General features: G+C 61.5%; 44 protein-coding genes (2 of these 44 cut by a window edge). 22 read left to right on the forward strand and 22 right to left on the reverse strand.

Features of this window, described 5'->3' with window-relative positions:
- The 3 genes from MOK15_RS21555 to MOK15_RS21565 form a co-directional block, all read right to left on the reverse strand.
- Positions 1–297: the start of a glycoside hydrolase family 2 protein gene (locus MOK15_RS21555; RefSeq protein ID WP_242933716.1), read on the reverse strand. Its footprint begins 2,325 nt before the window's first position; the window shows 297 of its 2,622 coding nt (coding positions 1–297); it begins with the start codon at positions 295–297; the stop codon falls past the left edge of the window.
- Positions 297–2,567, reverse strand: a complete 2,271-nt coding sequence (locus tag MOK15_RS21560; RefSeq protein WP_242933717.1) for a beta-N-acetylhexosaminidase — start codon at positions 2,565–2,567, stop codon at positions 297–299. Before MOK15_RS21560 ends, MOK15_RS21555 begins: the two co-directional genes overlap by 1 nt.
- A gap of 176 nt (positions 2,568–2,743) precedes the next feature.
- A complete protein-coding gene (locus MOK15_RS21565; RefSeq protein ID WP_242933718.1) occupies positions 2,744–5,512 on the reverse strand; it encodes a TonB-dependent receptor in 2,769 nt (922 codons plus the stop codon).
- Between the two features lie 524 nt (positions 5,513–6,036).
- Here MOK15_RS21565 and MOK15_RS21570 point away from each other — a divergent pair.
- From MOK15_RS21570 to nagE, 5 genes are all read left to right on the forward strand, one after another.
- Positions 6,037–6,777, forward strand: a complete 741-nt coding sequence (locus tag MOK15_RS21570; RefSeq protein WP_242933719.1) for a GntR family transcriptional regulator — start codon at positions 6,037–6,039, stop codon at positions 6,775–6,777.
- A 29-nt stretch (positions 6,778–6,806) separates the two neighbouring features.
- A complete protein-coding gene (locus MOK15_RS21575; protein ID WP_242933720.1) occupies positions 6,807–7,838 on the forward strand; it encodes an SIS domain-containing protein in 1,032 nt (343 codons plus the stop codon).
- The gene (gene nagA, locus MOK15_RS21580) at positions 7,835–8,959 is read left to right on the forward strand and encodes an N-acetylglucosamine-6-phosphate deacetylase (protein WP_242933721.1); all 1,125 of its coding nucleotides are present in this window, start codon (positions 7,835–7,837) and stop codon (positions 8,957–8,959) included. Before MOK15_RS21575 ends, nagA begins: the two co-directional genes overlap by 4 nt.
- A gap of 124 nt (positions 8,960–9,083) precedes the next feature.
- Positions 9,084–11,585, forward strand: coding sequence for a phosphoenolpyruvate--protein phosphotransferase (gene ptsP, locus MOK15_RS21585; RefSeq protein WP_242933722.1), 2,502 nt, complete (start codon positions 9,084–9,086; stop codon positions 11,583–11,585).
- The gene (gene nagE / locus MOK15_RS21590) at positions 11,582–13,267 is read left to right on the forward strand and encodes an N-acetylglucosamine-specific PTS transporter subunit IIBC (protein WP_242933723.1); all 1,686 of its coding nucleotides are present in this window, start codon (positions 11,582–11,584) and stop codon (positions 13,265–13,267) included. The genes ptsP and nagE overlap by 4 nt, the downstream gene beginning before the upstream one ends.
- A 20-nt stretch (positions 13,268–13,287) precedes the next feature.
- Here the strand turns inward: nagE and MOK15_RS21595 are convergent, their stop codons facing one another.
- On the reverse strand, positions 13,288–14,193 hold the full coding sequence (locus MOK15_RS21595; RefSeq protein WP_242933806.1) for an ROK family protein: 906 nt from the start codon (positions 14,191–14,193) through the stop codon (positions 13,288–13,290).
- Positions 14,194–14,591: 398 nt separating this feature from the next.
- On the opposite strand from MOK15_RS21595, the gene MOK15_RS21600 reads away from it, so the two are divergent.
- The 3 genes from MOK15_RS21600 (at position 14,592) to MOK15_RS21610 (ending at position 19,093) form a co-directional block, all read left to right on the forward strand.
- Entirely contained in the window at positions 14,592–15,647 is a 1,056-nt protein-coding gene (locus MOK15_RS21600; RefSeq protein ID WP_242933724.1) for a twin-arginine translocation signal domain-containing protein, read from the forward strand.
- 115 nt (positions 15,648–15,762) lie between these two features.
- The gene (locus MOK15_RS21605) at positions 15,763–16,725 is read left to right on the forward strand and encodes a hypothetical protein (RefSeq protein WP_242933725.1); all 963 of its coding nucleotides are present in this window, start codon (positions 15,763–15,765) and stop codon (positions 16,723–16,725) included.
- Positions 16,726–16,912: 187 nt separating this feature from the next.
- A complete protein-coding gene (locus MOK15_RS21610) occupies positions 16,913–19,093 on the forward strand; it encodes a polysaccharide biosynthesis tyrosine autokinase (protein ID WP_242933726.1) in 2,181 nt (726 codons plus the stop codon).
- A gap of 1,330 nt (positions 19,094–20,423) precedes the next feature.
- Here MOK15_RS21610 and MOK15_RS21615 read toward each other — a convergent pair.
- Genes MOK15_RS21615 through MOK15_RS21635 form a run of 5 tightly spaced genes read right to left on the reverse strand, consistent with a single transcriptional unit; the run spans position 20,424 to position 24,649 of the window.
- Positions 20,424–21,143 (reverse strand): TylF/MycF/NovP-related O-methyltransferase, encoded by a 720-nt coding sequence (locus MOK15_RS21615; RefSeq protein ID WP_242933727.1) that lies wholly within the window; start codon positions 21,141–21,143, stop codon positions 20,424–20,426.
- Between the two features lies 1 nt (position 21,144).
- A complete protein-coding gene (locus MOK15_RS21620; RefSeq protein ID WP_242933728.1) occupies positions 21,145–22,149 on the reverse strand; it encodes a polysaccharide pyruvyl transferase family protein in 1,005 nt (334 codons plus the stop codon).
- Positions 22,146–23,636, reverse strand: a complete 1,491-nt coding sequence (locus MOK15_RS21625; protein ID WP_242933729.1) for a lipopolysaccharide biosynthesis protein — start codon at positions 23,634–23,636, stop codon at positions 22,146–22,148. Before MOK15_RS21625 ends, MOK15_RS21620 begins: the two co-directional genes overlap by 4 nt.
- Positions 23,626–24,375 (reverse strand): glycosyltransferase family 25 protein, encoded by a 750-nt coding sequence (locus MOK15_RS21630; protein ID WP_242933730.1) that lies wholly within the window; start codon positions 24,373–24,375, stop codon positions 23,626–23,628. Before MOK15_RS21630 ends, MOK15_RS21625 begins: the two co-directional genes overlap by 11 nt.
- Entirely contained in the window at positions 24,257–24,649 is a 393-nt protein-coding gene (locus tag MOK15_RS21635; protein ID WP_242933812.1) for a hypothetical protein, read from the reverse strand. The genes MOK15_RS21630 and MOK15_RS21635 overlap by 119 nt, the downstream gene beginning before the upstream one ends.
- On the opposite strand from MOK15_RS21635, the gene MOK15_RS21640 reads away from it, so the two are divergent.
- From MOK15_RS21640 to MOK15_RS21650, 3 genes are read left to right on the forward strand one after another with little or no spacing between them, the layout of a single operon-like run.
- The gene (locus tag MOK15_RS21640) at positions 24,648–25,577 is read left to right on the forward strand and encodes a glycosyltransferase family A protein (RefSeq protein WP_242933731.1); all 930 of its coding nucleotides are present in this window, start codon (positions 24,648–24,650) and stop codon (positions 25,575–25,577) included. The genes MOK15_RS21635 and MOK15_RS21640 overlap by 2 nt on opposite strands.
- Before the next feature lies 1 nt (position 25,578).
- Positions 25,579–26,556 carry a glycosyltransferase family A protein gene (locus tag MOK15_RS21645; protein ID WP_242933732.1) on the forward strand — a complete coding sequence of 326 codons (978 nt, stop codon included), beginning with the start codon at positions 25,579–25,581 and terminating at the stop codon, positions 26,554–26,556.
- Positions 26,557–26,612: 56 nt separating this feature from the next.
- Entirely contained in the window at positions 26,613–27,914 is a 1,302-nt protein-coding gene (locus MOK15_RS21650; RefSeq protein WP_242933733.1) for an outer membrane beta-barrel protein, read from the forward strand.
- A 59-nt stretch (positions 27,915–27,973) separates the two neighbouring features.
- Here the strand turns inward: MOK15_RS21650 and MOK15_RS21655 are convergent, their stop codons facing one another.
- From MOK15_RS21655 to MOK15_RS21665, 3 genes are read right to left on the reverse strand one after another with little or no spacing between them, the layout of a single operon-like run.
- Complete coding sequence (locus MOK15_RS21655) at positions 27,974–28,753, reverse strand: serine acetyltransferase (RefSeq protein ID WP_242933734.1); 780 nt, start codon at positions 28,751–28,753, stop codon at positions 27,974–27,976.
- A complete protein-coding gene (locus MOK15_RS21660) occupies positions 28,750–29,319 on the reverse strand; it encodes a polysaccharide biosynthesis/export family protein (RefSeq protein ID WP_242933735.1) in 570 nt (189 codons plus the stop codon). Before MOK15_RS21660 ends, MOK15_RS21655 begins: the two co-directional genes overlap by 4 nt.
- On the reverse strand, positions 29,316–30,560 hold the full coding sequence (locus MOK15_RS21665) for a glycosyltransferase (RefSeq protein WP_242933736.1): 1,245 nt from the start codon (positions 30,558–30,560) through the stop codon (positions 29,316–29,318). Before MOK15_RS21665 ends, MOK15_RS21660 begins: the two co-directional genes overlap by 4 nt.
- 47 nt (positions 30,561–30,607) lie before the next feature.
- Here MOK15_RS21665 and MOK15_RS21670 point away from each other — a divergent pair, with 47 nt between their 5' ends.
- Positions 30,608–31,156 (forward strand): hypothetical protein, encoded by a 549-nt coding sequence (locus MOK15_RS21670; protein ID WP_242933737.1) that lies wholly within the window; start codon positions 30,608–30,610, stop codon positions 31,154–31,156.
- 44 nt (positions 31,157–31,200) lie between these two features.
- Here MOK15_RS21670 and MOK15_RS21675 read toward each other — a convergent pair whose 3' ends face one another.
- On the reverse strand, positions 31,201–32,352 hold the full coding sequence (locus MOK15_RS21675) for a glycosyltransferase family 4 protein (RefSeq protein WP_242933738.1): 1,152 nt from the start codon (positions 32,350–32,352) through the stop codon (positions 31,201–31,203).
- Positions 32,353–32,746: 394 nt separating this feature from the next.
- On the opposite strand from MOK15_RS21675, the gene MOK15_RS21680 reads away from it, so the two are divergent.
- A complete protein-coding gene (locus MOK15_RS21680) occupies positions 32,747–32,980 on the forward strand; it encodes a hypothetical protein (RefSeq protein ID WP_242933739.1) in 234 nt (77 codons plus the stop codon).
- Positions 32,981–32,993: 13 nt separating this feature from the next.
- Here the strand turns inward: MOK15_RS21680 and MOK15_RS21685 are convergent, their stop codons facing one another.
- The 8 genes from MOK15_RS21685 to MOK15_RS21720 all read right to left on the reverse strand — a co-directional run bounded on the left by MOK15_RS21685 (position 32,994) and on the right by MOK15_RS21720 (position 40,895).
- Positions 32,994–34,151, reverse strand: a complete 1,158-nt coding sequence (locus MOK15_RS21685; protein ID WP_242933740.1) for an acyltransferase — start codon at positions 34,149–34,151, stop codon at positions 32,994–32,996.
- Between the two features lie 232 nt (positions 34,152–34,383).
- Entirely contained in the window at positions 34,384–35,724 is a 1,341-nt protein-coding gene (locus MOK15_RS21690) for a DUF1552 domain-containing protein (RefSeq protein ID WP_242933741.1), read from the reverse strand.
- Positions 35,721–37,436, reverse strand: coding sequence for a DUF1592 domain-containing protein (locus MOK15_RS21695; RefSeq protein ID WP_242933742.1), 1,716 nt, complete (start codon positions 37,434–37,436; stop codon positions 35,721–35,723). The genes MOK15_RS21690 and MOK15_RS21695 overlap by 4 nt, the downstream gene beginning before the upstream one ends.
- Complete coding sequence (locus MOK15_RS21700; RefSeq protein ID WP_242933743.1) at positions 37,433–38,623, reverse strand: hypothetical protein; 1,191 nt, start codon at positions 38,621–38,623, stop codon at positions 37,433–37,435. Before MOK15_RS21700 ends, MOK15_RS21695 begins: the two co-directional genes overlap by 4 nt.
- Before the next feature lie 19 nt (positions 38,624–38,642).
- Positions 38,643–39,434 (reverse strand): hypothetical protein, encoded by a 792-nt coding sequence (locus MOK15_RS21705; RefSeq protein WP_242933744.1) that lies wholly within the window; start codon positions 39,432–39,434, stop codon positions 38,643–38,645.
- Positions 39,434–39,901 (reverse strand): cytochrome c, encoded by a 468-nt coding sequence (locus tag MOK15_RS21710; RefSeq protein WP_242933745.1) that lies wholly within the window; start codon positions 39,899–39,901, stop codon positions 39,434–39,436. The genes MOK15_RS21705 and MOK15_RS21710 overlap by 1 nt, the downstream gene beginning before the upstream one ends.
- Positions 39,902–39,922: 21 nt before the next feature.
- The gene (locus tag MOK15_RS21715; protein WP_242933746.1) at positions 39,923–40,579 is read right to left on the reverse strand and encodes a cytochrome b/b6 domain-containing protein; all 657 of its coding nucleotides are present in this window, start codon (positions 40,577–40,579) and stop codon (positions 39,923–39,925) included.
- Positions 40,580–40,583: 4 nt separating this feature from the next.
- The gene (locus MOK15_RS21720) at positions 40,584–40,895 is read right to left on the reverse strand and encodes a high-potential iron-sulfur protein (RefSeq protein WP_242933747.1); all 312 of its coding nucleotides are present in this window, start codon (positions 40,893–40,895) and stop codon (positions 40,584–40,586) included.
- A 181-nt stretch (positions 40,896–41,076) separates the two neighbouring features.
- On the opposite strand from MOK15_RS21720, the gene MOK15_RS21725 reads away from it, so the two are divergent.
- Positions 41,077–41,835 carry a response regulator gene (locus MOK15_RS21725; protein ID WP_242933748.1) on the forward strand — a complete coding sequence of 253 codons (759 nt, stop codon included), beginning with the start codon at positions 41,077–41,079 and terminating at the stop codon, positions 41,833–41,835.
- Entirely contained in the window at positions 41,832–43,166 is a 1,335-nt protein-coding gene (locus MOK15_RS21730; protein ID WP_242933749.1) for a HAMP domain-containing sensor histidine kinase, read from the forward strand. The genes MOK15_RS21725 and MOK15_RS21730 overlap by 4 nt, the downstream gene beginning before the upstream one ends.
- Positions 43,167–43,289: 123 nt before the next feature.
- Here MOK15_RS21730 and MOK15_RS21735 read toward each other — a convergent pair whose 3' ends face one another.
- On the reverse strand, positions 43,290–46,232 hold the full coding sequence (locus tag MOK15_RS21735; protein WP_242933807.1) for a TonB-dependent receptor: 2,943 nt from the start codon (positions 46,230–46,232) through the stop codon (positions 43,290–43,292).
- A gap of 1,068 nt (positions 46,233–47,300) precedes the next feature.
- On the opposite strand from MOK15_RS21735, the gene MOK15_RS21740 reads away from it, so the two are divergent.
- The 7 genes from MOK15_RS21740 to MOK15_RS21770 all read left to right on the forward strand — a co-directional run.
- Entirely contained in the window at positions 47,301–49,307 is a 2,007-nt protein-coding gene (locus tag MOK15_RS21740) for a TonB-dependent receptor (RefSeq protein WP_242933750.1), read from the forward strand.
- 151 nt (positions 49,308–49,458) lie between these two features.
- Positions 49,459–52,383, forward strand: a complete 2,925-nt coding sequence (locus MOK15_RS21745; RefSeq protein WP_242933751.1) for a TonB-dependent receptor — start codon at positions 49,459–49,461, stop codon at positions 52,381–52,383.
- Between the two features lie 103 nt (positions 52,384–52,486).
- On the forward strand, positions 52,487–54,166 hold the full coding sequence (locus MOK15_RS21750) for a beta-xylosidase (RefSeq protein WP_242933752.1): 1,680 nt from the start codon (positions 52,487–52,489) through the stop codon (positions 54,164–54,166).
- A 267-nt stretch (positions 54,167–54,433) separates the two neighbouring features.
- Positions 54,434–55,036: a sigma-70 family RNA polymerase sigma factor gene (locus MOK15_RS21755; protein ID WP_242933753.1), complete on the forward strand. Its 603-nt coding sequence runs from the start codon at positions 54,434–54,436 to the stop codon at positions 55,034–55,036.
- Positions 55,005–56,033 (forward strand): FecR domain-containing protein, encoded by a 1,029-nt coding sequence (locus MOK15_RS21760; protein ID WP_242933754.1) that lies wholly within the window; start codon positions 55,005–55,007, stop codon positions 56,031–56,033. Before MOK15_RS21755 ends, MOK15_RS21760 begins: the two co-directional genes overlap by 32 nt.
- Before the next feature lie 72 nt (positions 56,034–56,105).
- Entirely contained in the window at positions 56,106–56,990 is an 885-nt protein-coding gene (locus MOK15_RS21765) for a carboxypeptidase regulatory-like domain-containing protein (protein ID WP_242933755.1), read from the forward strand.
- Positions 56,962–57,671, forward strand: partial view of a TonB-dependent receptor gene (locus tag MOK15_RS21770; RefSeq protein WP_242933756.1) — the 5' end (the start) only. It continues 1,672 nt past the right edge of the window; the window shows 710 of its 2,382 coding nt (coding positions 1–710); it begins with the start codon at positions 56,962–56,964; its stop codon lies beyond the right edge, outside the window. Before MOK15_RS21765 ends, MOK15_RS21770 begins: the two co-directional genes overlap by 29 nt.

The raw sequence follows: 57,671 nt of genomic DNA on the forward strand, positions 1-57,671 counted from the left end.
CGCGTCGATCCGCCCGCGATAGTTCCAGTCGCTGCGGCCGACCCATTGGATGGTGGCTTCGTTGAGGCCGACATAGGGATCGGGCGTGATGGCCCGCGCCATCAGATCGGTCTGGACCGTACCGGGTACGGAGGCAGGTAGCCATTTGGCGGCCTTAGGATGCGCTCTGGCCGCCTCGCCCTCATCAGGGGCGAGGCGCAATTCCCAATTGTAGTCGAGCGGGGTGCTGGTGCGCGGAGCGGCGATCAGGGCGGCCGGGGCAACGGCGAGCAAGAGGGCAGCGACGCGGCGGAACATTATCGGCGGTCCTCCAATATGACCTTTTCAACGGCGTAGAAGGGATCGGACAGGGCAGAGGTGAACTGGAAGCAGAGATTGGCGTCACCACTCTGGTCCTTGATGGGCGCAGTGAAGCGCATCCTGTTGGGCGTGGTCCTGGGATCGGGCAGGGGGAAGGTGCCGATCACGCCGCCCTCGCAACCGCCCGCGCGCACGACCAGTTCGCCATGGGCGGTGACGGCATAATGGGCGCGGAGCGCGCTTTCCTCATGGGCGAGGCCATAATGGCGGGGCAGGCGCGCGACGTCGATGGTGACGGCCTTCGCCTCACCCAATGGCGCGTCGGCCCATATGGTACAGGTGTCGAAGATATTGACGTTGAAGGCGGGGCTGTCCTCGCTCTGGCCCGAAGTCAGTGGTACGCGCAGGCCCAGCGCGCCCTGGGGGCAGGCGGTGAGGTCCGTCGGATGCGCGGTCAGCAGCGCGGTGCGCGAAGCGTCGAAGTGGCGCGGTGCGGCGGCGGTGCGGCCGTCCTTTAGGTAGGCGGCGGCTTCGGCCACGGTTCCGGTCCTGATGGTGACGGGAACGGTATAGACGATGGATTTGGTTTCCGTCCGGCCATTGGGGGCGTAGCGGATCGTGCCTGCGCCGGCCTGCGTGTCCATGGCGAGGGTCAGCTTGTCGCTGCGCAGCGCGTCGCCGCGCTTGCCCTGCATCCGGAAATTGACGGCAAAGGCGCTGTCGGCGGCGGCGATGCCTTCATGGGCGTAGCGCAGCATCTGCGGATCGAGCCGTTCGACGAAGCCCTTGAAGTCGCGCTTGTCCTTGGGCGACCAGGTGAGTTCCGCGATGGCCGAGAGGCGCGGGAAGGTGGCATGTTCCTTTTGTTTCGCCGTGGCGAGATATTCGGAGAAAGCGGTCGCCTGCGCGCCCATGACATGCTTCACGCGCTCCGCGTCGATCCCGGCGGGGACGGGATCGAAGGCATAGACCTGTTCGAGCGTCTGGATGGAAAGGCGGCCCGGCGGTTCGTCGCTGCGGTCGGACTGGAGGCTGTCGAAGTAGAGGATCGGCGCAGGCGCCAGTACCACGTCATGCCCTTTGTTCGCAGCCTCGACCGCGCCCTTCTCACCACGCCAGGACATGACCGAGGCGCTGGTCGGCACGTCGCCTTCCAAAATCTCGTCCCAGCCGATCAGGCGGCGGCCCTTGCTGGCAAGATATTTGCCCAGTTCGCCGATCATCCAGCCCTGCATCTGGTTTTCGGTTTTCAGCCCAAGCGCCTTCATCTGCGCCTGCACCTCCGGCGAGCGCTGCCACTGGTCCTTCACCGCTTCGTCGCCGCCGACATGGACGAACTGCGACGGGAAGATATCGATCAGTTCGTCCAGTACATTCTTGATGAACGCCATGGAGCGGGGGCTGGGCGAGAAGAGCCAGGGATTGACGCCCCAGTCATGGCTGGTTTCGGGGCGGTCGCCCAGCACGCCGATCTCCTCCGGATAAGCAGCGACGGCGGCCTGCGCATGGCCGGGCATGTCGATTTCCGGGACGATGGTGATGCCGCGTGTCGCCGCATAGGCGACCAGCGCCTTCAACTGTTCCTGGGTGTAGAAGCCGCCGACCTTCGGGCCGGGTTCGCCGCCTGAGGATGGCGGGGTGCGCCAGCCGCCGATTTCGGTCAGCTTGGGGTAGCGCTTGATCTCGACACGCCAGCCCTGATCGTCGGTCAGGTGCAGGTGCAGCGTATTGAGCTTCTGCGCCGCCATCGCGTCGACAATGGGATAGAGCGTCTCGACCGGCTGGAAATGGCGGGCGACATCGACCATCAGGCCGCGCCAGCGGAAACGCGGGGCGTCGCTGATCGAGAGAGCGGAGAGGGTAACGGGCTTGCCGAACCGCGCATCCGGGGAAAGGAGCTGCGCCAGCGTCATTGCGCCCCAGACCAGACCTCGGTCGCTGCTCGCCCGGACGGTCGCGCCCTTGGTGTCGATGTCGAGCTTATAGGCTTCCTCGCCTGTGATGGAGGCATCGCGTTCGAAACGGATCGCGCCCGTGGCACCCCTGGCCAGCGTCAGGCCCCGGTCGATGCGTACCCGGTTGATCAGCAACTGGGCGGCCGTGGCGGCGCCCTTGTCGTCAGAAGAGGCGGAAACGCCGGCGCCATTGGCGATCAGCAGCGTGCCGGACCTTGGCGTAATAGCGGCGGGGAGGGGGATCAGCGGCAGCGTCTGAGCATGAGCGCTCGCTGCGGCGAGGACCAGGGGAAGCGCCAGAAGGCTGCGCATGGGCTGTGTCTCCCTATGGGGCCGAGAAAAAGGGACGGGCGACCCCGTGCAGTGGGCCGCCCGCGGCAGTTACCTGCCATGGGGTCCGTCTGCCCTGCAAGGGCTGACGGATGGAGAGAAGGGTGGAACGGGTCCCGGCGGGAGAGGGGTGCCGGGATCCGTTCCTAACTGGCGCATCAGAAGCGGACGCTGACGCTGCCTGCAAAGGTGCGACCGTTCTTGTATAAGGCCGAGGGGCGATCCTTCGTGCCGCTATACTGCCTGTAGGTTTCATCCAGCAGGTTTTGCGCATTGAAGGTGAAGGTGATCGCTTCGTTGATCGCGACGCTGGCCGAGAAGTCGAGCTGGTTATAGGGCGCGACCTTCTCGATTGAACCGAGGCGGCCGATCGTGCGGAAATAATCGGTGCGATAATTATAGCTCAACCGCGCCTGGAACGGCCCCTTCTCGAAATAGGGGATCACGTTGACCGTATGCTTCGAAAGATAGGGCAGGTTGAGGGCGCCCTCGACCCCCTCAATCGTCGAAGTGCTGCTATCCTGATAGGAATAGTTGGCCTGGATGCCGAAGCCGCCCCAGATTTCCGCCTGGCCGTTAATCAGGACGCCGTTGACCTTGGCCTTGCCGCCATTGATCGGGCGCTGAACGCTATATCTGTCATCCAACTGACCCGTCAGCGAGTTGAACAGTGTCACCCCTTCCTGCCGCGTGGTGATGATATAATTGCTGATGTCGCGACGATAGAGTTCGAGCGACAGCAGGGCGCCGGGGCGCGGATAATATTCGGCGGTGATTTCGTAATTGGTGGATTCGTAAGGCTTCAGATTCGGATTGCCGCCGCCAGCGTCGAAAGTGACGTCGTTCTGCGTGATCGATGCGGCCAGATCTTGATAGCGGGGGCGCGAGATCACCTTTGCCACCGCTCCACGCAGAATGATCTGCGGGGTGACCTGATAGGCGATGTTGAAGCTGGGCAGGAACTTCAGATAGTCGGTGGTCGTGGTGGTCGGCACCGGTACCGGCGTCGGGTCCGCTACCGTCGGCAGGGTCAGGGCATAGTGTGAAACATCCTGGGTGTAGACCAGGCGGCCGCCGATATTGCCACGGAACCCGCCCTGCTCGAAATTCGCCTGTACATAGGAGGCGGCGATGGTTTCCTTCACCTTGGTGGAGGCGCCGACCTTGTTGACCAGATCGGTGTTGATCGAATTGGCGAGGATGTCGATCACCGACTGGGCCGGCATATTGAGGTAGACGGTCGCGTTACCCTTGGCGCCCGTGCCATCGAATACGCCGCTGGGTGTTATCCCCGTGTCGACGTTCAACTGATCGGCGGTGAAGGACGACTGGAGATAGGTATTGATGCCGCGGGCATCGACGCGGTTAACATGAGCGGTATAGCGCGACCCCAGCAGCACTTCGGTAAAGGGGCCGAACGAAACCGGGATGGTCGCATCATAGCCGGCGAAAATATCGCGGTCGGTCGTGACGCTATAATCCAGGCCGCCAATCTGCGCGGCGTTGAGCTGCGTGCCGTTGACCAGCACCGGGCTGCCTTCGATCTGCGCCGGATTATTGTTCGGGTTGGTGAAATAATTGGCCGGGTTGGTGAGATCGCCAACGAAGTTCACTTCCGCCGAGGTGGGCGAGATGCTGTAGCTGAACGGCAGCTTGGTCTGGACGTTGAACAGATATTCGGGGTTACGGCCGCCGCGTGCGCGGCTCCAGCCTGCGGTGACGGAGAATTTGGCGCCGCTGTCGCCTTCCCAGTCGGCGTAGAAGTTGAGATTGTCGGTTTTCAGCTTCGTGCGACGAACCAGCGTGTCGAGCTGCGCGCTCTGGCCGGGCGCGGCGCCGAAGCTGGCCTGTGTCACCACGCCGTTGGACACCGTCGCCGACTCCAGCACACTGCCGGTCCAGGCGCCCGGAATGGTGTACATCGATTGGCTGTAATTATTGTAATTGCCTTCGATATGCAGGCCATTGACGGTCAGCGTCAGGCTGTCGGTCGGCTTGAACTGCATCGTGCCCGAAACGCTGGCGCGCTGGCGCTGCTGCTGGAAATAGGCATAGTTGATGCCGAAGGGCGAGGCCGCCTTATAGAGATCCTCGATCGTGCCGCCGTTGATGGTGGCGTTGGGATTCTTGAGCGAGAGCGCGCCGGTGTCCGCGTCGCGATTCACGAACGGGCTGTTATAGGTGCCGTCGGCATTGGGCTGGTTATTGTCATAACCGAAAAACTCTACGCCGGAGCGGACGAGGTTCTGTTTGTCATAGGTTGCCGCGACCAGGATACCGAAAGTCTCGGCCTCATTCTTCCAGCTATACAGGCCGGATGCGCGGACATTTCCCTTGTCGGCGCGGTCATTGTAGGAATAGCCGGCCGAAGCGAAGACCGAATTGGCCTTGAGATCGAGCGGGCGGCGGGTGCGCACGATTACCGTGCCGCCCAGGCTGCCATCCTCGATCCGTGCTTCGGGCGATTTATAGACCTCAAGCCGGTCGACCAGTTCGGGGGCGAGCAGCGAATAGTTAAAGGTACGGCTGGAAGGGTCATTGTCGTTGCCGCCCCAGTCGGCCGAAGCCAGGCCATGGCCGTCGAGCAACATGCGGTTGAGTGCCGGATCAGTGCCGAGGATGGCGACCTTTTCGCCCTCGCCGAAGCGGCGATCGATCGAAACGCCGGGGATGTGGGACAGCGATTCAGCGACGTTGCGGTCGGGGAATTTGCCGATATCCTCCGCGCTGATGACGTCGACAACGGCATTGGCCTCTTTCTTGAGGTTGATGGCGTTGCGCAACGAGGCGCGGATGCCTGTGACGACGATTTCGCTGTCGGCGGCGGGTGCCTGGGGCGCTGGCTGGGCGTCGGCCTGCGCGAAGGCGATTGCAGGAAGCGCGGCAAGCGCGCTGGTGGCGAGAAATACAGTCCGTCGCAAAGCCATGTGAGCAATCCCCTAACAAGCGCCTGATGCGCTACCCTTCGCACTCCGGCGTGCCGCTCATGGCGGTGGCCGCACCAAATTATGGTTCTATCTAGGTATTATATTGCCATCGTTTGGTATGATTAATTGTTATACGCTATCACCGCAAAATCTACATAAAAATGAAATTTACCTGCAAAAATTGAAAAAAATCTCATAAATTGATGAAATTCAATGATGATTTCTGGATCACTCGCTGGCAAGGCGCTCAATGGATCCACGGCGTTCGCTTCCGGACGCGACCATATCCGCCTGGCTGGAATTGCCGAGAAATCGTGGGTTGGCCAAGGGTAAATGGCGGATTTTGTGCGATGGTTTCGATTCGATCCTCGTGAAGGAACGGCGTTGTCCGCCTGTCATCTCCCGATCCGGTTCGGCCTTCGGGGCTTGAATAGTACCATTATATAACCTATCAATCGAATTGTGTTGTGCGATACCGTCCTTTACGTTCTCCGCGAACGAGTTGCGTTGCGAGTGAGGGGGGTATGACGTCTTTTTCCGATCGTATTGGTCTGCTTCAGGAAGAGTTGCGGGTGCCGCTTTATCTTCAGTTGCAGCAATTGGTGCGGCAGGCGATTCAGAGCCGGCTTCTGGTGCAGGATGATGTCATCCCCGCCGAGCGCGACCTGGCCGAGGAATTTGGCGTGTCGCGCATCACGGTGCGCAAAGCGATCGACGGACTGGCGCAGGAAGGGCTTCTGGTTCGACGGCGCGGTGCGGGGACTTTCGTCGCGGCACGCGTCGACAAAAGCTTTTCCAAACTGTCCTCCTTTTCCGAGGATATGATGGCACGGGGGCGTCAGCCTAGCAGCGAATGGCTTTCCAAGTCGGTCGGGCTGGTGACGCCGGAAGAATCGCTGTCCCTGGGACTTTCCCCCGGCACGCGTGTCTATCGCTTTCAGCGTATGCGTTTTGCTGACGAGGTGCCGATGGCGGTCGAATATTCGACCATCGTCGGCCATTGCCTGCCCGATGTCGATGCGGTGGTGGATTCGCTCTATTCCGCGCTCGACGCCAATGGTTGCCGGCCGACGCGGGCGTTGCAGCGACTGCGCGCCATACATTTTCCGTCCGAACAGTCGAAACGGCTCGGCGTCGAAACCGGCCATGCCGGACTGTTCATCGAACGACGCGGTTTTCTGGCCAATGGCGAGGCCGTGGAGTTCACCCAAAGCTATTATCGCGGCGATGCCTATGATGTCGTCGCGGAGCTAAACGCCAGCTAGTCCGGCTTTCCGGGCGCCAAGGGGATAGAATGTCAGAGGTGAGTGTGGATCAGCGTTCCTCCGCGATGCGGCGGGAAGCCGGTGAAAGTGGACAGGCGGTTGCGCGTTTTCTTGAGCGCAATGCCGATCGCTTGAGTGAACTCGCTCATCATCTGCGCGCCAATCCTCCGGCTTTCGTTGTAACCTGCGCTCGTGGTTCGTCGGATCACGCGGCGACCTTCGGCAAATATGTGATAGAGACATTGCTCGGCCTGCCGGTCGCATCGGCGGCCCCTTCGGTGACGTCGGTGTTCGCGGCGGAGTTCCAACAGACCGGCGCATTGCTGATCGCCATTTCGCAGTCGGGCCGCAGCCCGGACCTGCTCTCCACTGTCGAGCGCTACAAGCAGGCGGGCGCTTATGTCGTCGTGCTGGTGAATGATGAAACCTCGCCGCTCGCCGCTCTGGCGGACGTGCTGTTGCCGCTTTACGCCGGACCGGAGACGTCGGTGGCGGCGACCAAGTCGTTCATCGCATCGATCGCCGGTCTGGCCGCGCTTGCGGCGCATTGGAGCGGTGATGCAGCATTGCTCGCCGCGCTCTCCGCCCTGCCCGCGCAGTTGGAGCAGGCCTATGCGCTCGACTGGACGCCCATGGTCGACGCGCTTGCCGATGCGCGCAATCTGTTCATCGTCGGGCGCGGCTATGGCCTGTCGGTGACGCAGGAAGCGGCGCTGAAACTCAAGGAAACCTGCGGACTTCATGCCGAAGGCTTTTCGAGCGCCGAAGTGCGTCATGGGCCGATGGCGATCGTGCATAACGGCTTTCCTGTGCTGGCCTTTGCGACCTCGGATAAATCAGGCGATGATGTGCGGCAGGCTGCTGCGGAATTTGCCGAGCGGGGCGCCAATGTGCTGCTGGCCGATCCGGCGGGCAAACTGCCGGTGCTTTCGGCCCATGCAGTGCTGGAACCGATCCTGATGATCCAGTCCTTCTATGGCGCGGCGGAAAAGCTGGCCTGGACTCGCGGACTGAACCCCGATCAACCGCCCTTCCTGCGCAAGGTCACTGAAACGCGATGAGTGTGATCGGCTTTCGTAACGGGCGGATTCTGACCCGTGACGCCGAACTGGATGGCGGTGCGTTCGAGTTGGACGGGGCGCTGATCGGCGCGCTTAAGCATGCGGATGGCGAAGCGTTGGACCTGGACGGTGGCTGGATCGTTCCCGGCTTCATCGATACCCAGGTCAATGGCGGCGGCGGCGTGCTGTTCAACGATCAGCCCGATGTGGACACCATTGCCCGCATCGGCGCCGCTCATGCGCCCTATGGCACGACCGCTTTCCTGCCGACGCTCATCAGTTGCCCTCTGCCGGTGATCGCGCAGGCGCTGGAAGCCGTGGATCAGGCGATCGAGCAGGGCGTGCCGGGTGTCGTCGGCATCCATGTGGAAGGGCCGTTCCTGAACGCCTCGCGCAAGGGCATTCACGATGCGGAGAATTTCCGTCCGCTGGATGAAGAAGCGCTGACACTGCTGACGGCGCCGCGCAGAGGCAGAGTGCTGGTGACGCTGGCGCCCGAGCAGAATGATGTCGCGGCGATTCGCGCGTTGGTCGAAGCGGGCGTGATCGTCAGCATCGGTCACAGCAATGCGACCTATGCGCAGGCGCGCGCCGCCATAGACGCGGGCGCGACGGGCGTGACCCATCTTTTCAACGCCATGTCGCCGCTGCATCATCGTGAGCCGGGCGTGGTTGGCGCGGCGCTGGAGAACCAGGCGCTCTATTGCGGCCTTATCATCGATGGCGCGCATATGCATCCGGCTGCGGCGCGGATCGCATTGGCGGCGCGGCCGTTGGACCGTTTCCTGCTCGTGACCGATGCGATGCCGAGCGTGGGCAATGCGATCAAGGAATTTATGCTGAATGGCGAGCGCATCACCGTCAAAAATGGTGTTTGCGTGAATGAAGCCGGGACGCTGGCCGGGTCCGATCTCGACATGGCACTGGCGGTGCGGAACACGCATGAGCTGGGCCTGTCGTTGAGGGACGCGGTAGCAATGGCGGCGGCCAATCCGGCGGCTTTCCTTGGCCTTGGCGCGGAGCGTGGCATGCTAGCGCCCGGTTTTCGTGCGGATTTCGTATGGCTGGACCGTGAATTGAATGTTCGCGGGACGTGGATCGGCGGCAAGCGGGTCGCCTGAGCGCCCTCGTCGTGCTGCCATGATATATTGATCCCGGCAGCACGATCGGGACGCTTTTTCGATGCCGCATTTTCGGGGCCGTTGACCGTCAACGGGCAACTCGAAAATGCTCTAAGGGGACGCAATGGGTTCGATCATCCTCACTTCGCCCTTGCAGGGCTGGGCCACGGCCATCGACGATGTGCCTGACGCCGTCTTTTCCGGTCGCCTGCTGGGCGACGGCGTTGCCATCGATCCTCTGGGCAATGTGCTGCATGCGCCTTGTGATGGAGAAGTGCTGACGCTCCATGCCAGCCATCATGCCGTGACGCTGCGCGGCGAGGGCGGGGTCGAGGTGCTGATGCATCTGGGCATCGATACCGTCGCCCTGGGCGGCAAGGGGTTCGAGCCCCTGGTGGCGGTGGGCGATCAGGTGACGCGCGGTCAGCCGCTGGTGCGGTTCGACTTGGATGGCGTGGCGCAGGCCGTGCCTTCGCTGATGACGCCGGTGATCGTCACCAATGGCGATCGATTCCGCATCACCCGGTCCGAAACCGGCAAGGTTGTGGGGGTTGGTGAGGGGCTGATCTATCTTGAACCCGCAGAACCCGCGCTTGAAGTAAAGCGTGGCGATCAAGGTATGCGCGTGACCGGCAAGGTGCGCGTGCCGATGGTGCATGGCATTCATGCCCGCCCTGCTGCACGGATTGGGGAGGCGGCGCGAGCCTTCGTTGCGGAAAGCTGGATCGTCAAGGATGGCTGCGAAGCCTCGACCCGATCACCCATCGCCTTGCTCAAGCTGGGGGTCCGCCTGCATGACGAGGTGGATGTCGTGGCGAGCGGCATGGATGCCGAGGCAGCCGTGGCAGCCCTGATCGCGTTGATCGAGGGCGGCATGGATGAGCATGACGATCCTCATGCCGGGGAGCCTTCGGCGGTTCCCGTACCCATGGTAACGGAGGTGCCCGAAGGGGCGCTGGCCGGCACATTGGCGGCGCCAGGTTATGTCCTGGGGCGTGCGCGCTGGTTGCGCGTGAAGGATATCGACGTGCCCCGCGACGGCCAGGGGGCGGACAAGGAATCGGACCGGTTGAACCAGGCGCTGGACGTGATGCGTCTGCGGCTGGCGGATGTGTCCGGTGACGAGACGGGCGCTGCGATCCGGCGGGCGCATGCGGCCTTTCTGGAAGACCCTGCGTTGCAACTCGACGCCTATGCACGGATCAGGCAGGGGCGCGACGCGGGTCATGCCTGGCGTCAGGCGTGCCGGGCCACAGCGGAAACCATGCGCAACATGGGCGATGCGCGCTTTGCCGAGCGGGCCGATGACCTCATCGACCTGGAACGGCAGATGTTGCACATTCTGACGGGCACGCAGGAGGAGGCGCTGCGTTTTGCGCCGGGCACGATCCTGCTTGCCGATGAGTTGCTGCCCTCGCAGGTGATGGCGCTTGACGCCAATGTGATCGGGATCGTGCTGGAGCGCGGCGGGCCGACGTCGCATGTGGCGATCCTGGCGGCGACCATGGGCCTGCCTGCCCTGGTGGCGGTTGGCGATGCTCTTGGAGAAGTTGCGGATGACGCCACGCTGATCCTCGATGCCGATGGCGGTGTACTGCATGTCGATCCGGCAGAGGATGCGCTGGCGGACGCGCGGGCCGAGGTGGCGCGACGGGCAGTCGCGCGAGAGGCGGCGGTCGCGGCGGCGGCGGAAAATTGCGTCAGCCGCGATGGCGTCCGGATCGAGGCTTTCGCCAATCTTGGCTCGGTCGAGGATGCCGAGATCGCCATGGCCCATGGCGCTGAAGGATCGGGCCTGCTGCGCACCGAATTTCTGTTCCTGGAGCGTGATACAGCGCCCACGGTGGCGGAGCAGGCCGCGCTTTACGGCGCGGTTGCTGCGAAGCTGGACGGCAGGCCGCTCATCGTGCGCCTGCTCGACATCGGTGGCGACAAGCCCGCCTCCTATCTGCCGATCGCGACGGAGGAAAATCCGGCGCTTGGCCTGCGCGGCATTCGTGTCGGACTAGCCATGCCGGACGTGCTGGACGAACAATTGCGCGCGATCCTGTCGGTGACGCCGCACGGTCAGTGCCGCATCATGGTGCCGATGGTCGCCAGCGTCGCGGAATTGCAGGCGGTGCGTGCGCGTGTGACGGCGATCAAGGCGGAGATGGGCCTGTCTCATCCGGTCTCGGTCGGCATCATGGTCGAAACGCCCGCTGCGGCGGTGACGGCGGCGACATTGGCGCGCCACGCCGATTTTCTGTCGATCGGGACCAACGACCTCACCCAATATGCGCTGGCGATGGATCGCGGCAATCCGGCGGTTGCCGCCGGGATCGACGGGTTGCATCCGGCAGTGCTGCAACTGATCGCGCTCACGACGGAGGGCGCGCGGGCGCACAAGCGTTGGGTCGGCGTTTGCGGCGGCCTGGCGTCGGATCGACTGGCGGTTCCGCTGTTGCTGGGATTGGGCGTGACCGAATTGTCGGCCGCACCGCGCTTCGTGCCGGACCTCAAGGCACTGGTGCGGCGACTGTCCATCGCGGATTGCCGCGCCCATGCTGAACATGCCTTGCAACTGGAATCGGCGGCAGAGGTTCGGGCGCTGGCCCGCCGCTTTGAAGAGGAATTTCTGGCATGAGGAAGATTGTCGGAGCGCTTCAGCCGATCGGCCGCGCGCTGATGCTGCCGATAGCAGTGCTGCCGGTGGCGGGGCTGTTGCTGCGTCTGGGTCAGCCTGACCTGCTGGGCATTCCTCTTCTCGCGGCGGCGGGCGATGCGTTGTTTTCCAGCCTTGGCCTGTTGTTCGCCATCGGTGTGGCGACGGGCATTTCGCGCGATGGCAATGGCGCGGCGGGGCTTGCAGGCGTGGTCTGCTATCTGGTCGCCATGCATGGCGGGCGGGCTTTGCTTACCGTCCCGCCCGAAGTGACGGCCGGCCTTGCCGATGCGGTTGCGCAGACGGTTGCGGATGCCTGGAAGATCAAGGCCTTCGCGCGGCTGGATGTGCCCATCGGAATCAGCGCAGGCCTTATCGGCGGGTCTCTCTATAATCGCTATGCGACGATCGAGGTGCCGGCCTATCTCGCCTTCTTCGGCGGGCGGCGCTTCGTGCCGATCGTGGCGGGTGGCGCGGGCGTGCTGATGGCGCTCATTGTAGGGATGAGCTACAGCGCGCTCGACACGGGTCTCAGCCTGGTGAGCAAGGGGCTGGTGGCGTCGGGCAGCGTTGGCCTGTTCGGTTTCGGCCTGCTCAATCGGCTGCTGTTGGTGACGGGGCTGCACCACATATTGAACAATATTGCCTGGTTCGTTCTGGGTGATTATGCCGGGACGACCGGTGATCTGCGCCGCTTCTTCGCGGGTGATCCCCATGCGGGCGCGTTCATGGCTGGTTTCTTCCCCGTCATGATGTTCGGCCTGCCTGCTGCTTGCCTCGCCATGTATCGCTCCGCCCTGCCGGACCAGAAAAAGGCGGTGGGCGGCATGTTGCTGAGCCTTGCGCTGACGTCCTTCCTGACAGGGGTGACTGAACCGATCGAGTTCAGCTTCATGTTTCTCGCACCCCTGCTCTACGCCATTCATGCGGTACTGACCGGCCTGTCGATGGTCGTGATGGATCTGCTGGGCGTGAGGCTGGGCTTCGGCTTTTCGGCGGGACTGTTCGACTATGTGTTGAACTTCGGACGAGCGACGCGGCCCTGGATGCTGCTGCCGGTCGGTGCTGTCTATTTCGCCGTCTATTATGGCGTTTTCCGCTTTGCGATCCAGCGGTTCGATCTGGCTACGCCCGGCCGGCAGCTTGTGCAGGATGCAGCCGCTGGCGCCAGTGAAAGCGGGTCGCGCGGTGGCGACTATCTGACGGCGCTGGGCGGCGCGGCCAATCTGCACACGATCGGCGCCTGCACCACGCGGCTGCGACTGGTGGTGCAGGATCAGGCGAAGGTGGACGACGTGGCGCTCAAGGCGCTGGGCGCCGTCGCGGTGCTGCGGCCCTCCGCCCAGGCGGTGCAGGTGATTATCGGGCCGATGGCGGACCAGATTTCCGAGGAGATCCGGCTGGCGGCGGCGCACGGCGCGCCACCGGTGGATCAGGCGCCGGTCGTCAAGGATCGGGCGTCGGTCGAACCGGCGGCGGAAATTTTGGAGGCTCTGGGCGGCCCGGATGCCATCAGCGATGCGCAGATGGTGGCGGGACGCTTGCGGATCATATTGACGCGCAATGCCACGCCGGCGCGGCTGGTGGACGTGCGATGCGTGCGCGCTTTCGCACAGGTCGATGAGCGGACACTGCACCTACTGGGACAGGGCCTGACCCGCTGATCGTCAAAGGGGGGTCGGGATCAGGCGATCCCGGCCCCCTCCAGCGCATCGAGCGCCAGTGCGACCGCGCCCAGCGGCCCTGCCTGATCGCCCAGCATTGGCGGGCGGACGATCTGGTCGATGCTGTCGGCATCGATATGGGACAGATAGCCGCCAAGCTGTGTCACCACTTTTTCCCGGACTTGATCGAGCAGGCCGGTGCGGCCCATGCCTACGCCGCCGCCGATCAGCACTTGCCGCGCCGATGTGCTGAGCAGGATGGTCGACACCAGATGGGCGATGTCGCTGGCTACATGATCCCAGCGCGGATCGTTCGGATCGATTTCATGTCCCGGCACGCCGAAGCGTTTGGCCAGGGCCGGGCCGGACACGAGCCCTTCGATGCAATCGCCATGGAAGGGGCAACTGCCCGCAAAGCTGTCGCCGTGGGCACGAGGAACCCGGATATGGCCGATCTCCGGATGCATGGCCCCGCGCAGCGTCCGGCCGTTAAGGGCAAAGCCGCCGCCGACCCCGGTGCCGATGGTGATATAGCACAGGCTGTCGGAAGGCACCGGCCCCTGCGCGCCCGCACCCCAGCGCAATTCGGCCAGCGCTGCGCCGTTGACATCCGTGTCGATGACGGCTGGGCAATCAAAGGGTGCCGTCAGCGTCCCCCAGATATCAGCGCCTGCCCAACCGGGCTTGGGTGTGGGCAGCATGATGCCGAAATCGGCGGCATGCGAATCGAGCCGTAGCGGTCCGAAGCTGCCAATACCCATGGCGGCGAAAGCTTCCTGCGCGTCCCAGTCCTTCAATATCTCCACCGCCCTGCCCAGCGTGTCGAGCGGTGTAGTGGTGGGAATCATCTCCCGATCCAAAATGATACGGCCGCGTGCCCGCAGCACAAAGACCTTGGTTCCGCCGAGTTCTACCCCGGCCAGCATCGATTCTACATTCATTGCGCGTTCCAACCATATCGTCGAAGCCGCCTCAAGAAGGATTTCGAACCTGAATGTTTTTCCGATACGCGCTGGCGCGAAGGAGGGAGTGTGGCTGGGCCTCATGGGCTGCGCGACACCGTTCGCGCATCGGCGAGTTGATCGCTGCCGTAGCATTAATCATGAAATAGTCTCCCGGTTGAGGGGCGGCCCAGCAACCAAATCTTCTCATTAGGAGGTCATTTCAGCCAATATCGGTGCTAATTCTGCGTTAACCTCTTCTGTCTTCACAAACCATTGCTTCGCGCTTGCACATAGGCAACAATGACAAACTACAAGGTAAACTTACCAACAAATGGGGGCAATCCGTTCATCAATTGCATTGAAACGAAAGGATAAAGGCCATGACAGCTCTGCTCACACGCCGCCGGTTCATGAAGGCTACGGCCGCTGGTCCTGCTGCAGTGCCATCGATGATCCGGGCGCAGACGGGAAGCCAGACGCTGATCGATGGACGCACCTTTCGTGGAACCCGTCTCCCCGATGGTTCCGGAGTCGATGGCGGGACCGCCATCTGGGCGGAAAGCGACACCTTGATCCGGAATTGCCATTTTCTCAATTTGGGCAATGGCGCGATCCGATTATTTCATAGCGCGACCGCGAATTTCACAATCGAGGATTGTGATGTCAGCAACATGTACCGGTTCATAGAAAATTGGTCCTGGGATCATCCCAGCGTGGCGGCGCCGGTCAGCGATTTCGCGATAAGGCGGGTGGTTGCGACTGGGCTGGAGCGTAACTTTTTACGCATCCGCTACGGGTCTACGCGCGGCGTGATCGAAGATGTCGTGGCCCATGGCAACGGCCAATGTTCAAACTATTGCGTGGGCTTCGCTTTGGACGATGAAGCCAATGACATCGTATATCGCCGCGTGGAAGCGCATGATTTTTCCGAAACGCGACGGGCCGCCGACAGATATTGGAACGGGGATGGCTTTTCGGATGAGCGGGGCAATCGGCAAATCCGTTATTATTCCTGCGTTGCGACTGGCTGCAGCGACGGCGGTTTTGATGTGAAGTCCGCAGGTGTCTATCTGGAAGATTGTCGTGCCAGCGGGAACAAGCGCAATTACCGGCTATGGAACAGCGGCATTCTCAAAAATTGCCGAAGCGAGAATCCCGTCAAGAACGGGGGGACGGGAGAGGTGGCGCATTTCGCCTTCTTCGGCGGCAGCGGCGCAAATTATATGTTTGACCGCCCGGTCGTGCGCGCTGCCGCCGGCAACACGGCTCCGATCTTCTTTTTTCAGACGGATACGCCCGCCACTATCTCCATCTATGACGCGGATATCGATGCTCCGGATGCGCCGCTGATCCAGGTGGACGGACCGGCCCCAACCATCCAATGGTTTCCCGATCGCAGTCAGCAAAAGATTCGTGTCGCGCGCGATATGGCGTGAAGGGCGGACGCGGTTAACCGTTCGGCGAATAGGAATCTCAGCCTGCGGTCGGACGGAAGGAACATTGCGTCGCAAAGCGGTTCGCGCGCCGCGTTCTGCTGCATATGCTCACTATATGCGTAGCGACATCAGCCCTGCCGCACCGTCAACTCCGTTGACGCAGATACAGGGCGATGATGGAGAAATCTATCTCGCCCGCAGCGGGCGCCGGATCGCCGGCATCAATGCAAGCCATGTGGGTAATGGCCTCCTTCGCGTCGCCTCGCCGGTCGATAAGCTCATTCTTGAAGATGCGAGGGTGAATGATGTCTACAGGGTCATAGAGAATAAGGCGGCGGAGAAGGATGGAGACGCAAGCATCCACGGTTTGCGCGTCAGTCGTGTCCTGGCGACCGGAATCCGGCGCAGCTTCGCCCGGATAGGGTATGACAGCCGGGATGGCATTATCGAGGATGTCCTGGCGACCGGCACGACAGTAACCGCGCCGCACGACTTGCCGGTCGGTATCGGCTTTACCGGGACAGCCCATGATTTCAGGATCGAACGCTGCATCATGCGCGGTTTTCGCTGGCAACGCGGAGAGAAGAAATATTGGAACGGCGATGGTTATTCCGCCGAACGGGGCAATTACAGGCTGCTGTTCCGGCGTTGCGCGGCCTATGACAATAGTGACGGGGGATTCGACCTCAAATCGTCTACGACCGTGCTGGACGATTGTATTGCCGGCGGCAATGCACGCAACTATCGGCTCTGGACGTCGATGCGGGCGACCCGCCTCACCAGCCTGGAGCCGGTAAAGGCTGGCGGGATCGGCGATACCTGCCACTTTTCGCTCATGGGCGAAAAATCCGTGTCGGGAAAGACGGCGGAACCGATCACGATACATATCGAGCATCTGGAAGTGCGCAGCAGCAAGGGATGGCCGATCTTCGTAGTCCATGACGGACCGGTCAGGATATCGATCGGCACGCATGACATTCAGGTGCCGCCCCAAACGCCGCTTGTGCGGCTGGCAGGTGGAGCGATCCCCGGCGGAATCGTCTGGCAAAGTGGTCCGCCCCGCGGTTTGACGCTGTAGACAATCTTCAGGCCGCAACTGTGGCACCATTCGACGCCAGCGCCTTGTTGCAGTGCACATAAAATCGGAGCCTCCGAAATTGGGGGCATGTGGGCCGTTTCGCGACGGTCGCGCAGACAACAGGGAAGATTATGTCCGATCTGTATGAGGAATCTCGGCCACAACGTCCACGACAAGGCATGAACTGATGGATGCCCGTGCGCAGGCGGCGCTGGAGCGCCGGCAGTTTTCCACGGATGCTGTCGATGAGGGCGCGCTGATCGACGTGCATCGCATCGGCGGGATTGTCAGGCGGCGTTTGCCGTTGATTGGCGTGATCAGCGTGGTGCTGCTGATATTGGCGGGGGTCGGCTATTTCCTCGCGGAGCCGCGTTATGAGGCGACGGCGCGCATCGCGCTGGAACGCGGTTCGGAACAGGTCATTAACGTGGATCAGGTGGTTCCTTCGGTGGCGCCTGACTCGGCGTCGGTCGATACCGAGGTCCAGATCCTGCAATCGCCCGAATTGGCGGGCGAGATTGTGGACCAGCTTCGTTTGACGGAAGATCCCGAGTTTAATCCGCAACTGGCCGATGGCCGCGTTGCGTTGCCCCCCGACCAGGCGCGACGGCAAGCGGTTTCCAAGCTGTTGTCGGGATTGAAAATTCAGCGGGAAGGTTTTTCCTACGCGATCACGATCCGGTTCACATCGGACAGCCCTCGAACCGCCGCGCGGATCGCCAACGCCATCGCCGATACCTATGTGGGTAATCAGGTCAAGACGAAGGCTGACGCCAATCGCCGGGCAAGCGGCTTCCTGGAAACGCAATTGGACAAGCTCCGGGCACAGGTTCAGTCGGCTGAGGCTGCGGTTGCGGATTATCGTGCCAATAACCAATTGTTCGCGGCCTCCAGCAACAGCAGTGTCGCCCAGCAGGAGTTGAGCGGTCTCAGCACGCAATTGGCCGAAGCCCGCGCCCAGCAGGCAGCAGCCGAAGCCCGGCTGGAGACAGCGCGCGCGCAGCTTGCGCGCGGCGGAACCGGTGAAGAACTGGGCGAAGCACTCGATTCCCCGGTGGTGAGCCAACTTCGCGGTCAACGCGCCCAGCTTAGCCGCGACGTTGCGGCGTTGCGGGCGCGCTATCGCCCCGGCCATCCCGATCTGCTCCGTGCCGAAGAATCCCTGCGCGATACTGACGCACAGATTGGTGCAGAGGTGAATCGCATCATTTCCAACGTCACGGGCCAGGCCAATGCCGCGCGGCAACGCACGGCTTCGCTGCAAGGATCGCTCCACCAGACGGAAGGAACGCTGGCGGCCAACAACAGGGCATCGGTGCGGCTGAATGAACTGGAACGCAATGCGGAATCGGCCCGGACCCTGTATCAGGCGTTTCTCGACCGCTACAAGCAGACGCTGGCGCAGCGGGGATTGGAACGCAGCAATGCCTATGTTGTTGCGCGCGCCACTGTCCCGGTCATTCCGGTATCGCCCAACAAGATCGTCTATCTCGTTCTCGGCCTGGTTGCGGCCTTGGGGGCGTCGGTGGTGGCCATCGCTATCCTTCAACTGCTCGAACGCGGCGTGGAGACAAGCGAGCAGGTCGAAAAACGGCTGGGGATCGCATCGGTCGGATCGATTCCCGATGCAAAGACCATCTCCCTCATACGGGGGTTGATCAAGGGCGGGACCGGTCCCGCCGACATCATCCTTCAATCACCGCAGTCAGCCTTTGCCGAAGCGTTTCGTCGATTGCGCACATCGATCGAATATGACCGGCCGGACATGCCGTCCCGCGTCGTCGCGATTACATCGGCGCTGCCGGGCGAGGGCAAGACGACGACCGCCATCTGCCTGGCGCGCTCCGCCGCCGTTGCGGGAACGAAGGTTGTCCTGGTCGATTGCGACATCCGCCGGCGCGCGTCGAGCCGCAGTTTCGGCGCTGTCAACACGGCCGGGCTTCGCAATGTGCTGGAAGGAAAGGCGGTGCTGGATGAAGCGCTGATGCTGGATACAGAGTCCGGCGCCTGGATATTACCCCAACATCCCAATGATACGGCTATTACCAGTTTCACGGATAAGGAAGCATTCGCGTCCCTGATCGATCAACTGCACCAGAGGTTCGAACTGGTGGTGCTCGATACGCCGCCGATCCTGCCTGTCGATGAAGCCCGGGTGATCGCGGCCCATGCCGACAGCGTCATCTTGTTGATGCGTTGGCGACAGACGCCAACGAAAGCTGCGGCTCTTGCCTTGCGGGAACTGGATGAAGTCGGCGCCCATGTCATCGGCATCAGCCTCAACATGGTCGATATGGTTGCGCAGGAACGTTCAGGCTATGGGGACGTCGGCTATTATTATCAATCCTACAAGAGTTACTACGCCTGAAGTCTGTCCTGATAGGGGGGATGCGCGGTGAACGAAGCAAGCAGCAGTTTCGGGCCGTCATTCGGACTGGGCGTGCTGGTTCCGGCCACGTTCGTCCTTTTGGCTATCCTGATCCTTGCGGCGCGGGGCGTCCGCAGCAATGCCGGCAGGCTGGTCATGGCGTCCCTGTGGCTGCGCTATATGATGGGCGCCTATCATGCCTATACGTTCAAGCCGCTTTTCGCCGGACTTTCCGCCAATGCACTGGCGTCGATCGCAGTCGTCGGACTGGGCGGAGTCATCATTCGCAAACGGCACCTGACCCTTTCCGTACTGCCGCCGCTCTATCTGCTGATGGCGTTGCTGCTGGTCAGCGCGGTGCTCAATGATGATCCGTCCGGTGCGCTCAACAGCGTCGTCAAATATGCCTATTTCGGCATCATCCTGATCGCCACATTCGAAGCGCTGCGGCAGGAGGATCGCGAGCGGTTCATGAACAGGCTGGTCTGGGCCTTCGCGCCGCTCATGCTGTTTCAGTTCTTGTCGGTGGCGCTCAACCTGCCCAAGGGATCGGAACTGGGCGATGGCCTGGTATGGATCGGGGGATATAATCACGAAGCGGCCTTTTCGGTGGCGTTGCTGACCGGTTTTACGGTGGCGTGCCTGGCGTTTCGCCTGCATCCCGCGCTGCGTTTCCTCTTCCTTTTCGCGACTGCATTTGGCGTTCTTCTGGCGGGGTATCGCACGGCGATGCTGGCGATGCTGCCGTTGGCCTTCGCCACCTTCTGGATCGCCATCACGCAATATGTGAAGCCCGACCAGCGTCGCCCGGTCTCCGTGGCCATGCTCATGCTCTGCCTGGTAGGCGCGGCGGTCGTGATCGTCGCCTATCAGGACCGCTTCACCGATCTGGCCACTTTCCTTTCCGATCCTGGATCGCTGATAAAGGATCCACGGTCCTTTACGCAGATGGACCGGCAGATCATGTCCGGCCGCGCCTTGATCTGGAGCGAATATCTCACCGCTTATGCACGGGGAACGCCGGTCAATCATATCTTCGGGTTCGGGCCGGAATCATGGGCCGACGCCTTCAAGGTCTATCCCCACAACACGCTGGTCAGCACCTTGTACGAACTGGGCGGGCTGGGTGTCGGCGCCATGCTGCTGCTTTGGATCGTCATGGCCGCCCAGGCGTTCGGGGCGCGGCGGCATGAGCGGCTGATATTGATCGCTGCCCATGTCAGCTTCATTCTGCTCAATTTCGCGACCATGCCCTTCTGGCAGGTCGAGGGATTGGCCCTCTATGCTGTCTTGTCCGGTTACACCCTGTTTAGCGCCCGCGCGGCCGCTGTCAGTCGCGGCGGTGCAGGACGGGGTTCGGTCCGGTCTTCATCCGAAAGTCGGGGCGGTCGGCAAGAAATTCGTCAACGGCTTCGCGGCAGCCCTTATAATCGTGATAATCGTCTATTACGACCAACCCGCCCGGCGTGAGGCATTCGGCCGTCTGGTTGAGGCAGTAGCGAACCGGTTCATACCAGTCGCAATCAATGTGGGCGAAGGCGATCTGTTCGATATCCAATGTTGGCAGGCTGTCCTGAAACAACCCCTTCACCAGATTGACGCGATCGCCGTCGACCGGCGTTCCATAACGAGCCAACTGACTGGCCACCTGATCGAACAGATCGTCGCGATAGCCATAATAGGTATCGCCGCCTAATCCCTCCGCCTTGCCCGACGCAATAATGTCATAACGCTGTTTTGACCGCGCATCGTCGCGTTCGGAAGCAGGGGGTGGGATCATGGCGAACACGTCCAGGCCAAAGAAGCGACGATCTGACCGGGCATGATGTGCAAGCAGGATGGCCGATCCGCCAAGGGCTACGCCGAACTCGACGATATCCCCCCTCACCGCGCGTCTGCGGATGCGGGACAGGGCAGCCTCTATGCGCAACAGTTTTCGGGCGGGGAGATAGGTAAGCCGTTCGCGCCGAATCTGTCGACTGATCCGGCTGAGGCGAGCCACGTCCGTCCAATGGCGCATCCGCCGCCGGAGGGCAGGCAGCGCGCTCATCTCATGATTTTCCGATCAAGCCCTGGGCGAGGGCGAATGCCTGCTGCCGCGTCGTCGCCTGATGGAAACCGCGATACTCCCTGGTCCAATGGGCAGCGAACCCGCTCAGCTTGCCATAGCTGTTGTCCAACGCGACATGGGGAATATCGAGCAGCAATGACAGGATGTGGGCGTGCAGGCGGTCGGTGACGACCACCTGCCCCTGCGACAGGATGGAAAAGCCCCGCCGCAGCCGCCAGTCGGCAAGTAGCTGATATCGCCGCAGCCGCTTTTCCCGATCGGTGGAGGCGCGCAGTGAATCGACTTTGACGCGGGCGCGAATGAAGGTGCGTTCCATGCGCCCTTCCTCCAACCAGTCCTGCGCGATCGTGGCGGGCGGTGGCGAGACTGCATCTCCCGCGACAGCCTCATGATCGGTACGCAGCAGCGCCAATATGTCGGCCTTGGGGGAGAGCCGCTGATGACAGCCAAGATAGATGGCCGCGTCCGGGCAGAGTTTCACCTCACAATCGAAATGCCGCTCCGCGAAGGCGAAGGATTTCGCATCGCGGACCAGCAGGGTGAAGGCGCCATGGTCGCGTATCGCCTGTGCCATTTCCGCCGATCGATCCGCATCATCATAGAATATCGATTGGGGCAGTTGAATGATCGGGCGATCGGGGAAGTTCCGGAGCAGCCGCAGCCGGAACTGCTCGTGCCGGAGCCAGGTGGTGCCGAAATTGCCCCCCCCATGTATCAGGATCGGTCCGGTGGGCGCCGCGCGCCGCAAATCATCCTCGCTGAAATTGTTCAGGCTGCATGTATAGACCGGCGCCCGGCCCGCAGCCGTCAGCCAGGCCATTTCACCCAGCCAGATGGCTGAATCCCCGACATTGGAATGATCGGGGAAATCGACCAGCGCGACCGGGCCGGGGGCTATGCATTCCTCGAAGCGCTGGTTGATCTGCGTGCTGAGCGAGCGGACGAGTTGCTGTGCCGTCAGGCTGTCTTCCATCGTTTCCATCATGCCAGCGCCCGCCTTGCAGTACCGATCAGCAGGCGACGCCATGTCTGTGAAAGCGTGAGCAGTGCGACGCCATAGACGAACGCGCCCGATCCCGCGACCAGGATCAGTTGGGCCAGTCGATTGGATGTCACCAATGTTACCTCCGCCAGGGTGAAATGCACGAACAGTCCCATGATCCCCGATGCGACCAGCGGTTCCCAGACGGCCATCATCGTATCCGTCAACCCGATCCCCGAAATGCGCTTGAGCATTGCCACCTGCAACGGCAATGTCAGATAGGCGCGCAGGACATAGGCCCAGGCTATCGCGTAGAGTCCATGGGGAGCGGCTACCAGCGTGAAGATCGCCGTCATGGCGAGTTGTGTGCCGCCCAGAAACATCAATGCCCTGCTTGCTCCCGCCGCGCCCAGGGCGGGTGAGGCGAAGAAGTTGAGGGTGAAGGGCAGGGCCATGAAGGCGAAAATCTGCGCCAACTGGCCCGACTGCGCCCATTTGTCGCCGAAGACGACGGGAATGGCGAGCGGCGCCAACGATCCGAAACCGACCAGCGCGGGAAATGACAGCGCCGACGCCTTGGAAATCATCCAGCGATAGGCGGCCAGCATCTCGGCTCGATCATCCTTCACCCGCGCCAGCGTCTGCATGGCGACCGTGGAGAAGGGCTGGATCGCGCCGTTGGCGATCAGTTCGACCGTTCGCCAGGCCGTACGGTAGATGCCGACCGCGGCGATGCCGATGACAGTGCCGATGACCAGATCCTGCAACCGCTGGGTGAAGATGAACACCAACTGGGTTGCCGTCAGGCTGCCGTTCAGGCCCAGATTACGCTTGAGCATTGCCCAGGAAAAGGCCTTCCCCGGCGTCCAGTCATAGGACATCCGACCCAGCACGGCGCCGACCATGGCCGTCACGATCCGCTGGATCACCAGTGCCCATAGTCCAAGGCCGGCAAAGGCCGCTGCGACAGCCGCGCCGCCGCCGATCACGCCGCTCAGCACGGAACGCAAAGCCGTCGTCCGGTGGCCGAAGGCGCGCAGGCGCAGCGCCATATGTGTCTGGCCAAGCGCCGAAATCGGCAGCACCAGGCTCAACACACATAATGGCCATGCAATTTGAGGCGCATCCATGAAGGCGGCGAAGGGCATCGCCAGGACAAAGGTGATGGCGCAGGCGATCAGGCTGAACCCCATATTGCCGCGATAGATGGTGTCGAGAAATTCGTCAGAGAGAATGCGCTCGCGCGCGACGGTCTGGATCAGGCCTGCCGTGCTGATCGCGCGGAACACTTCCGCAAAGACCGCCATCAGTGCGAAGGCACCGATATCGCCGGGCGCAAGCAGCCGGGCCAGCAGGACGAAGACCAGGAAGGAAAAGACCTGATCCGACATGAAACGCATCACCGACCAGCCGACGGAGGCCTTGCTCTGACGCCGGAGCTTGGTGTCGAAACGGGGCTCGACGGCAGCGGGGTTCTGTTCAGCGCTCAAGCGCCAGCCCCAGTTTCTTCATGCGGATGCGCTGCCGCTCCACCCAGCGGGCCAGTTTCTGACGGCGCGTTCCGTGCGCCACGCTGCGCCCGGTGGCGAAGCGTGTCGAGCCGATGCCCGATTCCACGAATTCCTCGATCACCGGCGCGGGAAACAGCATGAGATTGCGAACGCCATGGTCCCAGGACCGGTCCATCTCATCATCGATGGGCCGGCGGACGACACGACATGCCTGTGAGAAAGCCCGCGCGCCTTCGAGCGTGATGACATAGGCCTGCGTGCCGTAAGCATTGCCGACCAGCTCGACCACCGTGCGGGAATGCTGCAGGAAATCCTTTCTTATCTTCTTCTGCCAGGTCGGCGTCTTGGCGTAGAGGCGCAGATAAGGGATGCCCTCCGCCGTCAGGTTCGTCTCCGCCAGCCGCGCGAGAAACGCCCAATCGACGATGGTGTCGTCTTCCAGCACGATAGATTGCCGGGTGCCGTTGGCGATCATGTCCTGCCAGATGCTGAAATGGCTCGAATAGCAGCCGATTTCGCCCTGGGTCAGTTGGCGGCCCTTGTTGCGTTCCACCGCATCGGCGGCGAGGACGAGGCCGTCTGCCAAAGTCCGCTTCCCATCAAAAAAACGCCATGGCAGTCCGGTTGCGCGCGCGCGCTCCGTAAAGGCGGCGCGCCGTGCGGTGGCGTTCTCCATCGACACGACGAGAACAGGCGTTGTGAACTTTGGGTCTGCCATCCTGTTTGTCGCGCAATGCCCATTTGCCAGATGCGCGGCAATCGACTCCTGTCTGTCGCCGCTGCATCGCAAGGAAAGGAAACGGATTTTGCATTGCAGTGCAACCCGGTGGAGGGGTGGAGCGTCCGGATTGCGGCGTATCGAGCCAATTCAGCGACAGTTCATTCAATGCGTTATCCACGACAAACGGTTCGCCGGGCTTGCCGCCCGCTTCATCTTCGCAACTGCGGTAGAGGCTTGACCCGCATCGCCGACTTGCGGACCCTTCCATCATGTCTGAGGCAGCCCGGTTCCCTGACGATGGTCAAACGGTGAAAGGCGCCGCTGTCGTAGCGCCACTCGTCAGTGTCATCATTCCTGTCTGGAACAGTCCCGATTATATTCGTCATTGTCTGGCGGCGCTTGAGCAGCAGACGCTGCCGCGCGATCAATATGAGATTGTGGTGGTCGACAATGGTTCGACCGATGATACGGCCAGTATCGCACGGGCCGTGCCGGGGATCATCGTGCTGGAAGAAACGCGGCCGGGTTCCTACGCCGCCCGCAACCGGGCGTTGAAGGAAGTCCGTGGCACATTCGTCGCCTTCACCGACGCCGATTGCCTGCCCGCGCCCGACTGGTTGGAAGCGGCGCTGAGTGCGGCGCGATCACATCCGGAATTCGGTGTGCTGGCGGGGCGGATCGAATTGTTCGACGAAGCGCTTCCCGATGGGCAGGCTTGTGGTGATTATGAGCGCATCTTCAGCTTTCCCCAGGCCTTTGCAGAGCGGGGCAATTGCGCGACCGCCAACTGGGTCAGCCGCAAGGATGTCTTTGACCGGCTGGGCGGTTTCGATGCGGCTCTCAAGTCCGGGGGCGATCGTCAGATGGCGCTGCGTATCCGCGATTCGGGTTTCCCTCTCATCTACGTGCCGGAAATGCTGGTGCGGCATCCGGTCCGCGCGTCGTGGACGGAACTTGTTCGCAAGCGACGCCGCCTGTCCGGTGGCCGCTGGGACCGCACCCGTCGGCCCGCGCGCCTGCTCCGCGTACTGGGCGCGACGCTCTACGATGCTGGTCGTCGGTTGCGGCGCGCAGCGCTCGCCCCGGGCCTGTCGATCGGGCGACGATTGGGCGTCATGCGGCTGACACTGGCGCTGTCGGCCGTCGCTGTCGGTGAATTCCTGCGGCTGGCCGGCGGACAAAGGGCGGCGCGGGACTGACATGACCTCACCGCGCTTTTCCGTGGTCATGCCCTTGTTCAATAAGGGGCCGCATGTGGAGGCCGCGATCCAAAGCGTGCTGGACCAGAGCTTCGCGCCGCTGGAACTGATCGTGATCGATGACAGTTCGACGGATGGCGGACGGGAACGGGTTGCAGCGATGGCTCGCCCGGAAATCAGGCTGCTGACGCGCGATACACCGGGGCCGGGTGGATATGCTGCGCGCAATCTGGGGATTGTCGAAGCCGCAGGGGACTGGGTAGCGTTTCTGGATGCCGACGATATCTGGCTGCCCGATCATCTGGCCGTACTGGCCGACCTCATCGGACAGATGCCGACGGCGGGCATGGCCGCGACGCGCTTCGATCATGTGTTCGACACCCATCGTCAGCCCCAGCGCGTGACGGCGCGTCTGGCGGAAAGTGGAGAAGCCGATTTCGGTGCGTTTCTTGCCGCCTGGCTGGACGTGCGGGAATGCCCGATGTGGACCGGGGCGATCGCGATCCGGCGCGACCTGTTGATGCGGGTGGGCCTGTTCCCGGAAGGCCGGGCGTTGCGCGGCGGCGACAAGGATCTCTGGCTGCGTTGCGCGCGGCATATGACGCTGGCCTACAGCCCCCGGGTGACGGCCGAGTTCAACCGCGATTCAACCAACAAGGTCAGCAAATCCACCTCGACCCTTGCGCCGCCCTGCCTGGTTCGAACGGCGCGTGAGATGCTCGCGGACGCGGATGCCGCCGAACGGCGACTTTTGCGGCGTCTGATCAATCAGGAGATCGGTTATTATCTGCGCTACGCGATGAAATCGCCGGGCCGGGTGGGCATCGGCATTCAGGACGTGGCCCTGCCGGAAGGGGTTCGGACGCTGGCCCTTCTGGTGGCTGTGCGCTGGATACCGGCAACTGTTCGACAGTCCGCTTACCGGCTTTTCACACGGCGGCGGATGGAACGCGGTGGCGGGTTGCTCGCCGCGCGGTGACGGGCCGGAATATCGAAGGGGGATCGTCGCTTCCCTGCACAAAACATGGAGCGCGAATGAAGTTCAGGAAATGGGCTACATGTCTGCTGATGGGGATGCCCTGCGGATCGGCGCTGGCGCAGCAATATGATCCGTTCGACCGCCTCGGCACCTTGCAGGGCAGTGACAATGTTTTCGGTCGCGACCGCAATGTCGGCGTGACCGACAGGCCCCGGCCCGATTATGCGACCAGGCCCATTCAGTTGGGATCGTGGACCATAACGCCCCAGATGGCGGTGGAAGCAAATTACAACGACAATATCTATTACACGCGCCGCTCGACCGTCGATGACATCATCATGAGCGTCAGGCCGCGCCTGACGATCGCCCGTCCTGATCCCAACCTCACAGTGGCGATCGCGGGCGAATATGAGGCGGCTCGCTATATGAACCGCACCGCTGAAAATACGGACACCTACGCATTGAAAGGCGATCTGCGAAGCGTCGTCCGGCGCGATACCGTCCTCAATCTGCGGCTGTTGCAGGCGCGCGAAGCCGAAGCGCGCTTCTCCCCGGATTCGCTGACAGGTATCGCCCGTCCGACCCGGTTCGACATTACGGAAGTCTATGGCGAAGCGGTCCATATATTCAACCGCCTGCGCGTACGCGGCACGATGGATTATGAACGGCGCAACTATCACGACAATCGCGATCGGTCAGGCGCGATCATCGATCAGGATTTTCGTGACCACAAAACTGTGACCGGATCGGCCATCGCCGAATATGCGCTCAGCCCCAGCCTGGCGCTGTTCGTGGCTGGATCGGTCAACCGGCGCAGTTATGCGGCGCGTATCGGCCCCGTGCCCGCGCGCGATTCCCGTGGATATGAGGCGGCGCTGGGCGCCAGCATGGAAATCGGCCGCCTGATGCGCGGCTCCGTCCGGCTCGGCTATCTGGATCAGGATTATAAGGACCCCATGTTCACCGATGTCAGCGGGCTATTGATGCGGGGAGAACTGGCTTATTTCGTGACATCCCTCGTCACCCTGACCGCGAAGGTCGATCGCAGCGTGGTGGAGAGCGGACTTGCCGGATCGGCGGGCTATCTGCGTACCGGTTATTCGCTGCGCGCCGACTATGAATTGCTCAGGAACCTCATCCTGTTGGCCGAACTGGGGCGTGAGAATCGCCGATATAATGGCATTGAGCGTAGCAATAGCGGGTTCACCGGGCGCTTCGCCGCGACATATATGGTCAGCCCCCGTTGGGCACTGCGCACTGAATTCAGCCATCGGGCGCAGGAGAGTGCGGGCGCCAGTGCCGGACGCACCTTCGCGGGCAATCAGGTCATGCTGAGCGTTGTCTTCAAGGGGCTTTAAAGCATTTTCTAGTCAGATGAAATCATCCGACGACTCGGAAAATGCGATAAACAAAAAACTTAGAGCGGTTGATCCGATGCAATGGGATCAACCGCTCTAGCGGAAGGGGGCGATGTCAGGCAGCCCGGAAATGCGTCGACGCAGGCCCGCATGAGGGCGTCGGGCACCATGCGGTTGATATAGCCGTCCGATCCGTCCTGCGACAGCAGCTTTGCGGGGATGCCGCCCACCACGCCCTTGTCCGGCACATCCTTGGTGACGACCGCATTGGCACCGACCGCGCTATCATTCCCCAATGTGATGCGCCCCAATATCTTGGCCCCCGCGCCCAGGAAAATGCGATCCCCGACGATCGGCGCTCCGGCGCGCGCGCCGCGATTGGTCTGCCCCAGCAGCACGCCATGCGTGACGTTGATGTTGGCGCCGACGATGGCGTCGCCATGAATATAGATGCCGCCGAAACGATTGATGAAGAAGCCGGGGCCGATCACCGTATATTCGGGGATGGCGATCCCATATTTATAGCGGCAGCGCAGCAGCAGCCATTTGGACAGCGGGTATAGCCCCAGGGCCTGAAAGCGCTTCGTTTTCAGATAGCCGCACCCGCGCATCAGCACCGTATATTTATAGCCCGGCGTGAACAGATAATGGCGCCAGAAGGCGCTCGCGTCCGCGCGTCCGGCATAGCGGAACAGGTCCGCCCGCAACAAGGCGACCAGCCCGCGCAGGCGGGGCGCGCATCCACGCAGGTGTGGCTTGGCCATTTCTTCGACCGTCGCGGGAGCAGGGAGCGCCGACGACAATGGGGCGGCGGGCGATGTCGTTGCGGGCGAGTTCAAAAGTAACGCTCCTTGATACGGATGATGTCGCCGGGCTGCACGGTAATTTCGGCGGTCAGGGGATAGATTTTCTCCTCCGCCTCTCCCGCCCGCTTGATATAGGCTCGCTTCTCGTTCGCCCGGTAGGTGAAGCCATCGGCCTTGGCGACGGCCCCGCGCACGGTCAGCCCCGTGATGAACGGGTATTCGCCCGGCTTGTTCACTTCACCCAATATATAGAAGGGCCGGAAATTCGCGACGCTGACCGTCACCTTGGGTTCGATGACGAAGTTCTTGTTCAGCGCGTCGGCTATGTCCTTCTGCACGTCCTGCGCTTCACGGCCGGCCGCCTTGACTTCCCCGATGAGGGGGAAGCCGATGGTTCCGGCTGGTGAAATCTCGAAATCGCCCGACAGGGAGGGTTCGCCGAAGGTGCTGATCCTCAGCTTGTCACCCGGCGAGAGCCGAAAGACGAACTCTTGCGTGGTTGGCGGATCATCCTTGGCGAAAAGCCTTCCGGATTGGCCCGCCAATACCAACAGCATGATCCCTAGCGCCGCCGTCATAGCGATGCGGATACCGCTCATCTCTTGATCTCCTGCAGCTCAATGGCATTGCCCGTCCGTGGATTGCCGGACGGGCGCCCCCTTTCGATCACGTCCCAATATTGGCGAACCGTCCGTTCGACGCTGAATGCGCGCGACGCTTCCAACGCCGTCTTGCCGCGCAGTTCCCGTTCGGGATCATCATGAACTTGTCGCAACGCCGCGGCGAACAGAGAAGGATCGTTGGGCGGGACGATTGTCCCTGCCGGACAATATATGGTTGCCGTAACCGAATGACGCGGCAATCCCAGCAGGATTTCCGATGGGCCGGACGGACAATTAGCCGCCACCACCGGCCGCCCGCAAGCCATCGCTTCGACCAGTCCGTTGGGAAATCCTTCCGCATTGGAGGGCAGGGCGAACAGCGTCGATCGGGCGATAATGGCGAAGGGGTTTTCAACGAAGCCCGGCAGGTGGACCCGACCCTCCAGTCCCAGGGTCCGTGCCTGCCGCTCCAGCGTCTCCCGCAGCGGCCCTTCGCCCAGAATGACAAGATCGCCATCAAGCTCCGACCGGGCGAAGGCTTCGATCAGCATGGCGAAATTCTTGCTCGGAACGAGCCGCCCGACCGCGACGATATACGGACGGGCGAGGCGCAGCACGGGCGTTTCTCCGACCATGGACGTGATCGCGTCATGATCGACCGGATTGGGAATGACCGTCATATGGTCCGGCGAGACGCCGAAATTCTGGGCGAGATCGTCGGCCACGCCTTCGGAAACCGGGATGACATGATCGGCCCGGCCATAGAAGAGCCGCACCAGCGCTTTGCCTGCCCATCCGCCCGCGCCGAAATGGACGGAGGTGTTGACGCGCTCGCTGATGATGCAGGCGGCCGGACGGCCACGGGTCGCGATGACGTTCGCGACATTCGACCGGGTAAGGAAACTCAGAACCGCATGGGGACGGAGCTGGGCCACCAGGTTGCGCAGGGCGATAGCGCTCGGCAACAGCCGACCACGGCAATCGAGTTGGACGAGATTGACGCCGGGCGGCGGATCATAGGCCATTGCGGTCCGATCGAGCAGGGCCAGCGTGATGGGATGGCGCGGGTATAGATCAACGGATGCGCGCACCAGTGTCGCCATCACCCGTTCCGCGCCCCCGCCTTCCAGGGAATTGATGACGAACAGCATCCCGGGGCGGATTGCCCCTGTCGGCTCGTGGGCGGTTCCTTCCGTCGCGGGCGGCAGCCGGTTCATGGCGTCACGCTTGTCGCGCACCGGCGCGGCGTGAGAGGTTGCCCTATCTTTCGGACGTGACGAGGGCCATGATGATACTCACACGCCGCAGCTTCGCTCTGGGCATTCTGCCGTCCGGCCTGCTCGGCCAGCATTTGCTGGCTGCGCCCCGACCGGCTGACGCTCCGTCCCACAATCGTCCCGATGAACGTGTCGTCGAACTTGGCGAGGGACTTGCGGTCCATACGCGCTGGACATGGCGCGACAATGGCTGGGGCAGCAGCAATGCGGTGATCGTCGAACATAATGGCGACGCCCTCCTTATCGAACCCTTCGCATTCCGATCCGCGATCAATGTTTCGATGGCGCGTTTTCCGGCCGTGCGATCGCTGCTGGTCCTTGACGCACCAGGGCCGCATATTCAGCGGATCGCCGCTGGGCACGCGGTTGCGCTCCTTCCAGCTCTGCCTGGCCGTCCCTATCATCTGGGCAACATCGGCATCCGCCTTGACGATCGCTCGCCCGGCGTCCTGATCGAGCGATCGGGCGCTCACCTGGCCTTCGCTCCGCAAGCGCCGGCGCGGACGATCGGTTGGATTCCATTCAGCGGTGCCCTGGACGTGCGCTTTCGCGCATGAATAGCGAAGCGTAGCGCCCGATGAAGAGATGAAGATGGCCCGGCTCAATCGCTGACGCCTGGCTTGACGGCGTCGAGCAGGGGAGGTGCGGCCCGGCTCATGACTCCCCGATAAACGATCGCGGTTTCCATGGCCGATCTGTCCCAGTCGAACCGGCGTCGAACTCGTGCGACATCGCCGACAAACGCATCGAACGGCCCTTCCAGCATCTGTGCGAGCCGGGATATGTCGCCGGCCGGAAAATAACTGGCTTCATCAAGTCCGATGTCGCGATTTGCCGGAATGTCGCTGAGTACCATCGGCGCGGAACAGGAAGCGGCCTCAAGCGCGGCGATCGGCAGGCCTTCATGATAGGAGGGCAGGACGAAAAGCGCGCAATGCCCGTAAAGCACTTTCAGCACATCATGCGGCAGAATGCCCGCAAAGATGATGCTGTCGCTCGCCTGATCAAGCAACCCTCGCGCATAGGGTGAATCATGATCCGCGCCGCCCGCGATCAGCAGCTTGCGCGCCGCTCCGGTCCCGCTCGCCCGAAACGCCTCTATCAGGTCATGGAAGCCCTTTTCGGGCACCAGACGCCCCACGGCAAGAATGAAGCCCCTGGGTTCCAGGCCGAGGCGCCGCAGGATATCCTCCGGCTCCTCGATCCCGTCGGGCAAATGGGGCGCACCGTTGGGGATATAGACGACCTTGTGCGCGTGCGAAGGAAACAGGCGTTTCAGGTCGTCCGCGATGGACGGAGCCACGGCAATGACCTTGTGCGCCCAGATCAATGAAGACCGCTCGCCAATCCGCAGCACCAGCTTTGCGATTCGACCCCATTTGGCGCGCTGATAGTCCGCGCCATGATGCGTGACGACGACCTTCAGTCCCAGCAACCGCGCCAGAGGCGACAGCAGCGATGGACCGATCGCGTGGATATGGATGGCTCGCGCTCGCCGGATAAAGGCATAAAGGATGGCGATGAATGTGGAGGCTATGGCCTCCAGCGAACGTTGTTTGGGGGATGGCAGCGGGACAAGCCGGATATCGCGATAATCCCGCACGTCATTGTCGACATACGGTGCGCGGCAAAGGACGGTGATGTCCAGATCAGGGTTCTGCGCCTTGATACGCGGCAATAATTCCTCACAGTGACTCTCGACGCCGCCCATCACGCCGGGAATCCCTCTAAGTCCGGTAACATGTATCTCCATGGCGTTCGTCCCCTGTTAAAGACGCCAGCTCTTTCTTCCGGGACGATGCTTCGCGCTCCCGGAGACGGACAATATGTCCCCCAGATATCCTTTGTTGATTGTTGATCTTTCGACCGAAGCCTGTGGTTGGCCAACTACATGAGAAGCATAGCTAATAGTGATCGTGTAAGAAACCGCTCATGCTGTGCTGCAACAATCTGCTGGTCGGATTTAGCCTTCGCCGTACCGTAATTTTCCGAAAACCGTGGTTCGTTGATCTTCCATTCATCAAACCTGCGCCAGAGTCGCGCGACCGCAGGAAAATAATCGTCATACGCCTGGAGAATATATTCTACTGGGCGATTCGATCCTTGCGGGGAATGGTGCGGCAATGACGTGTTGGAGTTGAAGAATAATGCAGATCGACGGTTTGGATGGGTCGATATCGGCCGGGGGAAATTCCGGCACATCCGGCGCAGATGCTGCGCAGAACAAGGCAGCGGAAAAGGTGCATATTGCAGGCTCGACCATCGCGACGGCCGGTATCGCGGCCGTGCTCGTGGTTGTCGCCATACCTGTGTCTCTGGGGCTGATGACGTCATGGCTTGCGAAGGCGGTGGCACGCAAAATGAGTGGAAATCAACGCTGACGGCGTTCCGATCTCATACCCCTTCGGCGGGGGCGACGGTGGTCGCAACTTCCCTGACGCCGCGATAGCGTTCCTTCGCCCATCGGTTGATCGGCTCCTCAAGCCAGCGATAGGATATATAGGCAAGCGCGATCGTCACGGGCAACGATAGCAGGAGCAGGGCCAGGAAGGCGGGCTTGCTGGAAGCCAGGCCCTGGCGTTGCAGCAGGACTGCCCAACCGATCAATATGGGCAGGTGCAGAATATAGAAGCCATAGGACACCTCGCCCATGGCGACGAAGGGGCGCCAGGCCAGAATATGCCGGGCAACCGCAAAGGGGCGCCATCCGTCGAGTGTGCAGATAAGAATCGTGGCCACCCAGATGATCGGCGGCAGTGCTGAGAGAATCTCGCCCGCGCGCGCGGCGAGCAGCACGATCAGCCCGCCGATCACGAGCAACAGGTCGGGGCGATCGGCGATCCTGGGCATATGGATGGCGGTCAATATTCCGATGATGAAATAGGTAAGCGTCATCGGCAGGAAGGAAGGCACCTGGGGATAGATGTCGCCGAACAAGGCCCGTCCGAACAAGGCCAGACCTATGATCGCGCAAAAGGCGATCGGCCTGCCGCGCGGATTGGAGAGAATGGCGACGAGGAACGGCGCCACGATGTAAAATTGCACCTCAAGCGAGAGGCTCCAGGCAGGGGCGTTGAAGGCAAGGGCCGAACCATAGAGAATGCTGTCCGGAATCGCGCCATGGACCAGGAACAGATGGGCGATCAGGTGCTGACCGAACTGATCAAATTCTCCTTGGGTGCGATGGGCGATGCGGGCAATGTCGCCCGCCTCACCTCCGCCGAGCGCCGTGAGCAAGCCGGGATAATAAGCCGACGTCATCAAGCCGAGCAGAAGACCCACAAGATAGACGGGATAGAGACGGAAGAAGCGGCGGGCAAAATATTGGCCATAGGTCGACCGGCCATTGAGGAGCGTGGTGCCGATGGCGAAGCCCGACAGGATCATGAACACGCTGACGGCCATGCTGCCATTGGCGATGAGGCCAAGGATGCCATGGTCGGGAAAGCCGACCAGGAACAATATGTGTGTCAGATAGACCCAAAGAGCCATGAAACCGCGCAGACTGTCGAGTTCCACCAGCCTGCTAATGCTCCGCTCTGCGTTCGGCATCGCCCACCTCCGGATGCGTAGCTTGTTCATATCGCTATCGGAGGGGGCAGGGGGTGGCCAGCCACGCCCGCAGGCACGCACCTTGATTTGTGCACCGCCGAACAAGGGAAGGCGCTTCAATCGGGATGAACCGATGGAAGAGCAGGGAAAGAGCTACGTACGAGAATGATGGCCTTTCTGGCGCTGGCGTTTGAGGAAGACGGGGGTTTATCGGAAACGAGCCGGGTCGGCGTTAGACGATCAAGCCCGGAATAATCTTGTTGGTTTCCAGGCTGCCCGTGCCCCAGCGGTCGACCGGCACGCCCATAGCCTGTTGTAGGGTCAGACCTACCCGGCTGACCGGCGTGCCATCGCCGGTGAAATATTGCCCGGTGTGGATGCGCCCGCCCGCCGATCCTGCCGTCATCATCGGGATATTGTCGATGGTGTGGAACTTGGCGAACTCGGTCTCGCTGTGGGCGAAGACCAGGCTGTTGTCGAGCAGGGTGCGGTCTCCTTCCTTCATCGCGTCCATCGCCTTGATGAAATAGGTCCAGGCTTCCATGCATTTGTTGACGTAGAAGGTCGCCTCCGGCTGGTAGCCTAGCCGATTATCCAGCACCTCCTCATGGGTCAGTTGATGATGGGTGATGGTGCTGCCGATCCGGGTCAGCGATGACGCGCCATTGTTGAAGTTCATGTTGAACAGCCGGACATTGTCGCACGCCATCGCCATGACCAGCAGATCGGTCATAATCTGGTGATTATGCATCACATTCTCGATCTCGGCATTGACCGGCTGGTCGGGCACCTTGGGCGGCACGATGCAGGCCTGCATCGGTTCGGGCTTGGTCAGTTGCACGTCAAGCTGGTTTTCCAACTGCCGTAGCGAGGTGAAATATTGGTCCAGCCGCTGCCGGTCCGCCGCGCCCACACGCGCTTCCAGCGCCTGGCGCTGGTCCACCACGCCCGACAGCACGCTGCGCCGCGCCATCACCGCCGGATCGGGGGTGAAGGTCGCGCTGTTGGGATCGTGGAAGCCGGGGCCGAACAGCCTGGTATAGAGCGCGGCGGGCGATACTTCGGCCGGATTGAGATTGCCGTTGCCGCGCCCCGACAGCGAATTGCGCGGATCGCCGGTCGCCGACAACTCGATCGACCGGAAGCGCGTGCGTGTGCCGATGACATCGCCGATCGATACGTCGAAGGACGGACCAGGCAAGCCTCGGTCGGATTCGATCGCGATCCCGGTGCGGATGCCGATGCCACCGCTGATATGCGGCAGGTTGGGCTTGCCGTCCAGCGGCAGCGTGAAGTCGCCCAATATGTTGACCTTGTGCTTGAGCGCTTCGATCGGTGCCAGCTCCACCTTCAGTTCATAATCCTTGCCGGCCGCGCCGGGAAACCAGCGTGGCGGATTGACGCCCAGTCCCCAGAACCAGGTGCCGAACCGCACCGGCATTGGCGCGCCGGTCGCGGCCATCGCCGTGCCGTTGCCGTCGAGGAAGATGTCGAGCAACGGCAGGCCCACGGCGACGGCCATGCCGTTGACCATGCCGCGCAGCGCGCTGCGGCGATTGAAGGGGAAGCTCATGGCTGATCTCCTGATCGGATATGGGGGCTGGTCATCATCGCCACCTGCGGCTTGGGCAGCGGCGTCATGGGCACGCGATAGGCTTCGGCCATGGTCGCCACCTGCAGGAACAGCGCCTGGATGCGATATCCGTTGGCGGCAAAGCCCTGCTCGATCGCCATTGCGGTTGCGTCTTCATCCGCTGGCGTCCGGCCGGTCGCATATTGGAAGGCGCGGCCCGCGACGCATTCGGTGGTTGACTTGCTGGCCGCCAGCGCCTTGCCCAGGCCGACATTGCCCTGGAAGGCTGTACCCTCAAACACGCCCGCCGTATCGATCGGCGCGCCATTTTCCTGCCCGCGGAAGGCGCCAATGCCGTCGAACCGTTCCAGCGGCAGGCCCAGCGGGTCGGTGATCTTGTGGCAAGCGGCGCAGACCGGGTCGCTGTTATGCGCGTTCAGGCGGATGCGCGCGGTCGGCATCGCCTTGTTGGTGACGTCCTGCACCGCGGTGAAATTGACGTTGCCGGGTGGATTGGGCACCGGCTGGCACAGCAATAGCTCACGGATCGCACGACCGCGCAGCGTCGGCGAGCTGCGCCCGGAATGGGAATAGAGCGCCAGGAATCCCGCCTGCCCCAGCAGGCCGGCACGGTCGTCGCCTTCGGCAAACTCATAGGGCACCCAGCCTTGGCTGCTGGCGACTTTCGTCTGGTAGAGCGGCCCCAATGCCCGGTTGATGAAGGTGTGCCGGGTCGTGAACAACAGGCGATAATCGCCCTGCCGCGTCACCAACTGGTCGACGATCATGCGTAGCATTTGTTCGGATAGGGCGGACGCCACGTCGGGGTTGAAGCGGGGGTAGACGATCTGGTCCTTGGCCATCTCGTCGAATTTCTCGAACAGCAGCATGTCGGCGAAGAAGGCGCGAACGCCATCCTCCAGCCGGGTCGACCGGACCATGCGCTGGGCGATTGCCGACAGTTCGGCCGGATCGGTCAGCTTGCCCTCATCCGCCGCGCGCAGCAGCGCCTCGCCCGGCGTGGTGTTCCACAGCAGGAAGCTCAGCCGCGCGGCGCGGGAGTAATTGTCCAGCCGCATCTCGCCGGGCGCTTGCGGATCCGGCTCGGCGCTTTCGATGATGTAGAGGAATTGCGGCGACACCAGCATGGCCGCCAACGCCAGTTGCAGCCCGTCATAGAAGCTCTGATCCTGTCCAACGCCCTTGCCCGCCATCATGACGAAGGCGGCGATTTCCTGCTGCGTCATCGGCCGGCGGAACAGGTAGCGGCCGATCGGCACCAGCGTGCGCGCGGCGCAATCCGCATCGGGTGCGGCGGCACTGCGCGGGGCGCAGGGAATGAATTGCGCGCGTCGATCCTCCGCGACAATCTGCGCCGCGATGTTGCGCGCCATCGCGTCGAACTGTTCAAGGCCCGCCGGTGAGATGGTCGACACGCTCGCCCCGGTGGCGATCAGTTCATGGACTGGCCGCACGATCGGTTCGAAGCGTCCGGCAACCTTGATGTCTGGACCGAAGATATCGGCGACGCTGTTGCGATATTGCGCCTCGGTCAGGCGGCGCATCCCGACCACTTGCCCCAGCGGCGCTTGCAAGGATGTGAGATTATGGTCCGGCGATGCGGTCTGCGGCACCTTCTCGGTGGTGCAGGCGGCCAGCGTCAGGCCGGCGAGCAGCGCCCAATATGGGCATCTGGTGACTATCCCGCTCATCGCTGCGCCACCTTTGCTTCGGGCAGCCGGTCGTTGATGAAGGCGGGCACCGCCTCTGCTTCGATCCCGCTCGAAATGCGGCGGCACTGGCCGGTCGCGGGATCGCGATCGCCATCGGCCATCGCCTTCAACGCGGCATACATGGCGGCGCAGTCATAGCCCGCCGTCGTCGCTGCGCCCTCACCCCCAACCGAGGCGCTGGCCATCACGTTCCAGATAGGCTGATAGCCGCCGACAATCCCTTTCAGCGACCCGTCCGGCTGAAATTCCAGGCGCAGCCGCGCCCTGGTGAAATCATATTCGTTGCGCCGCCCGCGAATGTCGCGCTCCGACCCCTGTCCCCAATTCTGCTTCAGCCGGATATGGGCAGGCTCGGTGGTCAGCACGCCGTTGCGGATGCTGCCCTTCAGCAGGTTGCGATGATCGGGATTGGCAGTGACCGTATAGCTGGCGCCGCGAATGAAATTCTGCCGCGAATCCACCACCGCGCGATCCTCGCTATTGGCGTAGATCACGGTCACGTCGGGATCGTCGACCAGACTGTCGACCCCGGTCAGCAACAGCACCTGGCTATGTTCGCCGCTAATCAGGAACTGGGTAAGGCCGCGCACGATGTCACCGCCCATGCCGTCCACCCCGCGCCAGGTCCGCACGCAGCCCATGGCCCGCCACATCTGGTTGTCGATGCCCTTTTCTCCCGTCGGGCCATCGAAATTGGTGTGGCGACAGGTGTCCGCTTCGCTGTCGCCATCGCCCGTTTCATCGTCCAGATTCAGCCCCTTGGCGATCTTGCCCTGCACCATGCGCTGGGGCGGGCGATCGAACTTGTCGGGATGGGTGCAGATGTTGATATTGTCCGGGCCGAAAGCATAGCCATGCCAGCGTGCGGTTAATTCCTTCTCGTTGGATTTTTCCAGCAACCGCGCCCGCTCGCCGACCGGTTGGGTTTGCAGGTAATTTTCACGCAGGGTTGCGGCCAGCCCCTCTGGGCAATCTTCCTTGCCCTGGTAGATGGCGGGCGCGAAATGGGTGAAGACGAAGCCCATCTCGCCATTGGCTGGTGGCGCGGGCAGGGCGGCGGTTGCCACCTGTTTCGTAACGTCCCCGCCCTGCGCAGCGACCGGTGCCGCAGTCAATGCCGGCAGGGCGATGGCGGCGACCCATGACAGCTTTCTCCGCATGTTCATCCTCTCTTCTCCTTGACCGTCAGGGCGTAAGTGGCAGCGCATCGGTGGGAATGTCCGCCGGATCGGCACCGTCGATCACGTAGACCGGCCGATCGCGATACACCCATTGCGCTCGCTCCTCGTCCTGGCGCACGCTCCATTGGCCTGTGCCACGACGCACCAGCCCGGCGGGAAAGGCGCGCCATTGTGCACAGGTAGCGCCGCAGTGCGCAGCCCTGGGGCTGACCAGCAGGTCGCCCTGTCCGTCGACCAGCAGATAGCGTCCCTCCACCAGGCGCGGCGCGACATTTGCGGGCGCGGTGATCCTGGGCAGGGGCGGCACATATTTCAGGCTGTTCCAGGTGAGGCCGTCCTCACCGTCATGCGCCGCCGATCCCGGCTGTTCGCCAATGCGGGTGAAGACGAGGTTCACGCCCTTAAAGACCCATTGCGGTCCTTTCGGTCCCTGCATGACGACCCAGTCGCCGTTCGGTTTGGACGCGTCCGCCGCAGATTTTTCACCGCCGAACTGGGGTGGGAGCGGTACGACCATGGCTTTGGCTGGCGCCATCAGTGGTTCCCATTGTGTCAGGCAATCACCCGAACACCATAGGGCTTGACGCCCGGTCCGGCCGGTGACGGCACGCATATCCATGCCATAAAGCGTGCGCCCATGGGCATCGACATAGACGCTTCTTGATCCCGCCTGCTTCACACTCACGCCGGGGGGCAGGGGATCGCCGCTCGCTGCCTCCAACGGCAAATCCGCAGCCTGCGCCCATAGTTCGGCAGGCTGGACCAGCATCAGGATGGCGATGGCGTGCCGGATCATCAGCGCCGCTCCTCGACGCGGAAGCTGCGATGGCAGGTGCCACAGCTTTGCCCCAGCGCTTTGGCCGCTAGCCGCATCCGCGCGATGTCGCCGCTCTGCGCCATGGTGGCGAAGGTGTTGGCCTGCGCCGCGAAGCCGTCCTGCGCCGCCTTGAACGCGGCGGCCTGGCTCCAGATTTCCGCCTTGGCCGCGGTCTTCACGCCCGGTCTGGGACCGCTGCCCGCCGGGAACCAGCCTTGCTGCTGGCGCGCATAGTCGCGGATCTGGCGTGCCGAGATCTGGATGACATAGGTTTGTGGCGTGGTCGATTTCAGTTCGTCATTGATGTTCTTGAACGCCGCCCCGACCTCGCGGAAGCCGGCGATGCGGGTTGCGATGATATCGCCGGGGGCCGCTGCCAGCGGTGTCGCGCATAAGGCGGCCAGCAGGGTGAACAGGGCGGTCGGGCGCCGGGCGTCGCTTTTCATGTCATCCCTTCCTTTCCAGTTTCAGAGCATCGGGTCGGCGAAGACCCACCAGGCGATCACGCCCGACAGGGTGACGGCGATCAGGAAAGTGACCGCCCTGGCGCGTCGTACAGGCACGACCGCCTCGCTCGCGACAGCCGTTCGGCCGGTCAGCATCGCCCCGATCAGGTTGCGTCGCCGCGCCAGCAGGTAGAAAAGCACCGCCGCCACATGCAATCCGATCAGGATTTGCAGGATGGTGAAGCTGGTCGCGTGGATCGCGGCAGCCAGCCGCCCTTGGTCGAAATCGACCAGATGCGACAGCGGCCCGGATTCGATCCCGTCAATGTCGACCGCGAACAGACCGGTGCCGAGTTGCACCATCAGCAGCAGCAGCATCGCGATCACGCTCCATCCGCCCAGCGGATTATGGCCGACCGGCGCGACCCCGCCCGCCAGATAGGCGCGGATGGCGCGTGGACCCTTCAGGAGATAGGCAAAGCGCGCTGATCCCGAGCCGACAAAGCCCCAGATCAGGCGAAAGACGACCAGGAACAGCACGGCCTGGCCCGACCAGCGATGCCAGTCCATATGATAGGTTTCCGCGCTCCACCAGGAAAAGCCCAGCAACGCCACCAGCAGCCAGTGAAACAGGCGGATCGGCAGGTCCCAGACGAATTGACGGGCGTCACTTATCATCGGTTCAGCCCTTCTTCGCCCAGGAATCGCACAGCCCTTCGGCCGGGACGATCCCGCCGCTCAGCAGTGCGCATTTGCCGCAACCGGGCTGGGCGGCGGTGAAGAATGCGCAGACGCTACAGCGCTTGGCTGCATCGGCCGACGGCGCCCGGAACCCCAGCGACTTGCGCATACTCTTCTGCGCGGCGGACAGGCTTGCGGGATCGACGCATTCGGCGGCATTACCGATCCCCGTAAAGCCGATCGGCAGCATCGCCAGCAAGGTCAGCGCCGACCGGCGGGTCCAGACATGATCTTGATGTTTCGCTGCCGGCACGCGGGCCGCTCCTCTTCCCTGTTGGCCCGGTCTACCCGGCCGTCTTCTTGCCCCGGCTATAGCAGCGGCTCGTCGGTTTAATTTGTCAGCGCCGACAAAATTGGCGCAGAATAATTCCGCGCTTTGTGTCCGGTTTGACAAAATCCAGCGGAGGGCGACCGCTAGAAAGGGCGCAGAACGGATGAAGGAGAGGCAGGTGGCGGCCATGGCGGCGGAGGCGATCGATGCGTCGGAACAGACCCATATCCTGATCGTCGACGACGATCCTTCGCTGCGCACTCTGGTCCGCGCCTTTCTGACACAGGAAGGTTATGTCGTGGCGGAGGCGGAGGATGCCACGGCGCTGCGCCGGCTGCTCGACCGGCAGCGGGTCGACATCCTGATCCTCGACGTGATGATGCCGGGCGAGGACGGGCTTTCGATTGCCCGTTCACTCGCCGGGAAACAGGACATCGGCATCATCATGGTCTCTGCTCTGGGGACCGAGGGCGACCGGATCACGGGTCTGGAAATGGGGGCAGACGACTATCTGCCCAAACCCGTGTCGCCGCGCGAACTGCTTGCCCGTGTTCGCGCACTTCAACGCCGTCGTCGCTCTGCTGCCGAAACGCGCCTGGCATCGATGACTCATTATCATTTCGAGGGGTGGAGGCTCGATCCGGTACGGCGCGTGCTGCGCGATCCGGCCGGGATCATCATCAGCCTGTCGGAGGGGGAGTTTGCCCTGCTGCTCGCCTTCATCGAGCATCCTCAGAAGATATTGACCCGCGACCATTTGGTGGAACTCGCGCGCGGTGTCGACGCCGATGTGTTCGATCGGGCGATTGATACCCAGGTCAGCCGGCTGCGGCGCAAGCTGGGAACCCGCGCCGGGGGCGACTTGATCCAGACGGTACGCAGTGAAGGCTATATCTTTCAGGCTGCGGTGCGGCGCGGATGAAGGCGCGCTTCCTGCGCTGGGCCAATTCGATCCACGCCCATCTATTGGCGCTTACCCTGGTCGTCATCCTGACTCTCACGGCTTTCAGCCTTTTCTTGCTATTATCCCTTATCCCACCCGAACGGGTGCCGGTGTCTGTCTATGAGATCGCCCGCATCTTGAAGAAACAGCCGCTGCTGCGCGAAATCCCCGTGGTGCATGAAAAGCGTCAGGCGGCCGCGCCCCTCCCGCCGACCGACCCGGCCGAACGGTTGATATCGGCACTGCTCGCGCGCCAATTGACCCTGCGGGCCGATGATGTCCGCGTCCGGCTCGATCCGGGCGATCGCGAACGGCTTGGCCAGTTTTTGCAGGAAATGCAGCTTTATGGCTCCGACGAGGCGGCTGACCCTTTCATCCTGGGCACCTTCACCGCTGCGGTTCGCCAGCGCTCGGGCGAATGGCGGCTGGTGACGCGTGAGGCGCGCGGCGGCCAGTCGCTTTGGCGGCTGTTCGGGCAGAATGCCTTCCTCCTGGGCCTGTTGCTCGTGATCCCGCTCAGCCTATGGTTCAGCGTCCGCCTGTCCCGCCCGATCCGAGCCTTCGCTGCTTCGGCGGAACGGCTGGGGGCAGGGATTGAGGAACAGCCCATCCCGGTTGAGGGACCAAGCGAAATCCGGATGGCTGCCCAGTCTCTCAACGAGATGCAGTCGCGCATCGCCCGCTATGTGCGGGAGCGGACTTCGGTGGTGGGTGCGATCGCGCATGACCTGCGCACGCCACTTTCCCGCCTGCACTTCCACCTTGCCAGCGCACCGGCGTCGGTCCGGATGGCGGCGGAGGATGAAATCCGTCAGATGGAACAGTTGATAGGTACGACGCTTGATTTCGTCGATAATGAAAGCCGGCCGCGATCAATGGACCCGCTCGATTTGGGGTTGCTGGTGGAAGGCCTGGTTGACGACTTCGCCGACATGGGTCGCGATGTGGTCATGACAAAGGGTGAATCGATCACGATCATAGGTGATATGCTTCTATTGAAGCGGCTCTTCACCAACCTGTTCGACAATGCGATCAAATATGGCGATCGCGCTTGGGTTACTGTCCAGCGCATCGATGATATGGCGATTGTGGACGTGATGGACGATGGGCCGGGCATGATGGACGAGCAAATCGCCCGCGCCTTCGAGCCCTTCTATCGCGGGGAGCCTTCACGCAATCGCAGCACCGGGGGGGTAGGTCTGGGCCTTTCGATCGTCCAGTCGGCGGTACAGGCGCATGATGGCATGATCGCCCTGACTTCTTCGGTTGGCGGAGGCTTGCGCGTCCGAGTGCAATTGCCGATTTTATAGGGTGAAGGCTGTACGTCGCCTCGGTGGAGACCAACGGTTCACTGTCTTGGGTCGGCGTCCCCCGTTGGCCGGCGGCGGGTCACAAGGCTGGGCCCGCCGCCGCCATCATTGCCGAAGGGAAGGTCAGTAATTGACCTTCACGCCGACGCGGAAATAGCGACCCAATATGCCTTCGCCACCCTGTACCGGGTTATAGGCATGGGCGCCGTAGGTGATGGTGTCGATCGGCGGCAACCGGTCAAACATGTTCAACATATTGGCATAGAATGTGAAGTTGTCGTTCACTTTGACCTGCGCATTCAGGTCGAAGGTGACATAATTTTTCACCTTGCAGGGCAACGAGCCGTCATCCAGCCCGCAATCCTTGTAGTCGGTGCCCTGGTCCATGGCCGAAAGATCATAGCCGCCGAAGAAATTGACCGTGTTGCTGATCGCGAACTTACCGAAATCCAGCGTGTTGAGCCAGCTACCATGCCATTTGGGCGTGCCCGAACCCGCCGTCAGGTTGAAGTTGCCGAGCGTGCCGTCATAGCGCTCCACCGTGCCATCTGGGAATTTGGTTTCCAGCCTGAGGATATAGCTGGCTTCCAGCGAACTGGTCCAACGGATGCCGTCGGTGATCCCGATATCGGCGTTGGCGGCGAAGTCCAGGCCTTCCGACTTGATCGTATTGGCATTGATGAAGCCCGACTGCACGAAGGCGACACGCGGCGTTCTGGTATCACCCGGAGCGATCGGCACGTCTTCAATGACGTTATAGCCTTCGGGGATCGGCTGGCCTGCATAATAGGCGATCAGTGCAGGGGCATTGTTCGCTGTCGTGATGGCGCCCGTCTTCTTGATATTATAATAATCTACCGAGAAGGACAGGCCGCGCATCGGTTCGACCAGGATACCGGCGGTGAAGCTGCGCGATTTTTCCGGCTTCAAATTCTGGTTGGCGAGAGAGGTCTGCCCATAGGTGCCGTTCCGAATATAGGCCGGACAGGTGCTGAACGTGGCTACCGTGCAGCCATATTGCGCCAGATACTGGTCGTTGAATGCGCTTGCTGTATTGCTGACGAAGCCCGTTGTCGGGAAAGTCGCGTTGGCTTCGCCGAAGCTGGGGATGCGGAAGCCGCGCGAATAGGTGCCACGCAGTACAACCTGCTCGATCGGTTTTACTTTCACGCCGACCTTCGGCGAGAAATTATCGATACCACCGGAATAGCGGTCATAGCGGCCCGACGCATTGATTTCGAGTTGTTCGAAGATTGGCGCATTCAGTTCCGCATAGGCCGAATAGACGCGACGGTCGCCCTTCACGGCAAAGCCGTTCAGGCGATAATAGCGTTCGGTCCCGCCGTTGATGTCGGAATTGATACTGGGGGAGTCGATCGCTTCATAGCGAAACGACACCCCCAGGCCGAGCTGCAAGGGGCCGCCCGGCAACTCCATCAGGCTGCCGCTGACAACCGCCTGCGCCTGAACCATGTCCGATGTCGACGTCGATGTCGCGGTCGGCATCAGATAATCCAGCGTCGCCTGGCTGTTGGCCGCCGGATTGACGAAGTTGAAGCTGCCGTCGGCGATTACGTCCAGCAGGTGCTGGATATAGACATAGCCGTCCGACTTGCGGCGCAGGTCCATGTGCATGGCCGTCGCATTGACGTCATAGGTCCAATTGTCATTGATCGGTCCCTTGATGCCGATCGCACCGCGATAGGCGCGGGTGCGCGATTCATCATGCTCGATCGAGTTGGGCAGGCGACCGATGATCGCGGCATTCTGTCCCTGCGCGGCATAGGGATTGTTCGGGTTCAGCGTGCCGTTCGCCGCAGTGCAGGCCACGGTCGTACCGCGCGGGCAGACATAGACCGGCAGTTGCAGGATGTTATTGTTACCATAGTAGGCGACGTTGCCCGACGTGCTGTAGCGCGGGAAGTAGAAGGGCGCCGGCGCATTGGCGCGGATCGTGCTCGGCAGGCCGTCATAGGCGACCTTGGTCTGCAGGAAGTTGAATTCCGCATAGGCTTCGCTGCTATCGCCCACGCGGGCGGTGAAGCGGCCCGAGAAGCCATAGCGTTCGATATCCGGGTTGATGACGCCGTAATTGTTGGTGATATCTTCCTGACACACGGTAGAAGGCGCCGTCGGATTGTCGGCCAATTCATCGGCTGTCAGAGTATAGGGGTTGCTCCGGTTGCAGCCCGCCGTCGGATTGAGCATTTGATAGGCGCCACTCTGCGTGCCGTCTGACGCAGCAGCGGGACGGACGAAGAAGGTGCTGCCCGTATTCGTTACGACTGGGCTGAAACCCGGATAGGCGCCATTCCCATCCAGTCCATCGACGATATTGTTCGGACCGCATGTACCGTCATGGCAAATGCGGCGATAATCGTCCGTGTTGAAGGGATAGGGACGCTGGCTGTTCTTCAACTGCTTGCTGTTGTAATAGAAGCCGCTGACATAGGCGTTATAGCCGTTATCCTGCAGATCGCCGGTGCCGGCCGTCAGCGACAGGCGATATTGCGACCCGTCACCCCGGCTGGATATGCCCGTTTCGGCGCGACCGGCAATACCCTTGAAATTCTTCTTGGTGATGATGTTGACCACGCCCGCGATCGCATCTGCGCCATAGCTGGACGAAGCGCCGTCCCGCAAAACTTCGACATGATCGACGATATCGTCGGGAATGGTGTTGAGATCGACGAAATTGCGGGTGCCGTCATCCGAAAGCGGATAATAGGCCGCGCGCATACCGTCGAACAGCACCAGCGTCGAATTGGTGGACAGGCCGCGCAGCGAAACGGCGGACGCGCCGCCCGCAAAGGCGCCATTGGCCGAAAAACTGTTGGTGAGGGCCGGGCCATTATTGGAGGCCAGACGCTGCAACCCGTCTTGGATCGTGCTGACGCCGCGCTTGTCGAGATTTTCGGTGCTGACGACGGTGACAGGAGACGGGGTTTCCGTATTGGTCCGGCTCAGGATCGATCCGGTGACGATGATCGTGGCGCCTTCGTCGGCTGCCTGCGGCGACGCTGTCGTGGTGGATGTCTGTCCCTGGGCGAACGCAGGCGCCGCTATCAGCGCCAGGCCAAGGATGGCGGGCGCGGAGCCCGCACGCAATGATGCAGCGATGGAAATTTTCTTCACGGTTCAATCCCTTTCCCGATCGGCAGCTTTCTGCCCGATTGATGCCTACGCACCATGGAAGTGTGTTTGGTGAGGGATTGGTGCGCCTCCTTGGTGCGGGCTGTAAAGCGGGCCAACTTTCCAAGATTACAATTAATTTCCGTCCGTTACATTGTTACCACACTGTTGCGATAGTGAAATATTCAAGCAATATCGCGGCTTTGCGGGCGCGGAGTGCGGCCAATCGTTTCCCTGTTGCGATCGATGGATTTCATGAATTTTCGGTAACATGAGCCGCTGCTAAAAATCTTGCACCGGGTCTGCATGATCATAGTCGGCACTATATGATCGTAGCATTGTAACTTTCTGTAATGGAACGTTGCCGGCGACCTCGCTCATTCCGATCATGATGGTGTCGCGTTCGTATCGATCCGATTAGCAGGCGATCATCCAGAATGAGTGCGGCCGCGTGGATGTCATGCCACAGGAATGTGATAACATTACAATATCGTAATTTGCGTCGATCCGACCATTCCCTGTAGCTGAAGTCTGACCCTTGTTCGGAATCTGCAATTTGAGACTATTGGATCGCTCCAATTTTAAGGGAAGTCGGACCAGCATCCTGGCGATAGTCATCGCCCTGATCCTGCTTGTCTCGAATATATTGGCGATCCAGGTCCATCGCGAGATCGGCCATGATGCTTCGTCGCAAAGCGCCGCCGGCCGTTTGCATCAGCCATCTCTTGCTAGCGTGGCGACCAGCCATTGCCTGTTGTGCGACCCGGCTACGCAAGTTGATCCGCTTCTGCCGCATCTGGCGGAACCGGTTGGCTCCCGATCATCCGCATCGGTCCGGCAAGACAATGTTCCGATCGAGCGGACCGATGTCGTGCCGGTCAGTCATGCCTGGCGTAGCCGCGCACCACCTGCGGAAAGTCCTCGCACGGCCTGACACCCGCTATGTGGGTATGGAGCCTGTGCGGGTGGTTGGACAGATATCCCCTATCCCCGGAGTGTTTCATGCGCACCATGCTCTTTGCCAGCGCGGCCGTTATTGCCTGTGCCTCTTCCCACGCATCCGCCGAGGATGCGTCTCCCTCCTCATCCACGACCGGCCCCGGCGTGAACATCATCGTCACCGCATCCCCGATCGCGCACGATCGTGACGATACGCCCTCCATCGTTGCGAAAGTCGATGCCGACCAAATCCGGCATCAGGGCGGCGCAACCATCTCCGATGCGCTGGCGCGCGTGCCGGGCATCGCGGCCAGCGGCTTTGCTACGGGCGCCAGCCGGCCCATCATTCGCGGCCTGGACGCCAATCGCGTCCGGATATTGGAGGACGGCACGAGTGTGTCCGACGTTTCTGATATCGGGCCGGATCATGGCATTCCCATTGATCCCCTGGCGGCGCAAAGCATTGAAGTGGTGCGAGGAGCCGGCACACTACGCTATGGCAGCCAGGCCATCGGCGGGGTCGTCAACGTGATTAACAATCGCGTGCCGGGCGCCCTATCCAGCCATCCGATTTCCGGGGAACTGGAAGGAAGCTATGGCAGTGTGTCGGACCTTTGGCAGGGGGCAGGGATGCTTGATGCCTCCCTTGGCCAGTTCGCCCTGCATGCCGACGGTTTCGTCAGGGACGCCGGTGACTATGACACACCGCTGGGTACGCAGCAGAATAGCTTCTTCCATGGCCATGGTGGATCGCTAGGCGGATCCTATTTCTTCGGTTCGAACAATGACAGCCATATCGGCGCGGCCGTGACGCAATATGACGCCAGATACGGCATACCAAGCGACAGCAGCTATATCGACATGCGTCAGACAAAGGTTATGACCAAATCCTCCTTCGCATTGGGTGATGGGCTGCTCAAATCCCTCAGTCTGGACGGCAGCTATGCCGATTATGCGCATGATGAAAAGGACCCGGACGGCACCATCCTCACCACCTTCAAGAACAAGGAATATAACGGAAGAGCCGAATTGCTTTTCAACCGGATCGGCTTTGTGGATAATTCGGCGTTGGGCGTCGAATATCAGCACCGTGATTATTCGGCATTGGGTGATGACAGCAGCTATCTATTCCCATCGACCATGGAAAGCATTGCCGGCTATCTCTTCGCTGACACCAGTGTGACCAACCGGCTGCATCTGGAAACCAGCGGTCGGGTCGAAAATGTGAAGATCAACGGCACTCCCGCATCCGACTTGTTCACAAAACGCGAATTCACGCCGCTCAGCGGTGCCGTCGGTGCGCTCTACACAGTTAGTCCAGCCATCAAGCTTGGCCTGACCTTCTCCAGCACCGGACGCGCGCCTGCCATGGCTGAACTGTTCGCGCGCGGAGGACATGACGGGCCTGACACCTTCGAGACCGGCGATCCCTTCCTCAAGATGGAACGCGCCAATTCGCTGGAGGGCACGTTGCGCGTTCGGAGCGGTGCTTTCCGCTTCGATGGTAGCGTCTACAGCAGTTGGTTCCACAATTATATCTATGGCGACCTGACAGGCAGGACTTGTGATGATGACGGTGTTTGCGCGGTGGATGGCGATGGCGACTTGCGTGAACTGAACTATCGTCAGCAGGATGCCCATTTCCGTGGCTTGGAAGGCGAAGCCAGCTATGATCTGGTCAAGACCGATCACGGCACTTTCCGCTTCAATATATTGGGGGATTATACGCGCGCGACGCTGCATGACGGTGATAACGTGCCCCGGATACCGCCTTATCGCATTGGCGGCGGATTGAACTGGTCGGGCGATCGCCTCGACGCCGGTTTCAACCTCATCTATGCGGGGCGGCAGGACAAGGCTGGCCGGTTCGATACATCGACCCCATCATATGTTTCGCTCGACGGTCAGGTCGCTATCCGTCCCTTCCCCCAATATCCGGGCGTCGAACTGGCCATTGTCGGTCAGAATCTCACCAATGACGTCCAGCGGCTGGCGACAGCGTTGAACAAGGATGACGTCGTCATGCCGGGCCGGAGGATCATGGCCACGTTGAAACTGGCCACATTCTAACCTTGCGGTTGTCGTTCGGCCTGGATGTTCTGTGGACATCCGGGCCGGTCATCTCACTCAAAAAAGTGGGATCAAGTTTCATCATGCGGGATTGACGAAGAGGGGAATCGCATTCATGTAAATAAAACAAATGAAATGGGGGAGGATTCGCATGAAGCGCTGCGATCGCGTAGGCTTGTGGATGGTTGCGACTTCGGCATTGGCCATCGCGACGCCAACAGTGCAAGCACAGGAAGATGCTGCGAAATCGGTGGATCAGCAGCGAAGCGAACCGCCCCCGGCCATTGAACCCGTCAATAACGCGGATATTGTCGTGACCGGGTTCCGCGCCAGCCTCGGCAGCGCGCTCAACATGAAGAAGATGGAAACCTCCGCCATAGATGTGATCAAGGCAGAGGATATTGCGGACTTCCCGGACAATAACCTGGCTGAATCCCTTCAGCGTGTTCCAGGCGTATCAATCAATCGCGTAGGCGGCGAAGGCCGGGCCATCACCGTGCGCGGCCTCTCCGGAAGTTTCACGCGCGTTCGGGTCAACGGCATGGAAGCGCAGGCGATTTCCGGTGCGACCACGTCCGATCGTGGCGTCAACACGGGTCGTGGATTCGATTTCAACATCTTCGCGTCCGAGCTTTTCAACAATCTCACCGTTCGCAAGACGGCAGACGCGGAAACGATAGAGGGATCGCTCGGCGCCACTGTCGATCTCAATGCTGCTCGCCCGTTCGATTACAAGGATTTCACCTTGGCCGTAAGCGCGCAGGGTGGTTACAACAGTCTTGCCAAAAATATCGACCCGAAGTTCACGGGCCTTATATCGAACACATGGGAAACGGGCATAGGTCGTATCGGTGTCCTCGTCTCAGCCGCCTATAGCCGCCGGCGCTATTATGAGGATCAGTTCGGTTCGGGTGGCTGGAATCCGGCAACCGCCGATGGCGGCTTTTGTTCGCCTGTAGGCACTACGCCTGTTTCGCCTGCCCTCAACCCCGGTCAGGGAACCACCGACACGGACTGTGCCTTTGGCGTAGCGCGGCCGGCCGCTGGCGATCCCAACTATGCAGCGGTTAATCGCTCCACGGTCTTCCTTCCCCGCTTGCCGCGTTATGGCCGGTTTCATCATGACCAGAAGCGACTTGGCGTAACCGGTTCTCTGCAATGGGAGCCGCGCGACGGCATTCAGCTTGGCGCCGACTTGCTATATTCCAACTACAAGGTGCTTCGGGAGGAAAATTGGCTGGAAGGCTTCTCCTTCGCGCGCGCGATTGCCGCTCCCAATTTTGGCAAGCCGCAAACCGCCATCCGGGAAGCGATCTTGCGGGATGTGGGAACCAGTAATACCCAGGGGACCAATTTCGGGCAGAATGTCTACGACATCGACTATGGTGTTTTCGACGGCGTTGATGTGCGTTCCGATACCGCCCGGAACCGGTTCCGCAGCAAATTTACCCAATATACCCTCTACGGTGATTTCGAGCTTACGGAGAAATTGTCCGCAAGGTTTCTGGCAGGCAGTTCCTCGACTGATTTCGACGAATATGAACAGACTACCTTCCTGTTCGGTCGGAACAATACGAGGCAGACCATCGATTTTCGGGAGAGTCGAAATCAGCCGACCATAAGCTACGGGTTCGATGTCACCGATGTCGGGCAATATACGCTCGCGCCTGGCAGTGCCGAAATCCGTACCAATCCGCAATATATCACCAACAAGAACAAGGTGCTGGAAGGATCGTTGAAATGGAAGATAGCCGACGGTTTCACCCTGAAAACCGGTGCGCATTTCGACAGGTTTGAATTCGATGTCCTTGCCTATCAAAGGCCCAACAACTTCGTCGTTCCTACCCTGACGCCCGCCCAACTGGCCGAATATACCAAAATCGTCGATGGCTTTGGAAAGAGCCTGAAGGATGGCGTGTTCCCGACATCATGGGTAGCGATCGATTTCGACAAGTTTGCGTCCGCTTATGGGTTGGCGGACTATGGCGGCGATTTTGCCCTCGTCCAAAATCTTGGTGCGACAAGGAATATTCGCGAAGATATCTTCTCTGCCTTTGCCCAGTTCGATTTCGACATGCGCGACATGGGTATCCCGATCAGGGGGAATGCCGGCATGCGCTATGCGCGAACCAGACTGAAATCAACGGGCTATTCGCAGTCACTCGGTCAATTCGTCACAGCACGCAACGGCTATGAAGACTGGCTCCCATCGCTCAATCTGGTGGGGGATATCACTGATAAACTATTGGTGCGCGGCGCCGTTGCCAAGGTTATTACCCGCCCTGAGTTGGGATTTCTGAGTCCTGGTGCCAATGTGGTGATTAGCGGGACACCCAGCATCAACAGCGGTAATCCTGCACTCGATCCGATCCGCGCCACCACCTATGATGCGTCCATCGAATGGTATTTTGCGCGAAATTCTCTCCTTTCCGCCGCATATTTCCGAAAGGACATCGCGTCCTATATCCAGAACCAGTCGTTGCAGCAGACTTTCGCGCAGACGGGATTGCCGCTGGATCTGATCGCCAATAGCGGCTTGGATCCGAATGTGACACTCTTCACAGTGAATCAGGCTCGCAATACACCCGGCGGGCGGTTGGAGGGCTATGAGGTCAACTACCAGCAGGCCTTCACCTTCCTCCCTGGTATCCTCCAGAACTTGGGCGCGCTATTCAACTACACCCTCGTAAAGTCGCAGATCACTTATTTTCTCGCGGCAAGCTCAGCGAATACGACCAAGCGCGATCTTCTGGGCCTGTCGCGCGACGCCTTCAATGCGACACTTTACTATGAGGATAGCAAGCTCAGCGCCAGAATATCGGGATCCTATCGCGGTCCTTATATCATTGCCCTGCCTGCCAATAACCCTCTTCAGGATCTGGAGGGTGTGGACAAATCTCTCATCTTCGATGCTTCGATATCCTATCAATTGACGGATCGGGTAAAACTCACGCTTGAAGGGCTGAATATCTTCAATCGAGGCTATCGGCAGTATATCGACTCTGATCGCGACAGTACATTCGTGTATAGCGAAACCGGTGCTCAATTTTACTTCGGTGCACAGTTTCGTTTCTGACTTTGATGGGAAGATGTCGTGAGGTAGCATCGGGGGTGCTTCCGTGGAACGGGAAATCGTCGCTCTGCCAAAGACCCGCCATGTCAGGTTCGAGAGGATATCCATGACGATCTTCAAGGTGATCGCTTCGCTGTCGGTGCTGATCGCGCTGCCACATATCGTGCAGGCGCAGGCAACAAGGCAGGTTGCGATCAGCATCGATGCGGGCAGGCCGGTTGGCAAGTTACCGCCGGTCTGGCGCTTCTTCGGCGCGGACGAACCCAATTATGCGACGATGAAGGATGGTCGCAAACTGCTGGTTGAGCTGGGCGAACTCAAGAAGGGCGAAGTCTATTTCCGCGCGCATAATTTGCTCAGCAGCGGCGATGGCACGCCAGCGTTCAAATGGGGCAGCAGCAATGCCTATACCGAGACGAAAGACGGCAAGCCGTTCTATGACTGGAAAGTGGTGGATGGCATCATCGACACCTATCTCGCGCGCGGAGTGCGGCCCTATCTCCAGATCGGTTTCATGCCCGAAGCGATGTCGAGCGCGCCGGCTGGTACTGCCTATCAACATAGTTGGCGGCCGGGTTTCGACTATAAACTGATCGAGGGCGGCTGGAACTATCCGCCGAAAGACTATGCCAAATGGGGTGAACTCGTCTATCAATGGACGCTTCACAATATCGAGCGCTATGGCCGGGCTGAGGTTGAACGCTGGTATTTCGAGGTATGGAACGAACCCAACGGATCATCCTATTGGAAGGGGACCCCGGAGGAATTCTACAAGCTGCACGATTATGCCATCGCCGCCGTCCGCCGTGCGCTCCCCACCGCTAAGGTCGGCGGACCGGATGTTGCCGGAGCGGGTGGTGCCTTCATGGACGGCTTTCTGAAACATGTGTCGTCGGGAAGGAATTATGTGACCGGGCAGACCGGAACACCCACCGATTTCCTGTCCTTTCATGCCAAGGGCAAGCCCCTCTTCGTTGACGGCCATGTCCGGATGGGCGTCGCCACTCATCTGCGCGAAGTGGATCGCGGTTTTACCAAGATACTGTCGATCCCCTCGCTCGCGACCAAGCCGGTCGTGATCGGCGAAAGCGATCCGGAAGGTTGCGCCGCCTGTCCGGGGCCGCAAAATGCTTACCGCAACGGCACCATGTATTCGAGCTATACCGCCGCCAGCTTCGCCCGCATCTGGGAATTGGCGGAAAGGCGAAAGGTCAATCTGGAAGGCGTCCTGTCCTGGTCCTTCGAGTTCGAGGATCAGCCCTGGTTTGCCGGCTATCGTCAATTGTCGACCAATGGCGTCGACTTGCCGGTCCTCAATGTCTTCCGGCTGTTCGCCCAGCTTGGCGAGACCAGGCTGGAAACCACCAACGATGCGCAGATCCCGCTCGACACGATCATGACCGATGGCGTGCAGGGCGCACCCGACATCGGATCGATCGCCACACGCACGGCAGATGGCAGGGTCGCGTTGCTGCTTTGGCACTATCATGATGACGATGTTGCCGGGCCGGATGCGCAGGTGAAGATCAGCCTCAAGGGGTTGAAGAGCGCGCCAACCGGAGCGAAGCTGTGGCGGGTCGATGGCGATCATGCCAATGCCTTTTCCGCCTGGAAGAAGATGGGCTCACCCCAATCGCCCAACCAGGATCAATATGCGCAACTGGAGGCCGCCTCTGTGATGCAGGCGGAGGATGTCGTCGTGACCGGCGGCGCGCGTGGCGCATCCGCCGTCGACCTGGGCCTGCCGCGGCAGGGTGTCGCGCTGCTGGTTCTGGATGGCCGATGACATGAAGGCATCCTATGGGGCAGGAGACGACCCCATGCGGAGCGCTGGACCGTCGCGGCGATCATCAGCCAACTCGACCGCCGGACCCTGCCCGGGGCGATAAAATATAGAGCGGCCGGCATCCCCTTATCGGTATCCAGCAGAGCGAGCTTACATGGACACCCAAGGAGCTTCGGTTCCCCCTGATAAGCGCAGCGTGTTTGTCACATTTCCCCTCTAGCCCTCCACCGACTCAGTTGTTTCCTGATAATCGGTCGCGGATGTGGGATGAACGGCACTGACAGAGAACGGGCGCGCTGGCTGCTTCGCACTATCCTGCCGCATGAACCTGCGCTGCGCAGATGGTTGGTGCGTAATCCTCTGGCGGGGATGGAGCCTGACGATATCATCCAGGAATCCTATACGATCCTGGCGGAACTGGAGCGGATCGACACGATCCGCTATCCGCGCGCCTATTTGTTTCAGGTAGCTCGGTCCGTCATCACGCGGCATGTGCGCCGCGCGCGGATCGTGCCGATCCAGGTCGTCGACAATCTTGACCGTCTGGACCAGCCGGACGATGCCGCTTCACCTGAACAATGTGCGATCGACCGGGACGAATTGCATCAACTGGCGCGTGCGATCGCGGCCATGCCGTTGAAAACAAGAGAGGCATTCGTCCTTCGGCGCGTGGAAGGCTTGCCACAGCGCGCGATCGCGGCGCAAATGGGCATATCGGAGAATACAGTCGAAACACATATTTCACGAGGTATCCGATTCCTGATTGACTGGTTCGGTCGTGGCGGAAAGACGCTACCTCAAACCTCTAGAGATACGGAACCGGAGAATATCGCGTTTGATGGGCAAGCGAGAAGACAGTCGAAGCATTGACGAGGCGGCGTCCGATTGGACGGCGAGGCTGGACCGTGGCCCACTGACTCCGGAAGAAGATGCGTCGTTCCAGCACTGGCTGTCCCTCGATCCTCGCAACAAGGGCGCGATGCTGCGTGCTCAGGCCCTGTCGCTCATGAGTGAATCCGCCCAGGCGCTGGGACCGTCCTTCGATCCCACACCGTTCGAGGCGCCGCGTCGACGCGCGGCTATTCTCTCGCGTCGGCAGGCGCTGGGCTGGGGCGGCGGCGCGATCGCGGCCGTCGCTGGCATGGCGGCAATATCGGTGGGTATGCCCGCCGCCGGCGCGATCATCCGCACCGGTCGGGGTGAGATGCGTCTGGTGCCGCTGGAGGACGGGTCCACCGCCCTGCTTAATACCGACACCAGCATCCGTGTGCGCTATGACGATGCAGAGCGTCGGATATCGCTGCTGCGCGGTGAGGTCTATTTCTCGGTCACGCGCGACGACCGTCGCCCCTTTGTCGTCGAGGCAGGGACATGCCGATTGCGCACCGCCCAGGCCGGATTTCGCGTGCGCAAGCTGGACCGCGATCCGATCGACATATTGGTGCATCAGGGGCAGATCGAGGTGCCGGACACCACGCCCTTCAGCAAACGGTCCGCGCTGGTGTTGTCGGCCAACATGCATATGGTCATGGCCGACATGGCGACTGGCCTTGCCGCCGAACGGCCTGAGCCAATCGCGCCGGACCGGATCGCGCGCGACCTGGCCTGGCGCGAAGGCAAGCTGGCGTTCGAGGGTGAGACATTGCAACAGGCCGCCGCTGCCTTCGCGCGATATAGCGACATGCGCATCATCATCAAAGACCCCGCTCTGGCGCAGGAGCCGGTGGCGGGCCTGTTCACCGCCAATGATCCGGTGGGTTTCAGTCGGGCCGTGTCGCGCATTTTCGACGCACGTGTCGAACAGCATGGCGGGGAGCTTCTGCTGACCCGCGCTGTGTCGCCCGCGAAAAATTTTCAAGGGCGGTAGCGGAACCCCCGACGGCAAGCCTCTTTATGCGGAACGCCGCGTGAGATGCGGTAAGCAGGGGGCTGTCAGCCAATGTATTCTCGTTATTCTCTCCTCACTTGTGGGGCGTCTGTTGTCGCGCTGGCCATCGTCACGCCGGCGCAGGCGCAAGAGCGCATCTTCGACATTCCAGCGCAGCCCGCCGTGCGCGCCATCCCCGAACTGGCGCGTCAGGCGCAGGTGCAGATCGTTGCCCCGGCGCGTGATCTGGAAGGCATTTCGACACCCGCCATCAAGGGGCGCATGGACATCCGCACCGCGCTGCGCCGCCTGATCGCCGGGACGCCGCTGCGTATCGATGCCGACGACGGCAACATCATCACGCTGCGGTCGTCGCGCCCCGCCGCCCAGGGGCCGGCAATCGGCATCGGCACCGTGCGCGGTCGCGTCTTCAATACCGCTACCGGCGAATATCTGCGCAACGCTGAAATCCGCGTGGAAGGCACGTCGATCCTGGTCTTTTCGGACGATGACGGCGAATTTCGGCTAACCGGCGTTCCGGCTGGGACTGCAACGGTTATCGTTAAATATACCGGCCTGGCGTCGGAACGGTTGACCGCCGCTGTCGCATCGGGGCAGGTTGCAACCCTGGACGTCGCGCTGCAGGCGCGGACCTCCAGCGGCTCCGCCGTCGATGCCGCCTCCGCCATTACCGTCACTGCCCGGCGCGAGGGGCAGGCCGCCGCTATCATGGAGCGCCGCGCCGCCACCAATGCGAAGACCGTGGTCGCCGCCGACAATTATGGCCTGCTCACCATGGGCGATGTCGGTGAATTCATGAAACAGATGCCCGGCATCTCGCTGGATTATACCGAAGTCGATGCGACGGCGGTGCGAATCGGTGGCCTCGACCCCAAAATATTCGACCTTCACTACCGACGGCGCGCGCATGGCGACGGCTACCTCGAACAACAATAATGGCCGCCAGAACAGTTTCGAGCAGATGTCGATCACCGGCATCGAATCCATCGAACTCAACAATACGCTGACCGCGCGCCTGGATGCGGATGCGCCCGGCGGCGCCATCAACTTGCGCAGCAAATATGCCTTTCAACTGAAGAAGCGGCAATTGCGTTTCCAGTTGGGCGGCGTCGGCACCTCCGACGCGGGTTTGAGCCAGATCTATCTGCCTGATGACCGCAAACATCCCCGCATCTATCCGTCAGCCAGCTTCAGCTATGGTGACGTCTTCCTGGACGGGCGGCTGGGGATCGCGTTCAGCGGCAGCTACAACGCCAATTATGTCCAGCAGGACCGTATCCAGACCGACTGGTCCTATCTGGCCGACGGCCGGGTCATCCCCTATCAGGTCATGTGGCGGCCCGGTCCCAAGAAGACCAGCCGTACCGCCGCGAACCTGTCCGTTGACTATAAATTTTCCGACGAACTCGCCTTGTCCCTCCGCGGCACCTATTCGATGTACGATGTCGAATATTTCAATCAATATACCTATCTGACCTTCGGCACGACGACCCGGTCCTACGCTACGCCGGATTCGACTTCGACCCATATCGTCGTCAATCCCAACGGCCAGAATACGCGGCTGCGCACGGAATATTCCCATCGCTACGCCGGCACGCCCGCCATGCTGTTCGCGCC

Origin of the sequence: Sphingobium sp. BYY-5 (assembly GCF_022758885.1) — a bacterium.
Lineage (GTDB): Bacteria > Pseudomonadota > Alphaproteobacteria > Sphingomonadales > Sphingomonadaceae > Sphingobium.

Bases quoted from the DNA above. Each gene is read 5' to 3' on its own strand.
- MOK15_RS21560 (WP_242933717.1), bottom strand. From the start codon at position 2,567: ATGCGCAGCCTTCTGGCGCTTCCCCTGGTCCTCGCCGCAGCGAGCGCT.
- MOK15_RS21565 (WP_242933718.1), bottom strand. From the start codon at position 5,512: ATGGCTTTGCGACGGACTGTATTTCTCGCCACCAGCGCGCTTGCCGCG.
- MOK15_RS21570 (WP_242933719.1), top strand. From the start codon at position 6,037: ATGACGTCTTTTTCCGATCGTATTGGTCTGCTTCAGGAAGAGTTGCGG.
- MOK15_RS21575 (WP_242933720.1), top strand. From the start codon at position 6,807: ATGTCAGAGGTGAGTGTGGATCAGCGTTCCTCCGCGATGCGGCGGGAA.
- nagA (WP_242933721.1), top strand. From the start codon at position 7,835: ATGAGTGTGATCGGCTTTCGTAACGGGCGGATTCTGACCCGTGACGCC.
- ptsP (WP_242933722.1), top strand. From the start codon at position 9,084: ATGGGTTCGATCATCCTCACTTCGCCCTTGCAGGGCTGGGCCACGGCC.
- nagE (WP_242933723.1), top strand. From the start codon at position 11,582: ATGAGGAAGATTGTCGGAGCGCTTCAGCCGATCGGCCGCGCGCTGATG.
- MOK15_RS21595 (WP_242933806.1), bottom strand. From the start codon at position 14,193: ATGCTGGCCGGGGTAGAACTCGGCGGAACCAAGGTCTTTGTGCTGCGG.
- MOK15_RS21600 (WP_242933724.1), top strand. From the start codon at position 14,592: ATGACAGCTCTGCTCACACGCCGCCGGTTCATGAAGGCTACGGCCGCT.
- MOK15_RS21605 (WP_242933725.1), top strand. From the start codon at position 15,763: ATGCGTAGCGACATCAGCCCTGCCGCACCGTCAACTCCGTTGACGCAG.
- MOK15_RS21610 (WP_242933726.1), top strand. From the start codon at position 16,913: ATGGATGCCCGTGCGCAGGCGGCGCTGGAGCGCCGGCAGTTTTCCACG.
- MOK15_RS21615 (WP_242933727.1), bottom strand. From the start codon at position 21,143: ATGAGCGCGCTGCCTGCCCTCCGGCGGCGGATGCGCCATTGGACGGAC.
- MOK15_RS21620 (WP_242933728.1), bottom strand. From the start codon at position 22,149: ATGATGGAAACGATGGAAGACAGCCTGACGGCACAGCAACTCGTCCGC.
- MOK15_RS21630 (WP_242933730.1), bottom strand. From the start codon at position 24,375: ATGGCAGACCCAAAGTTCACAACGCCTGTTCTCGTCGTGTCGATGGAG.
- MOK15_RS21640 (WP_242933731.1), top strand. From the start codon at position 24,648: ATGTCTGAGGCAGCCCGGTTCCCTGACGATGGTCAAACGGTGAAAGGC.
- MOK15_RS21635 (WP_242933812.1), bottom strand. From the start codon at position 24,649: ATGATGGAAGGGTCCGCAAGTCGGCGATGCGGGTCAAGCCTCTACCGC.
- MOK15_RS21645 (WP_242933732.1), top strand. From the start codon at position 25,579: ATGACCTCACCGCGCTTTTCCGTGGTCATGCCCTTGTTCAATAAGGGG.
- MOK15_RS21650 (WP_242933733.1), top strand. From the start codon at position 26,613: ATGAAGTTCAGGAAATGGGCTACATGTCTGCTGATGGGGATGCCCTGC.
- MOK15_RS21660 (WP_242933735.1), bottom strand. From the start codon at position 29,319: ATGAGCGGTATCCGCATCGCTATGACGGCGGCGCTAGGGATCATGCTG.
- MOK15_RS21670 (WP_242933737.1), top strand. From the start codon at position 30,608: ATGATGATACTCACACGCCGCAGCTTCGCTCTGGGCATTCTGCCGTCC.
- MOK15_RS21675 (WP_242933738.1), bottom strand. From the start codon at position 32,352: ATGGAGATACATGTTACCGGACTTAGAGGGATTCCCGGCGTGATGGGC.
- MOK15_RS21680 (WP_242933739.1), top strand. From the start codon at position 32,747: ATGCAGATCGACGGTTTGGATGGGTCGATATCGGCCGGGGGAAATTCC.
- MOK15_RS21685 (WP_242933740.1), bottom strand. From the start codon at position 34,151: ATGCCGAACGCAGAGCGGAGCATTAGCAGGCTGGTGGAACTCGACAGT.
- MOK15_RS21690 (WP_242933741.1), bottom strand. From the start codon at position 35,724: ATGAGCTTCCCCTTCAATCGCCGCAGCGCGCTGCGCGGCATGGTCAAC.
- MOK15_RS21695 (WP_242933742.1), bottom strand. From the start codon at position 37,436: ATGAGCGGGATAGTCACCAGATGCCCATATTGGGCGCTGCTCGCCGGC.
- MOK15_RS21700 (WP_242933743.1), bottom strand. From the start codon at position 38,623: ATGAACATGCGGAGAAAGCTGTCATGGGTCGCCGCCATCGCCCTGCCG.
- MOK15_RS21705 (WP_242933744.1), bottom strand. From the start codon at position 39,434: ATGATCCGGCACGCCATCGCCATCCTGATGCTGGTCCAGCCTGCCGAA.
- MOK15_RS21710 (WP_242933745.1), bottom strand. From the start codon at position 39,901: ATGAAAAGCGACGCCCGGCGCCCGACCGCCCTGTTCACCCTGCTGGCC.
- MOK15_RS21715 (WP_242933746.1), bottom strand. From the start codon at position 40,579: ATGATAAGTGACGCCCGTCAATTCGTCTGGGACCTGCCGATCCGCCTG.
- MOK15_RS21725 (WP_242933748.1), top strand. From the start codon at position 41,077: ATGAAGGAGAGGCAGGTGGCGGCCATGGCGGCGGAGGCGATCGATGCG.
- MOK15_RS21730 (WP_242933749.1), top strand. From the start codon at position 41,832: ATGAAGGCGCGCTTCCTGCGCTGGGCCAATTCGATCCACGCCCATCTA.
- MOK15_RS21740 (WP_242933750.1), top strand. From the start codon at position 47,301: ATGCGCACCATGCTCTTTGCCAGCGCGGCCGTTATTGCCTGTGCCTCT.
- MOK15_RS21745 (WP_242933751.1), top strand. From the start codon at position 49,459: ATGAAGCGCTGCGATCGCGTAGGCTTGTGGATGGTTGCGACTTCGGCA.
- MOK15_RS21750 (WP_242933752.1), top strand. From the start codon at position 52,487: ATGACGATCTTCAAGGTGATCGCTTCGCTGTCGGTGCTGATCGCGCTG.
- MOK15_RS21755 (WP_242933753.1), top strand. From the start codon at position 54,434: ATGAACGGCACTGACAGAGAACGGGCGCGCTGGCTGCTTCGCACTATC.
- MOK15_RS21760 (WP_242933754.1), top strand. From the start codon at position 55,005: ATGGGCAAGCGAGAAGACAGTCGAAGCATTGACGAGGCGGCGTCCGAT.
- MOK15_RS21765 (WP_242933755.1), top strand. From the start codon at position 56,106: ATGTATTCTCGTTATTCTCTCCTCACTTGTGGGGCGTCTGTTGTCGCG.